Origin of the sequence: Anaerosalibacter massiliensis, from assembly GCF_024623155.1 — a bacterium.
GTDB classification, from domain to species: domain Bacteria; phylum Bacillota; class Clostridia; order Tissierellales; family Sporanaerobacteraceae; genus Anaerosalibacter; species Anaerosalibacter massiliensis.
Genome location: NZ_JANJZL010000018.1, coordinates 1 through 40,575, shown reverse-complemented (window position 1 = coordinate 40,575; position 40,575 = coordinate 1). Strand labels below are relative to the sequence as shown.

Sequence of the window (40,575 nt, the reverse complement as noted above, 5' to 3'; positions counted from 1 at the left end):
ATCAAACTCTCATAATAAAAGTTTAATCTCAGAATTACTTACTTTCATATTTTCATATGAACTTAAGTTTTAATTAAAGTTATTAACTTAAGGACTTTTTACACTGTTCAATTTTCTAGGTTCTTTTGAGTTGCTTAAATAGCTTACCATGTTTTTTATTCATTGTCAACTATTTTCAAGTATTTTTTAAATTATTTTTGAAATATGTTTTGCTGACAACAATATAAGAGTCTATCATCTTATTATCGTATTGTCAATAGTTTTTTTACTTTTTTATTATAGATATGGGATATATAGTTTAAGTATTTATAAACTATTTTTAGGTAATACTTCTAATATAGTAGTTCTTACAATATAAATATTAAAAAGAATTATATTAGGAGGCTCTAAATGAAACTATATTCCAATACTAATAAATATACTGTAGATTCAAAATCTCCCCTAGCAGTATCCACTTTTAGTGATCTAATCTCTGAACAATTAATAAGCAAATATGTAAATAGTTATAAAGAATTAATTATACTCTGTATAGGATCTGATAGATCTACAGGAGATGCATTAGGACCTTTAGTAGGTTATAAACTAGAACATATTCTTTCTATATATGAAGATACATACCTTTTGGGAACTCTTGAAAAACCAGTACATGCAAAAAATCTTGAAGAAAAAATTGATTATATATATGATAGGTTTTTAAATCCTTTTATTATTGCAATAGACGCATCTCTTGGTAGAGCTGATAGAATAGGATATTTAAATATTAAAGATGGTCCTTTAAATCCTGGACTTGGAGTAAATAAAAAATTGCCTAAAATAGGAGATTTAAGCATTACAGGAGTGGTAAATATAGGTGGGATGATGGAATATGTTGTTTTACAGAACACACGACTTAATTTAGTTATGAATATGGCAGAAGCTATTTCCCAGAGTATATATATCGCATTATTAAAAATTTCAAAGGAAAAAAATGGAGAAGATATATCCTAAAATAAGGGAGTATATCTTCTCTTTTTTATTATCTCATCTATATCTTCTATACTTCTTCCTTCTGCATTTATTAAAATAGCACTACTTTGATTTTCAATATCAAACCTGGTATTCATATTCACTGAACTACTTATATATGGAATTCCATCCCCCTCCGTTCTCATATATACTATAGCTTCTGCATCACTGCTATCCATATCTACTATAGTATATCCTAAATTCTCCAAATTCTTTTTTATATCATCTAATCCATTTTGTACAGCTATTTTCTTGGTCATAAAAAACCTCCTATAGTTTTAACAATATTATGTTCATTAGAAGGTTTTTTATTCACAAGCTACATCAATACCTTTGTCTCCAATACTAAATACAGCCTCTCCATATACTTCAAATATTTCTCCATCTATATTTAGATCAGTCTTTTCACTAGTTTTTACTTTTATCTCTTTTGCTTTGTATATTTCCACATTCTTTTTAATTTTTGTATGAGTTCCTCTGAAAAACAAAGGAAAAAATAGCAATAATTTTATCTTTGGCACTTTTTTTACTATACATATATGAAAATATCCATCTTCAATTACTGCCATCGGACAAATTTTAAATCCTCCACCATAGTATTTTCCATTGCTAACAGCTAAAAGCATAATTTCCTCATCTATAATTATATTGTCTAGTTGGATATTAACTTCCTTATTTCTATATTTAAACAAAGTATTGAGAGCTCCAATAAAATAAGCAAATCTTCCTTTGATCTTTGTCTTAATTTTTTCTGTATTTTTTACTATTTCTGAATCTAGCCCAATACTTGCAATATTTAAAAACATGTTATCATTTGCAAAACCTACATCTATTTTTTTCTTATGTCCTTTTAAAATAGTTTCAATAGCTTTTTTAGGATCATTGGGAATATTTAAAGTTCTAGCTAGGTCATTTCCTGTACCTCCAGGAATAATACCTAATGTCCCAGCACCAGTTGACAATATACCTAAAGCTACTTCATTAATAGTTCCATCTCCTCCTACAGCTACTATAGTTTCATACCCTTTCATGGAACCATGACTAGCCAATCTAATAGCTTCTTTAGGTTTTTCTGTCACAATTATTTCATATTTTCTTTTAGATTCATCCATTATTTCCTTAATTAAAGAAACAAAACCCTTACTTTTCCCACCCCCAGCTATTGGATTCACAATAAAAAGTATATCTCCCATAATTCCTCCAATTAAATGTTTGTTATATAATCTTCATATTTTTTTGCCCTATCAATAGCTTGCATTTCTTCTACTGAAAGAGAATATTTTGAATCCCCATTAGCTATAGATTTAGCATAGGAAGTAGAGTAATCCCTTCCAAAAATACTAGTTATCACTACTCCATCCAACTTTTCATCAAGAAGGGCTATAGAAAAACTTAGTTCGCTGCCCATGTCAGCAAATGCATTATATCTTATAAATCCAATTTTTTGAATTGCACATTTAAGTCTTTTATCTACTGCATTATATTTTTCATCCATAATTTCATAGTCTTTTTTAACTAATTCTACTTCTTCAAGTGCCTCTTTTATCAGCTCCTCTAAATTTACAGTGTCAACTCCGTCTACTAAGGCATTGTATTTTTCTGTAATATGATTTATTCTGAATTCAGAAATAATATAAAGTATTAATACAAAAATAAATGCAATCATGAGACCTATAATTACTTCTACATTATATCTTGTTATAACTTCCCTTAGTTGTTCCATAAATTTCTCCTTCCTAATTTAAATTTCTTTAGAAACTTCTTTAATGGCTTTTATCCCCCATTCTATTTCTTCATGTGTATTAAATACCCCAAAACTAAATCTTATTACTCCTTGTTTGAAAGTTTTTATAGTTTTGTGAGCTAGAGGTGCACAATGAAGACCAGATCTAACTGCAATATCATATTCATCATCTAAAATATAGCTTATTTCTGATGAATCTTCATCTCTTATGTTAATAGATACTACTGGAGCTTGTTCTCCTGATTTTAATGGCCCATATACTTTCACACCATCAATTTTTAATATTTCTTCAATAAAATGTTTAGTTAAATCTTCCTCATGAGCTCTAATATTATTTATACCTTTATCAATTATATAACTAACACCATTTCCTAATCCAACAATTCCAGGGGTATTTGGCGTTCCACTTTCATATTTATCTGGTCTTATATCTGGCTGATATAAAGAATCAGAACTGCTTCCTGTTCCGCCTTCTTTCAACTCTTCCATCCCAATATCTTCTCTTATGTATAGTCCTCCTGTACCTTGAGGGCCAAGTAGTCCTTTATGACCTGGAAAAGCTAATATATCAATATTCATTTCTTCAACATCTATATCATAAACTCCAGCTGATTGAGCTCCATCCACCATATAAATAATACCATGTTTTTTAGCTATTTCGCCAACCTTTTTTACAGGCATAATTGTACCTGTTAAGTTTGATATATGAGTCATTATTATCATTTTAGTATTTTTTTTAATATTTCTCTCAATATCTAAAGGATTGATTCTGCCTTTTGAATCTCCTTTTATTATAGTAGTCTCTATTCCTTTACTTTCTAAATGTTTTAAAGGTCTTAAAACAGAATTATGCTCCATAGAGGTAGTTATTACATGATCTCCCTTTTTTAAAACTCCCTTTATACCTAAATTTAAGCTATCTGTACAATTATAAGTAAATATTAAATCCATAGGGTTATTTATATTAAATAATTTTGAAATAATATCCCTTGTCTCATAAAGACCTCTCCCTGCCTTCAGAGCTAATTTATGCCCAGACCTTCCAGGATTAGCCCCATATTCTTTCATAGCTTTTAGGGTACCATTATAAACCTCTTCTGGTTTAGGAAAAGATGTAGCAGCATTATCAAAATAAATCAACACAGTCCACCTCCAGAGTAGTTAATATTTTAATTATAACATATTATATGTACTATAATACTCAAAATCATCTATTAAAAAGCAGATAATTATTTTATTTATACATATATTTAATTTAATAAAAAGTATAAACTATAAATTTATATTTTAAGACATTAAATCAAACATATAAAATATTAGAGTTCATTATTATATATAATAATGAACTCTAATAGTCTAAAAACACAAACTTTTAACTTATTTTTTAATTTACTGATCCCCTTGTTTTTATATTATTTATTAAGAATTAATCTCTATTCCTTTAGGTAGTTTTTTAACCTCATTGCCATTATCATCTATATAAGTTCTTCCCCAGCCTGAAGCAATAGAAAATATCATAACAGCCAACATAGCCCAGCAATATATAACATAAGGCCATATTTCATCTGCAGTTACTATTGGAATAGCAGATCCATACTGAGCACTTACATCCTTTGTAAGAGATTGAGCAAGAAGTAATGCTGTAGACCAAGGTACAGAATACACTAAAGTATTTGCTGTAGCATCTAATAGGTTAGCTCTTCTATAAGGATGAATTTTGAATTTCTCACCTATAGGCTTTGCATAAGATGTACCAACCGCCAATATTGGTGGTGCATTTAATCCCATTATGGCAGACATAATTATAACTAATCCAGCAATTGAAGCTTCTGCTCCTCTAGCAGTCTTTACAAGTTTTTCAGCAACACCTAATAATTTCTTATCTCCTCCGCCCTCACGCATAACATTAACGCAAGCAAATATGAGCAAAGCTAATATACAAATATCAACCATCCCACCAATTCCTTCAACAATGATACCTATAACATTTCCATCTTCAATGCCTATCAATTGTTCTACAGTTACAAGCTTTGCTACAAGAGCAACTATTGTAGAAAGAACGGTTCCTAATGTAGTTGCATAAATAAGATCACCTTTTTTAATAGCTGCATAAATAGTAATTATAGCTGGAATAAGCATTATCAACCCCTTGGGATTCATATATTTAGAAAGCTCTTCATAGGGAATTCCTTGACTTGCTTCCATACCACTTCCACCAAATATAATCATAAAAATTAAAGTAATTATAGATGCTGCAACTGTATATCTTAACCTTGAACGAACTACCCCTCCAACATCTGCCCCTTGACTTGTAGCAGAGCAAATTGTTGTATCTGATACTGGTGCTAAATTATCTCCAAAAGCACCTCCACCTATTATAGCTCCAACCAATACTACAGGATTAGCACCAAGAAAAACTCCTGCTGGGTAAAGAACTGAAATTCCTGCAATTATAGTCCCAAATCCTGTTCCAGAAGCAGTGGCAAATAATGCACAAGCAAGAAATGTAATTATAGTATATAATCTACCTTTAGCTCCAATATGATAAGCTGCCCAAGTTATTCCTTCTACTAGGCCTGTAGATTTAAGAATTGTTGCAAATAGTCCTGCAAATATCCAACATGCTACTGGAGTTATTGCTATTTCATCAGCCATTCCTTCAATAATTATTTTTGAATATTCCATTTTATCTTTTGCAAAGAAAAATGTTACTATAAGTCCTGTAACTGCTCCTACCCACATACCTTTTATATCTGGAGCTTTCAATACACTTATATAAATTGCTATAGCTATAAAAAATAAAAATGGTAAAAATGAAATCCAACCTCCGCCATAAAACTCTAATTGTTTTCTATCTGTTTTTTCCATATACCTGTTTCCCTCCTGATCAATTCTAGTTTAATAAGTCTAATTATACCATTTTTTTAATGTACTTAGATATTATTGCTCATGTGGTTACATCTTCCGTTGTTTTTTATTAGAAGTATTTCCGAAAGTATGCTTATAGCAATTTCTTCAGGAGTTTCCCCACCTATAGCTAATCCTATAGGCATATATACTTTTTTAAGCTTATTTTTATCTATTCCTTTTTCTTCTAAATTTAATATCATTTTTGATACTTTTTTTCTACTACCCATGACTCCTATATATTTAGCCTTACTATTTATAACAGCTTCTAAGGCTTCTTCATCAAATTCATGTCCTCTAGTAACTATAACTATATATGTACTATTATCTACAGGATAATTTTTTAAGCTCTCCTCAAATTCCCCTAGTATTAATTCTTGAGCTTTAGGAAACCTCTTTTTATTCAAAAATTCTTCTCTATCTTCAAATATCACTATATGGAAATCTAAAATAGATGCAGCTTTATATATTGCATGGCCTACATGACCTCCTCCTACTATAAGAAGTTTAGGTTTAATTCTACAAATATCTAAAAATACATCTACCTCTCCTCCACAAGTCATTTTTAAACTATTTTCCTCTAATTTTAAATTTACAAGACCACTTTTTTCTTTAGCAATATAGTTCATACTTAGTTTAATTATCTCTCGTTCTAGTTCTCCTCCTCCAATAGTTCCATATATCCTTCCGTCCTCTAATACTGCCATCATTGTTCCTTCTCTTCTAGGAGTTGATCCTGCAGCCTTAACAATAGTAGCTAATACTACCTTTTTACCTTTTCTTGCCTCTCTCATAGCATTTTCTATTACAAAAAAATCTGCCATTTCAAATCCTCCTTTATTTTTTCTATAGAATTTTCATTTCAGTTTTTCACAATAACCTCCTTGATTTTCTTAAAGTCTTTAGGAGTATCTATATCTAATCCTATTTTCCCATTTTTTATATGAATCTTTTTAAAGTCTTTAGGATGCTTTTCTATGATAACCTTTCCACCTCTATCCCCATCTATTTTTAAAAGTTCACTTCTAAGTATAGAGGAAAAAACAACTGGATTACCCTCTTTGCCATCATAACATGGGATTAATATAGGAAATGTAGTCTTTTGATATTCCTCCATGAGCAAATTTATTATATATTTATTTATAAAAAGTTGATCGCCTACAAAAAACATATAAGCGTTAGTATCTGGTTTAGAGTTTTTTATACCTAGTTTTAATGCTTCACTTTGACCTAAATGTGCATTTTCATTGAAAACAGTTTTAATATTATATTTTAAACCTATATCTTTAACTTCAAACTTTCTATAAATGAGAATAATATCTTCTACATTGGATTGTTTAATCTCTCTAATAACCCACTCAACCAAGGGTTTACCTCCAATTTTCATTAGAAGCTTGTCTTCTCCCATTCTTCTAGAAAATCCTGAAGCAAGTATTATCGCTGTAATCATATATCTCCCTCAATTAATAAAATTTTTTAGTTTTAATATCCCCTACAACTACATTATGAAATCCTTTTTCATTTAATTTTCTTCTAATTTCAAGTCCCACTTTTATTCTTTCTTTATTTATAGCCTTATTCATAAGTAATATCTTTTCTCCTTGGCTATCCTTAAATAATCCGTTTTTGCTTAAAACTAATCTAATTATTACATCTTTATCTACTTTTTCATTAGAATTAGCTTTAACTATATTTTTAAATTTTTCAACCCTATGAACATTTTCTTCGTCAATTTTCCTCCCTAAAGAATCCAATCCAACAACTCCTATTGTCTTCGTAGTATTTTTAGGCACTACAGGTTCATATACTTCTGGTGCTTTTATTGGTTTCCCTTTGGAACCGTCCCCTTCTACTAATATGTAATCAAATTGCCCTCTGAAAAATATATTTTCCAATTCTAATACATCAGTATTTTTTATTTTTATATTTTCTATTTCTCCTCCATATACTGTTATAGAAGGTTTTTTTTGCTTAAATTTTTTTGGGATTTTTTCTAGAAAGAAATAATCATAATTTTTATTATCAGGCACATACATAGCTGTTGTTGTAGTTATAAGTATAGATCTATTTAATTCCTTCAATTCCTTAGCTAATTTAAATATACTGGTAGTCTTTCCACCGCCACCAACAAAAGTTATAAACTCATTTTTATTTAAGCCTATATTTAACCTTGGGAAAATATGCAATACATAATACACCCTTTCTGAAAATTAAGATAACTACAGACAAAGGGTATCAGTCAATACCCCTAATTTATATTAAATATCTATAAACTTAAATTCTTTTACATCAAATAGCCCTAAATCAGTAATCTTTATTTCAGGAATTACTGGCAAAGCAATAAATGAAAGGGTCATGAAAGGATCTATTTCACTATTTACATTTAATTTTTCATATGCTATATTGAGCATTTCTTTAAACTCATTATTAACATATTCTAAACTATCATCTGACATAAGACCAGCTATAGCTAGCGGAAGAGATTTTACAACTTTTCTATCAGAAACAATGGTTATTCCTCCACCCATCCTTTCAATTTCTTTTATAGCTTTTAATATATCTTCATCACTATCTCCAATAACAATTATATTATGAGAATCATGAGCAATAGTTGAAGCAATAGCCCCTTTCTCTAATCCAAAATTCTCTACTAATCCTAATCCTATATTGCCAGTTTTATTATGCCTTTCAACTACTGCAACTTTCAAAATATTTTCTTTTCCAAATTCAAATTTACCATCTACCAGATCTATTTCTCTTTCTACTTTTTCAGTAAATAAGCTATGGGAATGTAACTTAATAACATTTACAATTCTTGATTTAAGTTTTATGTCTAAATCCTTTAGTGTAATTTCACCTATATTTACAGAATTCTTAACTTTTAATGTATCTATTGGATTTATTTCAGACAAAAAATTATAATTTTCCCCTACTAATTTTCCATTTTTAAATACCTTTAAAATATTAAATTCTTCTAAATTATCAATGACTACTAAATCTGCTATATATCCTGGAACAATTGCTCCCCTATCTTTTAATCCATAGCACTCAGCCCCATTTAATGTAGCCATCTTTATAGCATCTATCGGATCTGTACCTTCTTTTATAGCAAGTTTAATATTATAATTTATATGACCATCTTTAAGTATATCTTCTGGGTGCTTATCATCAGTACAAAATAAACATCTATTTATATTATCTTTATTTACTACTTTAATTAATTCTTTTAAATTCTTTGCGGCTGATCCTTCTCTTATTAAAATATACATTCCTAGTCTTAATCTATTTTTCATTTCTTCTACTGTAGAGCATTCATGTTCTGTAGATACTCCTGACGCTATATAAGCATTTAATTCACCTTTCTCTAATAATGGACCATGACCATCAATTTTTTTACCTTCTGCCATAATTATTTTATCTAATACTTCATCATCTCCATTTATCACACCTGGATAGTTCATAAGTTCTCCTAACCCTAATACCCTTTCATGATCTATAAGTTCTTTTAAATCTTCTGCCCTAAGATTAGCTCCTGAATTTTCAAAAGGAGTGGCTGGGACACAACTTGGAAGCATTATATATACATCTAAAGGTATATTTTCACTATCATCTAATATATATTTTATTCCATCAATCCCTTTTACATTAGCTATTTCATGAGGGTCTGCTATTATAGTAGTAGTTCCTCTAGGTACTATGGCTCTAGCAAATTGACTAGGGCTAACCATAGATGATTCAATATGAACATGCCCATCAATGAATCCCGGGGAAACAAATTTACCTTCTAAATCTATTTCCTTTTTTCCTTTATAATCCCCAATACCTGCAATTTTTCCATTATATATAGCAATATCTCCATTTATTATTTCATTAGTAAATACATTTATAATAGAACAATTTTTAAGAACCAGTTCAGCTTTCTCTTCTCCTTTAGATATACTTATTATATTTTTAAGTTCATTCTTTTCCATTTTCTGTCCTCCTCACAATTTTTAGATTATCAATCCCTATTATAAACAATACTATTTATATATTTTATCTAAAACTCCTGAAAAAATCTCTTTTATTGAGAAAATTTAAAGACCACCATCTATTTATGAGAGTGGCATAATATAGAAATAAGTTATTTTATTATTAAATCCTTTGTTTTTAATGCAATTTCAAGATCTAATCTATTATTTTCATCATCTAAATCCATTCCAGTAATATCTTTGATCCTATTTATTCTATATAAAATAGTATTATAATGGGTATATAATGCATCAGGTATTTTCCTCAAATTTCCACTGTGCCTAAAATATGCTTCAAGGGTCTTTACTAATTCTGTGGATCTTTTTTCATCATAATCTACTAATAACTTTAAAGTAGAATTGTAGAAATCTTCTAATTCATCATTTAAAAAATCTTGACAAAGTATTTCAAATATACCTAGTTCATCAAAATTCACTATATTTCTATTAATTATTAATATAGCTATTCTAATTGTTTTTAAAGCATCTGAAAAGCTTTTATTTACATTACTTAATCCTTTAGACTGTCTCCCTACACTTATTTTAAACTCTATATTTTCAAATTTTTCAGATATTTTTTTGTTCAGTATATTATTAAAATCTTCTAGTTGTTTATCCGCTGTAGATTCATTTTGAAATCCTAAAAGTATTTGAATTTCATTCATTTTACTAGTTACTACACCTTTTAGACCTACAAATTTTACAGTGCTTTCTATTGTAGAAATAATCTTACTTATATTTTTTTCTACATAGTCGAGAAAATACTCCTCTTCTTGGTTTCCTTCTCTTAGTTTAAATTTAAAACTCATTAACTTAGCTACATATATATTATCTTTATTTAGATTGAAAAAATGAGCCCTTTCTAAAGCTTTTTTCTTCCTTTTTTCATCTATAGAAATTAAATCTTCAAGAAATTCAGATCTATATCTAATTTCTATTTCTTTTATGGAGATTTTTTCAATCACTTCTAAAACTATTATTGTAGCTGCACTTTCTATAATAGCTAAATCAAATCCACCTAATTGAGTATTTATTGCCCAAGTGAATAAATGTCCATAAACATTACCTTTAACAACTATAGGTATAATCATTTTCTTAACATATTTTTCTTTAATTAAAATTTTTCCTTCTTCCAGTTTTTTTAAGTTACTTTTAATAGATTTAGGGTTATAAAAATTATTTATATCCCTTAAAAGAATATTTTTTGGTTTCATCATCTAATCCATCAAATTTCTCTACACTTTCATTTAAAAAATCTAGACATAAGAAAGTAGGATTTTTAATATTTTCATAAACTATTCCCAATACTTCTTCTAACATTACATTCATAAAATGCTCATGAACCTTTTCTATTCTTTCTAAAAGAAATGCTTGCTTGCTGAATATTTCTTTTAGGACTGTACTCATGACATCAGATAAAGGAATGGAATAGTAAATATCTATCAATGAAAAATTAAGATGATTAGCTAAATTTATAACTTCTTCTGAAAGGGAGTGTAAATAAGGATATATCTTTATTCCTATTCCCCCTAAACCTTTTCTAGAACATTCTCTAATAAGATTTTTCTGCTCTTCAATATTATCTCTTTTAAAAGAATAAGCTGTAGTTAAAAGAAGCTCTCCTTCTTGAATCCAGTCAATTATATCTGGATCTGCCATAATATTTACTTTAGAAACAGTATTTCTAATACCTTTAAACCCTGCAACTAGTTTACAATCATCCATAATATCCAATCTTAATATTGCCTCTATACTAATCCCATTTTGTCTTACTATGTAGATCTACTCCTTATAATTGGCTAAAATTTAAGGAGGAACAAAACTCCTCCTTAAACTTCATTCATTATAATTTTTTATAAACAATGTCTAATAATTCTTCTTGTAATTTTTTTCCCTCGTTTAATATATCTTCTACTTCTTTTTCTATTCCCCTTACATATTCTTTATCTTTTAATCCTGACAAATTTATCTTTACGTTAAAAAGGGCTCCTTCTAGTCCTGAATAAGCAAGCAATGCTCCTACGCCTACATCTGTTATTGCATTTGGATTTCCATATAGTGCAAAGGTTTTCTGCAATCTTAAAACTTCTAAACATTTTTTAGCACATTCTAATGGAGTTTCTAATGCCCCTTTAGTAGCTTCCTCAATGGCTAAAGATCTAGCCTTTTTCTCTTCGTCAGTTTGCTTTGGCATCTTAAAAGACTCCATTACTTTATTAAAGGCTTCCGTATCCTTATCTATGAAAGTGTTTAAATCATTAATATAATTTTGAACTTTAGTTAAATTTCTATTTATTTCTTTTTTATTTGCTTCATCTAATTTTTCATATGCTTTTTTTCCAATAGTTAAATTTCCTACCATACTTGTTAAAGCAGCTCCTAAACTTCCAACTAAGGCTGAAACACTTCCTCCCCCTGGAGCTGGTTTATTGCTAGCCACCTGTTCTACATAATCCTTTAAAGTTTCATTAACTAACATTAAAACAAACACCCCCTATACATTGTTGCAAAAATTATAACATATTGGAAAATTATTGTCTACTTGTAACTCAATTGTTCACTGTAGCTATGAGTCTTATTTTCTTCTTTTTTAAATACATATACAAAATAATATACAATTGATACAAAAAATCCGCCTCCCAGAATATTTCCAATAGTTACAGGTATTAAATTATTTAGCCACATCTCTTTCCAACTAATATTTGCTCCTAAAAACTTTCCTAATGAAATATAAAACATATTAGCTACACTATGTTCATAACCTATCAATACAAATAACATTATGGGAAACCATATAGATAATATTTTTGAAGCAAAATTTTCACTTCCTGAAGCCATCCAGACAGCTAGTACAACTAATATATTACATAAAAATCCTCTAATTAAAGATTGTACAAAAGGAATTTGTACTTTTGACATAGCTGTACTTATGGCTAAACTTTTAATACTTTCATTTACTAAACCAGATTTCCAAACTAGATAAGCTAAAAATACAGAACCTATATAATTTCCTATATAAACTAAAATCCAGCTTGAAATCATATCCTTAAATTTAATTTTTCCATTCATTAGGGATAATGCCATTAAATTATTCCCTGTAAATAATTCTCCTCCAGCAATTATTACTAATATAAGTCCTACTGGGAAAACTGCAGCTCCTAAAAATTTAGACAGTCCTATATCTATATTCCCTAAACTTTGTGTAACTGTAAGACCTCCATGAGCCCCAAATCCAATAAACATTCCAGCAAAAATAGATAACAAAACTTTTTTATAATTATCTAAAGAGGCTTTTTTAACCCCTATCTCTATTTGTTTTGAAGCAATTTCATCTGATCTAAGCATTTTATCACTCCTAATACGATCATATCAAAGTTTTCATTTTTTGAAAAATACAAAACCTCTTAGACAACTTTTATAATTTTGATTCATAATCTTCAAGAGATTTGGCAACAACTGAACTAAGAGCAAATAAAGCTATTAAGTTAGGAAACACCATGATACCATTAAACATATCTGCAATATCCCAAACTAATTGAACTTCTAGGAATGAGCCTATTACTATAAACCCAAAAACTATCCATCTATAATATCTTACTCCACCTTTTCCAAACAAATACTTTATATTAGCTTCTCCAAAGAAATACCAACCTATAATAGTAGAAAAAGCAAAGAAAAACAAACTTATAGCTATAAAAGGAGCACCATATTTTCCGAGACCATTAGAGAATGCTATTTGAGTCATTTCTGCTCCTGTTGTTCCTGTAGTATGAGCATTTGTAGTCAAAATAATTAATGAAGTCAATGTACATATAATCATAGTATCAAATATTACTCCTACCATAGCTACTAATCCTTGCTCAGAAGGATGTTTTACCTTGGCTACTGCATGAGCATGAGGTGTAGAACCCATTCCTGCTTCGTTAGAAAATAAACCTCTTGATATTCCAAATCTTACTGCTTCCTTAACTGTAACTCCTAATACTCCACCACCTATGGCTTTAGTTGAAAAAGCTCCTTGAAATATCATTTTAAAAGCTGGACCTATGTAGGAAGCATTTTTTATAATGATTATCAATGCACCTACTATATAAATAAGAGCCATGAAAGGAACAACTAATTCAGTAAAATTTGCAATTCTAGTCATACCTCCTACCAATATAAGTGCTGCTAGAACTGCTACAATTATTCCTACTACTACTTTAGGTATATTAAAAGCATTATTTATTGCTACAGCCATAGAATTTGATTGGACCATATTTCCAACAAATCCTAATGCAATAATTATCGCTATGGCAAAAAATATTGCCAATCCTTTATTTTTTAATCCTTTACTAATATAGTATGCTGGTCCACCAGTAATTTCTCCATCTACTCTATCCGTATAAACTTGGGCTAAAACTGCTTCTGCAAATATTGTTGCCATGCCAAAAAAAGCACTTATCCACATCCAAAATATAGCTCCTGGTCCTCCTGAAGCTATAGCTGTTGCAACTCCCGCTAAATTTCCTGTGCCTACTTGAGCAGCTATAGCTGTTGCTAGAGCTTGAAAAGAAGACATTCCATCTTTATCTGCTTCTACATCTTTTTTAAAAATTCCACCAAATGTTTGTTTAAATCCCCTTCTTATTTGCCTCACTTGAGGAAACCTCAATCTTATAGAATAATAAAGTCCTGTACCAACTAATAAGAATATTAAAATATATCCCCATAAATATTCATTTATGGTATCTACTATAGCATTTAAATTCATAAAAATACCTGGTTTCTAAAACCATATTAAATAGTATAAATATAGTTTTTCACTTATTGTTAAGTGGTAGCATAACAAAACTTAGTATTTCCTATTTATTTGCCACAAACCAGGTTTTTCACCACCTTTCTCTTTGTTTTTTTGATTGTCATTAGTGTTGTCTCCAGCTAATTCTTTTATTAAACTTAAATTTATCTTTCCTATTATAATTTGTCTTATAGTAGTAAAATATACTTCTTCTGTCCTCCTTTCGCATTGCATATATTAGTTTGCCAAAATCCTTAGTTCTTTCGGTTGAAATAATTTATCTTACAAATAAAGAACATAAGAATATTTAATAACGAATATATTAAAATTAATATTCTATTCTTCGTTACATTTTTATCTATCTATATTATATAACATTTATAGAATATTTTTCTATTTATATTAAAATAATATAAGAAGATATATTATATATATTGCTAAAAGCAATAATCCAGTTTTTCTACTAATTTCTTTTTTAATAGCTCCACTAAAAACAAATATAGTCATAACTAAAAGGGAAAGAGGAATATCTAAATAAAGGGTTTGATCAGAAATAAATAATCCATTATCACTAACAAGGGCTGAAGCTCCTAATACTATAGTAAGATTTAAAATATTTGCACCTATAATATTTCCTACCGAGATATTTTCTTCATCTTTTATAATTGCAACAACTGATGTAACTAATTCTGGTAACGAAGTTCCAACGGCAAGTAAAGTTAGACTTACTACCTGTTGAGGAATTTTAAATATATTAGCAATTTTTATGCCACTATCTACTAACATATGGGCCCCTATAACTATAAACCATGCACCTAGTACAAACTTAATTATATTTAGTATAATATGTTTTTTGTCATAGACAGAGTTTCTTTTACAGCTTTCTGTTTTTCCACTTTCATTTTTAAATTCTAAAATATTTACTATAATAAAAAACAAAAATAAAATTAAAAGCATACCACCTTCTTTAAAAGTTATTATTCCATCTCTAGCAAGTATAAAAAACACAACTAAATATCCTATCATCATAGATCCTTTTAGTTTAAAAAGTCCTTTATTTATTTTTATGGGCTTGATACAAGAACATAATCCTATAACAAATGCAATGTTACATATAGTAGATCCTATAGCATTACCAAGAGCAATATCTGAATGTCCTTCATTACTTGCAACTGTAGACACAAAAAATTCTGGAAGAGTTGTAGCTATACTTACAATAGTAGCCCCTATAATTATAGAGGGTATCCCTGTCTTTTTAGCTATCCAAATTGCAGCATCTACGAATAAATCTCCACCTTTAACAATAGTTAGAAGACCAATAAAAAATATTACAAAAACAATAATTGTCTCCATATTCATCCACCAGCCATTCCTATGTATTAATATATATATATATACATTAATATTTCAATATTCCATTTTTATTTTACAGGCAATAAAAAAACTGAGAATTTATTAATAAATTCTCAGTTTAATCTACACAAAGCAAGGAAAATAAGTATTGCACCTGATATCCAAGAAAAATCTATTTCTGTTTTAGATACTATTTTTCTACCTATATAAAATCCTGATAATATAGCAAATATATTGAATATAAAAGAAAAAATTAACACTTGAACATAATCAATATTTCCCATGGCAGTTCCAAATCCTATCCCTAGTGCATCTAATGAAAGAGCTGTTCCTAAATAAATGGCTTCTTTTATATCTATATCACCAGAGTTGTTTATATCTGCTTTAGTACAATCTACAATTACATCTATAACTATTTTAAAATTTGAAAAATTTATTTCTAATTTTTCATTTGATTTTTCTTTCTTTTTAATAAAAGCTTTAATAAGACTATCTAAAATAAAATATACTCCCAATATAAATAAAATGACAAAACTAATAATAGATGGAATATCTCCTGGAAGTACTTTTTTTACTAATCCACCTAGAAACATTGCTGCAAATAAAAAGAATGTACAAACAATATTTATAATCAATAAAGATAATCTAGGTATTTTGATATCCTTTATACCATAAGCTATACCTATAGCTAAAGAATCTAAGCATATAGCTATAACAATAAATAATGTATACAGCATTAGATCACATCCCTTTTCAAATACCTATTGCTATAAATATAATATTCCTGTATTTAAAAAAGGATACAAATTTAAATAGAAAAGAATAAAAATGTTTCACGTGAAACATTTTTATTCTTTTATTAAAATATCTAATATTCTATTTAAATCTTCATCATCATAATATTCTATTTCAATTTTTCCTTTATTTCTTCCCTTTGATATTTGAACCTTTGTACCGAAATATTGCATCAAATTTTCTTCTATATCTGATATTATTGGATCCTTTGAAAAAGAACTTGAAACTTGATCTTTTCTTATATTTTCTTTTTTTTCAATCTCCTTAACTTCTTTTGCTAATCTTTCCGTATCTCTTACATTAAGTTTCTTATCTATAATTTCTTTGGTTACATTTTCTCTTTCTTTTTCATTATCTATTGAAAGCAAAGCTCTACCATGCCCACTAGAGATTTTCCCTTCCTGTATATGATTCTTCGTATTTTCATCTAGATTCAATAATCTAATAGTATTTGCTATATAAGATCTGCTCTTTCCTACAACTTTTGCAACTTCTTCTTGGGTAAGTCCGTAATCTTTCATTAATTCTTCAAAAGCTACTGCTTCCTCAATAGGGTTAAGGTCTTCTCTTTGTAAGTTTTCTATTAATGCAATTTTCATAGAATCTAATTCTTCCATATCTTTTATGATACAAGGTATCTCTTTCAAACCTGCTTCTTGTGAAGCTTTCCATCTTCTTTCTCCTGCTACTATCTCATAATCATTTTTAAATTTTCTTACAATAATAGGTTGTATAACTCCATAAGTTTTTATAGATTGTGAAAGTTCCAAGAGCGCCTTCTTATCAAATTCTTTTCTTGGTTGTTTTTTATTTGGTTTTATAAGTGAAATATCAATATTTACAATACTTTCTTTTTCATTGTCAATATTTAATAGTTCATCTATTGGATCCTCAGGTATTAATGCAGATAACCCTTTTCCCAAACCATTTTTCCTTGTTGCCACTTAAAATTCCTCCTCTGATAATTCTAAAAACTCTTCTGCTAAATCCATATAAGCTTCTGCTCCTCTAGACTTTGGATCATAATCTATAACTGACAAACCATAGCTTGGTGCTTCAGCAAGCCTTACATTTCTAGGTATAATATTAGTATAAACCTTTCCTCTAAAATATTTTTTTACTTCATCAACTACTTGAATTGAAAGGTTTGTCCTACCATCAAACATACTCAATACTACTCCTTCTATTTCTAATTTAGGATTTAATCCCTTTTTAATAAGCTTTATTGTATCTACTAATTGGCTAACACCTTCTAGAGCATAGTACTCACATTGAATAGGAATCAAAACACTATTAGAAGCCACTAATGCATTGATACTTAATATACCTAATGATGGAGGACAGTCAATAAATATATAATCATATTCATTTGATATTGTTTCTAAAGCCTTTTTTAATCTTAATTCTCTATTTTTAGTTTTAACTAGTTCTACTTCTGCTCCTGCCAATTCTACATTTGATGGAATCAAGAAAACATTTTCTGCACTAGTTTTTACAATGCATTTATCGATTGGCAATTCATTTATAAGTATATCATATGTAGATGTTTTTAAATCTTTTTTATTTAAGCCAAGTCCACTTGTAGTATTTCCCTGGGGATCTACATCAATTATTAAAACTTTTTTATTTTTCTTTCCTATAGAAGCACCTAAGTTAATAATAGTAGTGGTTTTTCCGACTCCGCCTTTTTGATTAAATATGGATATAACTCTAGACATTTTTCACACTCCTAAAATATCTTTATATCTATATTATATACTATATATCAATACTGTAGAAAAAAATAGTAGACTTTTGTCTACTATTTTAAATAATTGACTATCTACTTTTTGGGAATTTGCACTACTACTTCTATATGGTCTCCCATATCTTTCTCTCTATATTTTGCTTCTACTCCACTTTCTTTTATAGCATTATATGCGTTTTTAAGAGTATTTAAATATATTTTAAAATTAATAAGTCCCTTTATATTTTGCCCAACTTCTTCTTCCTCTTCTTTAGTTAAATCATCTAATATATTCTCAATTAACTTTTCTGTCTCTTTAACTGTTAGATCATCTTTAATCACTCTATCTAGTACTTTTTTTCTTAATTCATCATCAGGAAGTCTTAAAAGAGCTCTTGCATGCCTCTCGGTTAATTCATTGTCAACTAAGCTCTTTTTTATATCATCTGACAGTTTAAGTATTCTCAATTTATTAGCTATAGTAGATTGGCTTTTTCCCATTTTCTCAGCTAACTCTTGTTGCGTAAAACCATGATCCCTAACTAAATTATAATAACCCTCTGCTTCTTCAATAAAACTTAAATCTTCTCTTTGTAAATTTTCTATTAGTGCAATCATTGCCGAATCTTGATCTCTATATTCAACTATTATAGCGGGGATTTCTTCTAATTCTGCAATTTCAGAAGCTCTTAGTCTTCTTTCCCCAGCTACAAGTTCATAGCTTCCTTCACCTAATTGTCTAACACTTACTGGCTGTATAAGGCCATAAGTCTTTATAGATTGGCTCAATTCTTCTAAAGATTTTTTATTAAAATTTTTTCTAGGTTGATAAGGATTTGGTTTTATAAATTCTATAGGTATATACTTGATTTCAGATTGAATATTCTTCATCCTTCATCCCTCTTCCTTTTGGACTCTACTTTATTATAATTCTATATACTTACAAATCTTCCTCCCATATTTTAGACATTTCGTTCATCAATCTTATATAGATTACAACGGTTTTTTCTTTGGTTTGCCAGCTTGTCTAGGGAATTTTGGCGGAGTTTCTTTAATTTTCTCTATTATTATCAAACTATGTACTATATTTGCATCTGGCAATTTAATAAAAACTTTTTCTTTAAAGCTTCCTCCTAAAGTTTTTATAGAGTTTTTAGCTTCTTTCAGCTCTCCTTCAATATCTTCACCTTTCATAGCTATAAAATATCCTCCTATTTTTACAAAAGGTAAAGTATATTCGCATAAAACATCCAAAGAAGCAACTGCTCTTGAAGTAGCTATATGAAAATTTTCTCTATATTTTTTGTCTTTTCCATAATCTTCTGCTCTTCCATGAATTGTTTTTACTCCTTTTAACTCTAATCTATCTACTACTTCATCTAAAAAACTAATCCTCTTTTTTAAACTATCTAAAAGTACTAATTCCATATTATCTCTAAGTATCTTAATTGGAATTCCTGGAAAGCCACCGCCAGTCCCTATATCTATTACTCTAATTTTTTCATCAAACAATCCTGTATCTAATAAAGTAATACTATCTAAAAAATGTTTTATATCTATTTCTTCATCATCTTTTATAGCTGTTATATTTATTTTTTCATTCCACTCTTTAAGTATTTTTTTATACAGTATAAACCTATCTATTTCATCTTTATCTAATAAAATATTAAGTTTTCCAGCACTTTCAACTAAAGTATCTACATTAGTCATTCTTCCCACTCCTAATTCTTCTTTTATGTTCAAGATAAATTAATAAAACATTTACATCTGCCGGTGAAACTCCTGATATCCTTGAAGCTTGCCCTACTGAATCTGGTCTAATATCATTTAATTTTTGTACTGCTTCATTACTTAACCCTTTAATACTTTTGTAATCTATATCTTTAGGAAGTAATTTATTTTCAAGCTTTTTAAACTGCTCTATCTGGGACATTTGCTTTTTTATATATCCCTCGTACTTTATATGAGTTTCAACTTGAAGTCGAATTTCCCTTGGCAATTCTTCTCTATCTATATCTATTTTTTTTAACTTTTCATATCCAAGCTCAGGTCTTTTTATCAAGTCATATACACTAATAGCAGTTTTTAATTTTGAACTATTACAACTTTCTAAAAAAGAATTCATTTCTTTTGTTGGAGTTACAATAACTTTTTTTAATCTTTCTAACTCTTTTTCTATAAATTCTTTTTTACGTACTACTTTTTTATATCTTTTCCCACTAGCAAGACCTATTTTGTATCCCTTTTCTGTAAGTCTCAAATCAGCATTATCCTGTCTTAAAGTAAGCCTATATTCTGCTCTAGATGTCATCATTCTATAAGGTTCATTAGTACCCTTTGTAACTAAATCATCTATAAGTACTCCTATATAAGCTTCAGATCTATCTAAAATAAAGGGTTCTTTTCCTTTTAAATTGTGAACTGCATTTATTGCTGCAATTAATCCTTGTGCTGCTGCTTCTTCATATCCTGAAGAACCATTTATCTGTCCTGCAAAAAATAAATTATTAATCCCTTTATGCTCTAATGTAGTTTTAAGAATTGTTGGATCTATACAATCATATTCAATAGCATAAGCAGATCTCATAAATTTAACATTTTCAAGACCAATAACTTTTCTATACATTTCTATTTGTACCTCTTCTGGAAGGGTACTACTCATTCCCTGAACATACATTTCTTTTGTATCTAATCCTTCTGGTTCAATAAATATTTGATGTTTCTTCCTATCAGCAAATCTAACTACCTTATCTTCAATAGATGGACAATATCTTGGCCCTATACCTTCAATTACACCAGAATACATAGGAGATCTATCTAAGTTTTTCCTTATAATTTCATGAGTTTCCTCTGTTGTATAAGTTAAATAGCAAGGTACTTGTTCTATATTAAATTCCTTATCTATATTCAAAAAAGAAAAGGGAATTATTTCCTCATCTCCTGGCTGTATTTCCATTTTCGAAGTATCTATACTATCTTTATGGACTCTTGCTGGTGTTCCTGTCTTAAATCTTCTCAGTTCAATCCCTAATTTTTTCAATGAGTCAGATAGTATGTTTGAAGGAAAAAGTCCATCTGGTCCACTTGCATAATTTATTTCTCCTATATATATTCTGCCCTTTAAATAAGTGCCTGTACATAGTATAATTGCTTTTCCTTTATACAATGCTCCCGTTCTTGTTATTATCCCTTTGACCCTGTTATCTTCTACTATTATTTCTACAGCTTCTCCTTGTATTAATTCAAGATTTTTTTCATTTTCAATAACCTTTTTCATTTCCCTATGATATTTCTTCTTATCTGCTTGAACTCTTAAAGAATGTACAGCTGGCCCTTTAGATGTATTCAACATTCTACTCTGTATAAAAGATTTATCTATATTAATTGCCATTTCTCCACCTAATGCATCTATTTCTCTAACTAAATGTCCTTTTCCTGTTCCACCAATATTAGGATTGCAAGGCATTGAAGCAATGGAATCTAAGCTCATAGTAAGCATTAGAGTTTTCATACCCATCCTACTACTAGCTAATGCAGCTTCACAACCTGCATGACCTGCTCCAACTACTATAATATCGTAATTTCCTCCCAAATATTTTTTTATATCTTCCATATTAGATTTTTTCCTCCTTATATCAACTATTTCCCTATACAAAATTCTGAAAAAATCTTATCTAATATATCTTCTGAAATAGTATCTCCAGATATTTCCCCTAAATTTTCCCAACAACTTCTAATATCTACTTCTATACAGTCTAAAGGAATATCTAAATTAATTCCCTCTATTGCCTCTTCTATATTCTTCTTTGCCTTCATTAACTGGTTTTTATGTCTTATATTGGTGACCATAATTTCATCAGAAATTTCGACTTCTCCTGAGTAGAACATTTCTTTAATAGTTTCTTCTAATTTTTCTATACCTTCTCCTTTAGCAATAGATGTTGAAATTACCTTCTTTTTGGGAACAAACTCCTTTAAATATTCTACATTATATTCATTAGGTAAATCTGTCTTATTTAAAAGTACAATTGAATTTTTTTCTTTAACTAATTCTATTATCTCCTCATCTTCTGAAGATAATTTTCTAGAAGCATCAAATACTGCTATTATAAGATCAGCTTCTTCTACTACCTTCTTAGCCCTATCTACACCAATTTTTTCAACTAAATCTTCTGTACTCCTTATACCTGCTGTATCTATTATTTTCAGTGGAATTCCATCAATATTTATATATTCTTCTATTATATCTCTAGTTGTTCCTGGCACATCTGTAACAATTGCCCTATTTTCTCTTAATATTGCATTAAGTAATGAAGATTTTCCTACATTAGGTTTCCCAAGTATTACAGTATTTAGGCCATCTCTTAAAATTCTACCTTTATCAGCTGTATTTAAAAGCTTATTTATTTCTAATAGGACTTTATTTCCATTATCCTTTAGATCTTTATAAGTTACTTCTTCTATACCTTCATCGGGAAAATCTATTGAAACTTCCACATGTGCAAGCATTTCTAGTAATATATTTCTTATTTCATCTATTTTATCCGAAAGGCTTCCTTCAAGCTGTCCTAGAGATATATCATAACTTTTGTCAGTTTTGGCCCTAATCAAGTCCATAACTGCCTCTGCTTGAGATAGATCTAATCTCCCATTTAAAAAAGCTCTCTTTGTAAACTCCCCTGGTTCTGCTAAACGTGCACCATTTTCAAGAATTAGCTCTAATATCTTCTTTACTGAAATAGCTCCCCCATGGCAATATATTTCCACAATATCTTCCCTAGTATAAGTATAGGGTGATTTCATATAAGCAATCAATACCTCATCTACTATCTTTCCATCTTCAGGATTATATATATGTCCATAGGTAAGCTTTCTATTTTCTGCTTCCTTAAGATCTTCATTAACTTTCCCTTTAAAAATATTTCTAGCTATATCTAAACTATTTTTACCACTCATTCTAACTATCCCAATTCCTGATTCACCTATAGCAGTTGAAATTGCAGCAATAGTATCTATCACTATATCACCCACCTCTATAAGATAATATAAACCCAGTAAAATACTGGGTTTATTTTGATTCTATTACAACTCTTCTATAAGGATCTTCACCTTCGCTATGAGTAACTATTCCATCTACATTTTGCAATGCTGAATGAATTATTCTTCTCTCATAAGGATTCATTGGCTCTAACTTTACTGGTCTATTATTGTATTTAGCTTTTTGTCCCATTTTTTGAGCAAGCCTAACTAAAGTCTCTTCTCTTCTCTTTCTATATCCCTTAACATCTATCAATACTTTAATATAATTTTGCCTATTTCTATTAACTGCTAAACTTAAAAGATATTGAATTGCATCTAAAGTATTCCCTCTTCTACCAATTGTAATACCCATATCTGTAGAATTTATATTATCTATATATACATTTAATGTAGATCCTTTTCTTGTTATTGTACTTTCAGCTTTGACACTCATACCATTAAGAAGCGAATCTATAAATTTTTCAGCAATATTTATTGGATCATTAACAACAGTAACCTTAACCTTAGCATCTCTAGCACCTATAAATCCTAAAAACCCTTTATTTGGTTCTTCAATAATTTCTGTTGAAATATCTTCTCTTTCCGCATCTAACTCTTTTAATGCCTCATTAATAGCATCTTCTACTGTTTTAGATACCTTAACAACAGATTTCATATTATTTTAACTCCTCCTTGATTTTACCAAAAGATCTATTAGTAATGATTTGCTGTACTATTTGGAATATATTGCTTATAGTCCAATACAAAGCTAAACCAGCAGGAAATGCTCTAGCTGACCACCATATCATTAAAGGAAGAATCATATTCATAGTTTTTTGAGTACTTGCTGCTTGATCATCTACAGCAGTTTGACCACTCATAAGACGACTTTGTAAAAAAGTTGTAATACCAGCTAATAAAGGTAATCCCCACACATAAGGATCTGGTTTTTCCAAATTAGGAATCCATAAAAAAACTTTATTTAAAGCTTCATAAGTTTGTGGATTTTTAAATACATAAGTAACAGGATCTCTTAAAGCCTTAAAAAATCCTAAGATTATTGGTATTTGAATTATTAAAATAAGACAACCTGAAAAAGGGCTTACATTATTATCTTTATAAACTTTTGATACTTTTGCTTGAAGGGTTTGTGGATCATTTTTATATTTATCCTGAATTTCTTTTATTTCAGGCTGAATTTCCTGCATTTTTTTCATAGACTTATTTTGCTTCAACCCAATAGGGAGTAAAATAAATTTGAATATAATAGTAGTTAGTATTATAGCCATAGCATAAAAAGATACATTCGCAGGTTCTGTGCCTATCTTAGATACCAAATCAAATACAAATTTTAACAATGCACCTAAAGGCTTGGCAAAAAATTTACTCATTAATTGACCTCCTATCACTTGACTGGATCATATCCTCCTGGATTAAAAGGATTGCATCTCAATATTCGTTTAAAACCTAAGTATCCACCTTTTAAAAAACCGTATTTTTCAATAGCCTCTATAGTATAGGCTGAGCAAGTAGGATAAAATCTACAACATCTATAAGGAAATATATATTTGGAAATATAATTTTGATAAAACTTTATTAAGCTTATTGCTATTATTTTCAAGATATTCACCTATTCTTTCAACAAATGAGATATTTTAAGAATATGAAGTATAGCACTTTCAATTTCACTATAGCTAGCTTTATTTGCCATTACTTTAGGCAGAAATATTAAGTCATATCCATCTTTAATTTTGTGAGAATTTAATCTATAGGATTCTTTCATTCTTCTTCGAACTTTATTTCTCACTACACTATTTCCAATTTTCTTTGTCACAGAAAAGCCTACTCGATTATGATTCATTCCATTTTTATAGACATACATTACTACCAAACGATTTCCATAGCTTTTTCCTCTATTGTATACCTTTTTAAAATGAATATTATTTCTTAGTCTATATTTTTTATTCATTAAATAATCTCCTTGAATCTAGTTTAAACAATCATCCTATGTTTAATAAAAAGGCCACTCATTTGCGGCCTTATGCTGACAATTTCTTTCTGCCTTTTCTTCTACGATTTTTAAGAATTCTCCTACCTTGACTTGTACTCATTCTCTTTCTGAAACCATGTTCTCTACTTCTTTGTCTTTTCTTAGGTTGATAAGTTCTTTTCATTTAAAGCCACCTCCTTTTAATGCACAGCCCTTAATATATAGAAATAAAAAGTTTTATTCTATTATAAAAGATAAATACTACTATTGATTATAGTTATAGCTAGTGCTAATGTCAAGATTTTTAGTACATATATTAATGCACAGATTTTAAAATCCACAGCTTGTTTTTATTGTGGATAACTTTTTGTTTTTTGTTGATATATTTTATTTTTTTTGATATGATTATATATCATGTGGATATTATTTCAAATCAATATTTTTTCCACAGTTATACACAATTTGTGGATATATTGTGTATAACTATAAAATTTTTAAGTATATGATTTAGGTAAAGCTGTAAAATCAAAGGATTTTATCCACATACACTTTTAAACCATCGATGTGGATAATCTATTTTTTATACTTACTTTTTCATTATTAACAAATTATCAATAGTTTATCCACAAATTTCAAAATGCTTATTATTTAGAAAATAATAATTATTATACAATATAAGCTGTGGATAATCTTGTTGATATTTTTTATTTTTAAATATTTTAAATCAAAAACTTTTATTATACGTTATAAACATCCTATGATCTGGTAATAATTTCATAATATATAGGAGGATAGGAAATGAATTCTAATTTAGAAAGCATTTGGAACAATGCATTAAATTTAATAAAAGTTGAACTTACTGAAGTAAGCTTTAACACATGGCTAAAAACTGTAAAACCAATTTCTTCAACAAAAGATAGTATTATACTAGCTGCTCCAAATGAGTTTACAAAAGGTATATTAGAAGGTAGATATTTAAATCTAATAAAAAATGCAATAAAACAAGTTACAAACAAAGACTATACCATAGAATTTCTAATACCTGGAGAAGAAATTCCTAAAAATATGGGACAATCCTCTAAAAAAGAATTAATAGATAATAATTTTAAAAATCAATTAAACCCTAAATATACCTTTGATACCTTTGTTATAGGAAATAGCAACAGATTTGCTCATGCTGCATCATTAGCAGTAGCAGAAGCTCCAGCTCAAGCATATAATCCTCTCTTTATATATGGAGGAGTTGGACTAGGTAAAACCCATTTAATGCATGCAATTGGTCATTACATACTAAATCAAAACCCTAAAGTTAAAGTAGTTTATGTATCTTCTGAAAAATTTACAAATGAACTCATAAATTCTATAAGAGATGATAAAAATGATGAATTTAGGAACAAATATAGAAATATTGATGTTTTATTAATTGATGATATACAATTTATAGCTGGCAAGGAAAGAACCCAAGAAGAATTTTTCCATACCTTCAATGCACTCCATGATGCTAATAAACAAATTATTATATCTAGTGATAGACCTCCAAAAGAAATACCAACTCTTGAAGATAGGCTAAGATCAAGATTTGAATGGGGACTTATTGCTGATATTCAAACTCCAGATTTAGAAACAAGAATAGCAATTTTAAAAAAGAAGGCAAATTTAGAAAATATAAATGTTCCAAATGATGTAATGCTTTATATAGCTACAAAAATTCAATCTAACATAAGGGAATTAGAAGGAGCATTGATAAGAATAGTTGCTTATTCTTCTTTAACAAATAAAGAAGTAACTGTTGAATTAGCAGAAGAGGCATTAAAGGATATTATTTCCGATGATAAGCCAAGAGAAATTACTGTAAATTTAATAAAAGAAATAGTTTCTAAAAATTTCAATATAAAGTTGGATGATTTTAACTCTAGAAAAAGGACTAGATCCATTGCATATCCAAGACAAATAGCAATGTATTTATCTAGAGAACTTACTGATCTATCCCTTCCAAAAATAGGTGATGAATTTGGAGGAAGAGATCATACTACAGTAATACATGCTTGTGATAAAGTTTCTGGAGATATGGAATCAGATAGAAATTTCAAAATGAAAATAGATGAAACTATCAAAGAAATAAAAGGTGAATAATTAACAAAAATATGTTGATATGCTGTTGATATAATGTTTATACTTTATATTTAAATATCTTGATGTTAATAATGGGGATAACTTAGTAAGTTATTAAAAAGTTGCTCACATTTTATTAAATAATAAATAATCGTTAAATTTAAGTCTTACACATGGTTATCCACATATCAACAAGCCCTATTACTATTACTACTATATTATGTTATCAATCTATCTATCTTTTCTGTATAAACTCATCAGAATTAATAAGGAGGTTTTTTCAATTGAGAATACAAGTAGATCAAAAAAAATTATCTAAACATATAAATATAGTTCAAAAAGGAATTTCTAGTAAAACTACATTGCCAATATTAGACGGAATTCTTTTAGAAGCTAAAGATGGTAAATTAAAATTAACAGGTACTGATTTAGAAATAGGTATTGAATCGTATTTAGAAGCCAATATATTAGAAGAGGGTTCTATAGTTATCAATTCAAGATTATTTGGTGATATAATTAAAAAATTACCTAATTCAGAGATAGATATAAATGTATCAGAAAACAAAATGAATATTGTATGTGATTCATCCCAATTTAATTTAATAGGAAATTCTTCTGTAGAATATCCAGAATTACCTACTTTAATTGACCAATTATCTTTAAAAATACCTATGGATTTATTTAAAGATATAATTAGGCAAACAGTCTTCGCTACAACTCAAGATGAAACTAGACCTATTCTTACAGGAGTATTATTTGAGGTAATTGATGGCAATGCATCTTTTGTAGCTCTTGATGGCTATAGATTATCTTTAAGAAATATAAAAATAAATTCATCAGAAGATGTGAAAGTAGTAATACCAGGAAGAACTTTAAGTGAATTGAATAAAATACTTGAGGAAAATGAAGAAGATATTGAAATCACACTGACTCCTGGACATATAGTATTTAATATTGGAGATACATTAGTATTTTCAAGGTTACTTGAAGGACAATTTTTAAATTATAGAGATATAATAAGAGAAGATCATGATACAAGAATTAAAGTTAATAGAAAGGAATTGCAAGATAGTTTAGAAAGAGCTTCTCTCCTTGCAAAAGAAGAAAAGGCAAATCTTGTAAAATTAAATTTATTTGAAGATAAATTAACAATAAAGTCTAATTCAGAAATCGGAAATGTTCATGAAGAAATGACAGTAGAGCTAGAGGGAGAAGATGTAGATATAGCTTTCAATTCAAAATATATTTTAGATGGCATAAAAGCTATGGATGAAGAAGAGATAGAGCTTTTCTTTATGGGAAGTTTAAATCCTTGTATAATAAAACCTGCTGAAGAGGATAATTATACTTATTTAGTATTGCCAGTTAGACTTGCTAAAGATGATTATTAAAAGAGGGATATATATGAAAAAAGTAAAAATAGAAACAGATTATATTAAGTTAGATCAATTATTAAAATTTGCTGGAATATTGGATACAGGAGGTCAGGGAAAAATATTAATTAAAAAAGGATATATTAAATTAAATGGAGAGGTAGTCAGACAAAGAGGTAAAAAAATAGTAAAAGGTGATGAAATAGAAATAAAGGATATAGGAAAAATTCTTGTGATATAATATTAATGGTCGGACTTGAGGGGTGCTTTAGTTGTATGTAGACAATATAAGGCTTATTAATTTTAGAAACTATATGAATTTAAAATTAAAGCTTCATAAAAAAGTAAATATTTTCATAGGAAAAAATGCTCAAGGTAAAACTAATTTACTTGAGTCTATCTATGTATGTTCATCTGGAAAATCCTTTAGAACCAATGTAGATAGAGATATGATAAATTTTAAAAAGAATCAATCCTATATAGGGGCTAAGGTTATAGGAGAACATTTAGATAAAACTATAGAAATTAAAATTGATAGAAATAAACCTAAAAGAATTAAAGTTAATAAATTAGAAATTGAAAGAAATAAAGAACTATATGGTGGATTAAATGTAGTAGTTTTTTCCCCTGAAGATTTAAGGATTATAAAGGATGGTCCATCAGAGAGAAGAGATTTTATAGACAGGGAAATATCTCAAATAAAACCTATGTACAGATATAATTTAAATAAATATAACAAAATACTATTTCAAAGAAATAATTTACTTAAAAATATGAGAATGAATGAAAAAAATAAGCATTTAGTTGATATATTTAATATACAAATGGCTAAAATTGGGAGCAAGATAATAATTGAAAGAGCTAAGTTTATAGAAAAAATATCTAGATCTTCTAAAAGAATACACAAAAATGTTACTCGTGGCGAAGAAAATCTATCTTTAAAATACAAGACGAATGTAGTTGATAGTTTTAATGACATACTGTATATAGAAAATCTTTTTATAAAAAAACTCGAAAATAATATAAAAGATGATATACTAAAAGGCACAACAAAAATAGGTCCTCACAGAGATGATATAGATATTTTTATAAATAATGTATATTCAAAAACCTATGCTTCTCAAGGTCAACAAAGAACGGCAATCTTGTCTATTAAACTAGCAGAAGTAGATATAATAAAAGAAGAAAAAAATGATTATCCAGTACTTTTATTGGATGACGTATTGTCAGAATTGGATAAGGACAGAAGAAAATTTTTAGTACATGCTTTTAAAGATTTGCAAACTATAATAACATCTACAGATATTATAGATATAAAAGAATTTGATCCACTAAATAAGAAAATTTTTCATATTGATAATGGTGAAATTCTTTAATAAAAGAAGGGGTTAGATAAAAATGTTTCTCCATATTGGAAAAAATTTCACAATACCTATAAAAGATATTATAGCTATTATAGATAAAGAAAGTTCTCTATCTTCATATGGAACTAAAAAATTTATAAATAGAATGAAAAAAGAGGGAAATATATATAATCCAGAACAAATAAGTGAAAAAGAAATAAAAACCTATATTATTACAAATAATACTATATATACATCAAATATTTCATCTAGGACTCTATTTAAAAGAAATAACGAAATGAACAAATCAATTAATCAATTTCTTTAATTTTTAGCTTTTAGTATGGATTGGAGGGAAATCAATGACCAAAGAAAATAATAAGAGAAAATATACAGCAGAAGAAATCCAAGTATTGACAGGATTGGAGCCAGTAAGATTAAGACCAGGAATGTATATAGGAAGTACTGGTTCAAAGGGACTTCATCATCTAGTATATGAAGTAGTTGACAATAGTATCGATGAGGCATTGGCAGGAGTTTGCGATACTATTTTTATATCTATAAATGAAGATAATTCTATAACTGTATCGGACAATGGAAGTGGTATTCCTGTAGAAACTCATCCACAAACTGGTAAATCTACTGTAGAAACAGTACTTACAATTCTTCATGCAGGAGGAAAATTTAATAATGGAGCATATAAAGTATCTGGTGGTCTTCATGGAGTAGGAGTTTCTGTAGTTAATGCTCTTTCAGAATATTTGAAAGTAAGAGTTAAAAGAGATGGGAAAATATATGAACAAGAATTTAGCAGAGGAGTGCCTACTACTAAGCTAAAAATCATAGGTGATAGTGAAGAAACAGGTACAACTATTTTATTTAAGCCAGATAAAGAAATATTTGATGAGGTTGAGTTTGACCATGAAACTTTAGAGTTTAGATTCAGAGAAATGGCATTTTTAAACAAAGGAATAAAAATAATATTAGAAGATAAAAGAGAAAATAAAAAACAAGAATTCCATTTTGAAGGCGGTATAAAAGCTTTTGTTGAGTATATAAATAAAAATAAAACTAAAATACAAGAGAATATAATGTATTTTGATGCTGAGAAAGATAATTCTACTGTAGAATTAGCTATGCAGTATACAGATAGTTATTCAGAAAATATATTTACCTTTGCAAACAATATAAATACTCAAGAAGGTGGAACACATTTAAGTGGATTTAAATCTGCTGTAACAAGGGCTATAAATGATTATGCTAGAAGACATGGAATTTTAAAAGAGAAAGATAATAATTTCCAGGGAAATGACGTAAGAGAAGGACTTACAGCAGTTTTATCAGTAAAGCTTATGGAACCTCAATTTGAAGGTCAAACTAAAACTAAATTAGGTAATAGTGAAATGAGAGGGATAGTAGATACTTTAGTTTCTGAGAGCATGGATAGATTTTTAGAAGAAAATCCTAAGGATGCAAAAATAATTATTGATAAAGCTCTAAAGGCTTCTCATGCAAGAGAAGCTGCAAGAAAAGCAAGGGAATTATCAAGGAAAAGAAGTATATTAGATAATACTACTCTTCCAGGAAAACTTGCCGACTGTTCTCTTAATGATCCATCTATATCAGAAATATTTATAGTCGAAGGGGATTCAGCGGGGGGTAGTGCAAAACAAGGACGTGATAGAGAATATCAAGCTATACTTCCATTGAAGGGAAAAATAATGAATGTAGAAAAAGCAACATTTGATAGAGTGCTTGGTTATGAAGAAATAAAAGCAATGATTACTGCTTTTGGTTCAGGGATCGGTAGTGAATTTGATCTTGAAAAACTAAGATATGGAAAAATAATTATCATGACTGACGCCGATGTAGATGGTGCACATATTAGAACTTTACTTTTAACTTTCTTCTTTAGATATATGAAACCATTAGTTGAAAATGGGAATATATATATAGCACAGCCACCACTATATAAAATATCTAAAGGAAAAAAGGATTATTACGTTTATAGTGATAATGAGCTAGAGGAAATAATGAATGAATTTGGTAGAGATAAGGAATATCCTATTCAAAGGTATAAAGGTCTGGGAGAAATGAATCCGGAACAACTTTGGGAAACTACTATGGATCCAGAAACAAGAACTATACTCCAAGTCTCTGTAGAAGATGCTCTAGCTGCAGATGAAATATTTACAATGCTTATGGGAGACAGAGTAAAACCTAGAAGAGAATTTATTCAAAAAAATGCAAAGCTAGTTAAAAATCTTGATATATAGATAAAAATAATAATTTTAGGATGCTGTATTTGAAAATTTTATTTCCAAATACAGCATTTTTCATTTATCATTTAAATTGTAGCAATAAAAATTATAGACAAAAGGGAGGCGGGTTTTGTGAATATAAAAAAGGGATTAGTATTATTATTTGCATTAGTTTTAGTATTGAGTGTAGGTTGTAGCAATAGGGAAAACGTTTCTGAAAAAACCAAAGATGCTGTAAAAAAAACAGAAGAAGAAAAGAGTGAAAAAATATTAGAAGGTGGAAGAATTATATTGAGCGTAGGTGATGATCCAAAAGTTTTACATCCGTTTTATGCAACAGATAGATCTACTATGACTATAAATAATGGATTGTTTGATCCATTATTTGTAAAAGATGGAGAAGATATAAGATATTATCTAGCTGAAAATGTAAGTATTTCTGATGATAATTTAATTTACACAATAAAATTAAAAGATAATTTAAAATGGCATGATGGAGAAAATTTAACAGCGGACGATTTAGTATTTACTTTTCAAAAAATAGTAGATGAGAAGCAAAATGCTAATTCATATCAAAATTTCATAATAGGTGGAGAACCAGTTAAAGTTGAAAAGGTAGATAATTTAACAGTAAAGCTTGTATTAAATAAAGTTTCAGTGCCTTTTTTAAGCACCATTTCAGGATTATCCCCTATACCTAAACATATATTTGAAGGAGAAGAAAATTTTGAAAAAAGTGAAAAAAATCAGAAACCTATTGGAAGTGGACCTTTTAAAATTAAAGAATGGAAAAAAGGTGAGAGTGTTGTGTTAGAAAGATTTGATGATTATCATGGTGGAAAACCGCATTTGGACGAAGTAGTTTTTAGAATTATATCAGATCCAAATTCCGAGAAAGTTGCATTTGAAAATGGAGAAATATCTACAAGATATATAGATTTTGAAACTTATGAAAAATATGAGAAAGAGGGAAATTTTAATGTATTCGGTTTTGATGAAGGTATGTTAAATTATATGGCATTCAAATTAAATAGTGAGGCATTAAAAGATAAAAAAGTAAGACAAGCTATTGCATATGGGATAGATAAAGAAGAACTTATAAATGGTGGATATAACTCTACTAAATATGCAGAACCAGCATATACAGTATTAGCATCAGATACATTATATTATACTGAAGATGTTGAGCATTATGACTACAATGCTGAAAAAGCAAAAAAATTATTAAAGGAAGCTGGAGTGGAAAATATTAAGCTTACTCTTGGATATATAAATGATTCTAAAGAGCAACAAAATCAAGCCTTAGTAATTCAACAAAGATTAAAGGAGATAGGAATAGAAATAGAATTATTACCTTTAGAAAGAGGGGCTTTTTATCAAAAATTATTAGATCCTTCTAGTACTGATTTTGATCTGGTATTTAATGGGTATGTAATGGGACAAGAGCCAGATAGTTATAAACTAATTTTTAGTAAGGAAGGACCTTATAACTTTGCACAATATAAAAATGTAGAGCTTGATAAGAAATGGGAAGAAGCTGCTATAGAAGTAAATGAAGAAAAGAGAAAAACAATGTATGAAGAAATTCAAAAAGAAATAATGGATGATATGATCCAATATCCAATTTGTTATCCAAAAGCTCTTGTTTCTGTAGATAAAAAAGTTGGAGGAGTAGAAGAAGCTAAAACAGTGCCAATTTTTATGTTTGAAGATTTATCAAAACTTTATTTAACTGAATAGCAGAAAAATACTATATCTCTTTTTACTAGCCTGACAAAATGTTAGGCTAGTATATTTAATTTATAAAATCTAATTATAGGAGAGTGTATAAATGGCTAGATATACAGTAAGAAGAATAATTCAAGCTATACCTATTCTTATTTTTATATCTTTTATATCTTTTTTTATAATAAGACTTGCACCAGGAGATCCGGTAAAGGTATTTATTACTCCCCAAATGACTCATGAACAAATTGAAAGAACTAGAGCTAATCTTGGGCTGGATAAACCTATATACGTTCAATATTTTTATTGGATTAAAAACATTTTAAGAGGAGATTTGGGATATTCGTTTATTAATTATCAGCCAGTATCTAAAGAAATTAGTGAAAGATTTCTTCCAACTATTGGCCTCATGGGAATATCTTTATTAATTTCAATAATATTGTCTATTTTATTAGGTATAGCTTCGGCTATTCACAAGGATAAATTTATAGATAATCTCATTAGTAAGATATGTTATATAGGTATTTCTATTCCTAGCTTTTGGTTTGCAATGATATTAATATATATTTTTTCTATGAAGTTAAAACTACTTCCAAGCATAGGAATGAGAACTATTGGAGCTTATTCTACATTGGATTTAATGAAGCATGGAATAATGCCAAGTATTGTATTAAGCTATCCTAATACTGCCATTTTAACTAGATATATAAGAGTAAGATTAATAGATGAAATGAAAGAAAGCTATGTAAAAACTGCAAAATCTAAAGGAATAAGCCAAAGACAAATTTTCTATAGTCATATTTTAAGAAACTCTTTACTACCAATGATAACAATACTTGGGATGAATTTGCCATCATTAGTATCTGGCGCTTTCATTACTGAAACAATTTTTGGATGGCCAGGAATGGGGAAGCTTGGAGTAAGTTCAATATTTAATTTTGATTATCCAGTTATAATGGCTATAACTATGATGTCATCAATAATGTTAGTTTTAGGTAATTTAATTTCAGATATATGCTATTCTTTAGTTGATCCAAGAATTAGTTTGTAGGTGATAATATGAACAAAAGAATATTTGATAATTTTAAATTATATTTAGAAAGAAATAAAATTAATTACTTATACATTGGGATAATAATTCTACTCATTATTGTCTCTGTTTTAGCAAATTTTTCTCCTTATGACCCTAATGAAATAAATATAACAAATAAATTATTAAGACCAAACTCAAGACATATATTTGATACTGATGATTTAGGAAGAGATTATTTTACAAGAGCTCTTTATGGAGGAAGGGTATCTTTAACGGTAGGATTTTTATCTATGATTATATCCATAACTATAGGAACATTAGTTGGAGCTATTAGTGGATATTTTGGTGGAATGGTTGATAGTATTGTTATGAGAATAATTGATATACTTATGAGTATACCTAGCTTTTTTATAATATTAATAATAAATGCTCATTTTAAACCAGGAATTATTAGTGTTATATTGATTATAGGATTATTTGGATGGATGGGTGTAGCTAGAGTAGTAAGATCAGAGACTTTATCTATTAAAGAAAGAGAATATGTTCTCAGCTCAAAACTATTAGGAGCAAGTCATTTTTGGGTTATATTTAAACATATAATACCTAATCTCATGTCTACAGTTATTGTTTCATCAACTATAAATGTAGCTACTTCAATACTTATGGAATCTTCTCTAAGTTTTTTGGGATTAGGTGTAGTAGAACCTTATTCTTCTTGGGGAAGTATGCTTAGAAATGCTCAAGAGTACATAGAAGAAGCTCCATATTTAGCTATATTTCCAGGTTTATTAATATTACTTACAGTTCTTAGCTTTAATATAATTGGTGACATACTAAGAGAATCATTAGCTCCCAATAACACAGATTAAACTTCCTTAAATAGTTAATATATATTTAAAGATTTAAAATAGTGTTAAAATGTAGGAGGTTAGACAATAATTATAAATAGGAATTGAAATATGATATAATATAATAAATTAAGGTAAATTCCTTAGTTGGACACTGTTTAAGGAGGTTAGAGAATGGATAAGGAAGAAAATAATGTTGTAGTAGTAAATATTGAAGAAGAAATGAAGAAGTCCTATTTAGATTATGCAATGAGTGTTATAGTTAGCAGAGCATTGCCAGATGTAAGGGATGGATTAAAACCAGTTCATAGAAGAATACTTTATGCTATGAATGAATTAGGACTTTCTCCAGAGAAACAATATAGAAAATCTGCTAGAGTTGTCGGTGATGTTTTAGGTAAATATCATCCTCATTCAGATACCTCTGTATATGATGCTATGGTAAGACTTGCCCAAGATTTCAATACTAGATATCCTCTTGTAGATGGTCATGGAAACTTTGGTTCTGTAGATGGAGATAGTGCAGCGGCTATGCGTTATACAGAAGTGAAAATGACAAAACTTGCAACAGAAATGCTTAGAGATATAAATAAAGATACAATTGATTATGGATTAAATTTTGATGAGTCTTTAAAAGAGCCTATAGTGCTTCCAAGTAGATTTCCTAATCTTTTGGTAAATGGTTCATCAGGTATTGCAGTAGGTATGGCAACTAGTATTCCTCCTCATAACCTATGTGAAGTAATAGATGGTATATTAGCTATTATAAATGATCCACATATAGATATAGATGCTCTAATGGAAATTATAAAAGGACCAGATTTCCCTACTTCTGGTATAATAATGGGAATTGAAGAAATAAAATCTGCTTATAGAACAGGTAGAGGTAAAGTAATAGTAAGGGCTAACACAGAAATAGAGGAATTTGGAAAAGGAAGAAATAGAATTATAATCACAGAACTTCCTTATCAAGTAAATAAAGCAAGACTAATAGAAAAGATAGCAGATCTTGTAAGAGATAAAAAAATAGAAGGAATCTCAGACTTAAGAGATGAATCAGATAGAGAAGGTATGAGAATAGTAATTGAATTAAAAAGAGATGCTATTCCAAAAGTAGTATTAAATAATTTATATAAACAGACCCAATTACAAGATACATTTAGTATTATAATGCTTGCATTAGTTAATGATGAGCCTAAAATATTAAATTTAAAGGAAATGTTAACTCATTATTTAGAATTTCAGAAAGAAATAATAGTTAGAAGAACTAAATATGAATTAAAAAAGGCAGAAGACAGAGCTCATATATTAGAAGGTTTAAAAATTGCATTAGATCATATAGATGAAGTAATAAGCATAATTAGAAATTCAAAAGATGATAAAACAGCTAAAGATAAGCTTATGTCTAGTTTTGGTCTTTCTGAAAAACAATCTCAGGCTATATTGGATATGAGACTTAGAAGGCTTACTGGTCTTGAAAGAGGAAAGATAGAAGAGGAATATGAGGAACTAATAAAAGAAATAAATAGATTAAAAGAAATACTTGCAAGTGAAAGTTTAGTATATGAAATAATAAAAGAGGAGTTATTAGAAATAAAAGAAAAATATGGCAACGAAAGAAGAACTATGATAATGCCATCAGAAGATGAAATTAATATAGAAGATATGATTAAAAAAGAAGATGTAATAATTACATTAACACATTTTGGATATATAAAAAGAATTCCAGAAAACACCTATAGACTTCAAAAAAGAGGTGGTAGAGGAGTAGCTGCTTTGACTACAAGAGAAGAAGATTTTGTTGAACATCTATTTATTACATCAACTCATGATACTATATTATTTTTTACCAATAAAGGAAGAGTTCACTCCTTAAAAGCTTATGAAATTCCAGAAGGTAGAAGACAATCTAAAGGTATGGCTATAGTCAATCTTTTAAATTTAACAGGTGAAGAAAAGATAAATGCAGTAATTCCTATAAGTGAATATGAGCCAGAAAATAACCTAGTATTTGTTACTCAAGAAGGTATTATTAAAAAAACTAAATTTGAACATTTTAAAAATATAAGAAAAACTGGTTTGATTGCTATAGGATTAAGGGATGATGATGAATTAATAAGTGTAAAGAAAACAGATGGAAAAGAAGAACTAATCATTGTAACATCAAAAGGAATGGCTATTAGATTTAAAGAAAGTGATGTAAGACAGATGGGTAGAACTGCTATGGGAGTAAAAGGTATAAACCTAAATAAGGGAGATAAAGTAGTAGGAATGGATTTAGTAGAAAAGGGAAAAGATTTATTAGTAATTAGCAGCAATGGATATGGTAAAAGAACTCCATTAGATGAATATAGACCTCAAACTAGAGGTGGAAAGGGACTGAAGACATATAATATTAAAGAAAAAACTGGTCCATTAGTTTCTGCTAAAGTAGTAGATAAGGAAGACGAAATTATGATGATTTCTAACTGTGGGACTATCATAAGATTGAATGTAAGAGATATATCAGAAATGGGCAGAAATACTCAAGGAGTTACATTGATGAAGATAAAAGATAATGATGAAGTTGTAGCTGTAGCTAAATATGTTGAAGAAGAATAAATAAAATAAGCATACTTAATTAAGTATGCTTATTTTATTTAATAATACCTAGTAAAATGCTTTACATTAATTTTTTTTTATTATACAATTAATTCAATACTATAAGGGTATTAAGGAGGTCGTCTTATGGCATTAGATGTGAATATAAAATATGATGAAGAGAAGAACATTTGGGTTGTTAATCCATCTGGAGAAGTAGATATATATACATCTCCAGAATTAAAAGAAAAGCTTTTGAAATCTTTAAAAGAGAAAGAAACAGATTTGCTAATAAATGGTGAGAAATTGGACTATATTGATAGTACTGGATTAGGTGTTTTAATTAGTATTTTGAAAAGGGTCAAAGAAAAAGATAATGATGTAATTATTATAAATTTGAAATCGAATATTAGAAAATTATTTGATATTACTGGATTGGATAAGGTATTTATAATCAAGGAGTGAAAAAAATGGATAAGGATTTTATTAAACTTACAATTCCAAGTAAGCCAAATTATGTAGGGGTTGTTAGACTCACCACTTCTTCTATAGGAAATGAAGCTAAATTAAGCATTGATGATATAGAAGATATTAAGGTGGCAATATCTGAAGCTTGTATAAATGCAATGGGAAGATCAGAAATTTTAAATATTGAATATGAGCTTTATAAAAATAAATTAGTAATGTTTGTAGAAAATGTATCGGATGAAATAGATAGTTCTCAAGAAAATGCTAAAGAAAAAGAATTGGGAATATTAATAATAAGATCTTTAATGGATCAAGTAGAATTTACAAGTAGAGGAATAAAAATGATAAAAAAAATAGAGGATGGTATTGATGACTAATCAAGGTTTAAGTAAAAAGAGGAACTTTGATGATATAAAAGATATTGATACAAAAGTTTTATTTCAAGAATATAAGAGAAATGGAGATTTAAATATAAGGAAAGAGTTAATAGAGAGACATCTCTATATAGCAGAAATACTATCTAAAAAGTATGCTAATAGGGGAATAGACTATGAAGATATATATCAAGTAGCTTCTATAGGTCTAATATATGCTGTAGATAGATTTGATGTGGACAAAGGTTTTAAATTTTCAAGTTTTGCAACACCTACCATTATAGGAGAAATAAAAAAGTATTTTAGAGATAAAGGTTGGACCATAAGAGTTCCTAGGAGAATACAAGAACTTTCAAAGAAAATAAATAACTCTAAAGAAATACTTAGCCAAAGATTACAGCGTTCGCCTACAGTAGAGGATATAGCGGAGTATTTAAACTCTACTACTGAGGAAGTCTTGGAGGCAATGGAAGCTAGTAAAGTATATACCCCTCAATCTTTAGATGTAAGTTATGACTCTAACAATGATGATAAAGATGTAAATTTATCAGAACTAATAGGAGAAGACGATATTTACTTTGATAAAATTGAGAATAATGATTTTGTACTAAGAACTATGAGAAACTTAAATGATATGGAAAAGCAAATACTTGTAGATAGGTATTTTAATAAAAGGACTCAAGTTTCTATTGCAGAAAAGCTAGGAATATCTCAAATGACTGTTTCTAGAATAGAGAAAAAGGTCATTGAAAAGTTTAGAAAAGAAATGAATAAAACTTTAAGTTAAAATGAGCAAAACTATTGACATATATTAAACATGCCTGTATAATAGAAAACAGTTGCTTAATTTGAAACTTAAAGCAATCTCAAATTTTTTGAAGAAAAATGAAGAAAAATGTTGACAAAATATTTTATTGATGGTATAGTATATAAGTCAGCAAAAAAAGAACCTAGAAAATTGAACAGTGTAAAAAGTCCTTAAGTTAATAACTTTAATTAAAGCTTAAGTTCATATGAAAATATGAAAGTAAGTAATTCTGAGATTAAACTTTTATTATGAGAGTTTGATCCTGGCTCAGGATGAACGCTGGCGGCGTGCCTAACACATGCAAGTCGAGCGAAGGATATA

The 40,575-nt window shown here is 28.6% G+C and carries 42 protein-coding genes and 1 rRNA gene; 15 read left to right on the top strand and 28 right to left on the bottom strand.

Annotated elements, in window-relative coordinates:
* Positions 1-390: 390 nt before the first annotated feature.
* Entirely contained in the window at positions 391-987 is a 597-nt protein-coding gene (gene yyaC, locus NSA23_RS15320) for a spore protease YyaC (protein ID WP_042679065.1), read from the top strand.
* Here yyaC and NSA23_RS15315 read toward each other — a convergent pair.
* The 28 genes from NSA23_RS15315 to rpmH all read right to left on the bottom strand — a co-directional run bounded on the left by NSA23_RS15315 (position 984) and on the right by rpmH (position 25,513).
* The gene (locus NSA23_RS15315) at positions 984-1,265 is read right to left on the bottom strand and encodes a YkuS family protein (protein WP_042679064.1); all 282 of its coding nucleotides are present in this window, start codon (positions 1,263-1,265) and stop codon (positions 984-986) included. The genes yyaC and NSA23_RS15315 overlap by 4 nt on opposite strands.
* A 48-nt stretch (positions 1,266-1,313) precedes the next feature.
* Entirely contained in the window at positions 1,314-2,198 is an 885-nt protein-coding gene (locus NSA23_RS15310) for a diacylglycerol/lipid kinase family protein (RefSeq protein WP_042679062.1), read from the bottom strand.
* A gap of 11 nt (positions 2,199-2,209) precedes the next feature.
* Complete coding sequence (locus tag NSA23_RS15305; protein ID WP_042679060.1) at positions 2,210-2,728, bottom strand: DUF4446 family protein; 519 nt, start codon at positions 2,726-2,728, stop codon at positions 2,210-2,212.
* Between the two features lie 18 nt (positions 2,729-2,746).
* Positions 2,747-3,889 (bottom strand): aminotransferase class V-fold PLP-dependent enzyme, encoded by a 1,143-nt coding sequence (locus NSA23_RS15300; RefSeq protein ID WP_042679069.1) that lies wholly within the window; start codon positions 3,887-3,889, stop codon positions 2,747-2,749.
* Between the two features lie 279 nt (positions 3,890-4,168).
* Entirely contained in the window at positions 4,169-5,617 is a 1,449-nt protein-coding gene (locus NSA23_RS15295; RefSeq protein WP_042679058.1) for a Na+/H+ antiporter NhaC family protein, read from the bottom strand.
* Between the two features lie 65 nt (positions 5,618-5,682).
* Positions 5,683-6,480, bottom strand: a complete 798-nt coding sequence (locus NSA23_RS15290; protein ID WP_042679057.1) for an XdhC family protein — start codon at positions 6,478-6,480, stop codon at positions 5,683-5,685.
* Between the two features lie 38 nt (positions 6,481-6,518).
* Positions 6,519-7,106 carry a nucleotidyltransferase family protein gene (locus NSA23_RS15285; protein WP_042679056.1) on the bottom strand — a complete coding sequence of 196 codons (588 nt, stop codon included), beginning with the start codon at positions 7,104-7,106 and terminating at the stop codon, positions 6,519-6,521.
* Positions 7,107-7,119: 13 nt separating this feature from the next.
* Complete coding sequence (yqeC, locus tag NSA23_RS15280) at positions 7,120-7,842, bottom strand: selenium cofactor biosynthesis protein YqeC (protein ID WP_042679055.1); 723 nt, start codon at positions 7,840-7,842, stop codon at positions 7,120-7,122.
* Positions 7,843-7,914: 72 nt separating this feature from the next.
* Positions 7,915-9,627, bottom strand: a complete 1,713-nt coding sequence (gene ade, locus NSA23_RS15275; protein ID WP_042679054.1) for an adenine deaminase — start codon at positions 9,625-9,627, stop codon at positions 7,915-7,917.
* Between the two features lie 152 nt (positions 9,628-9,779).
* Positions 9,780-10,880, bottom strand: a complete 1,101-nt coding sequence (locus tag NSA23_RS15270; protein ID WP_050069706.1) for a PucR family transcriptional regulator — start codon at positions 10,878-10,880, stop codon at positions 9,780-9,782.
* Complete coding sequence (locus NSA23_RS15265; protein ID WP_246119165.1) at positions 10,843-11,391, bottom strand: PucR family transcriptional regulator ligand-binding domain-containing protein; 549 nt, start codon at positions 11,389-11,391, stop codon at positions 10,843-10,845. The genes NSA23_RS15270 and NSA23_RS15265 overlap by 38 nt, the downstream gene beginning before the upstream one ends.
* A gap of 118 nt (positions 11,392-11,509) precedes the next feature.
* On the bottom strand, positions 11,510-12,145 hold the full coding sequence (locus NSA23_RS15260) for a cyclodeaminase/cyclohydrolase family protein (RefSeq protein ID WP_042679053.1): 636 nt from the start codon (positions 12,143-12,145) through the stop codon (positions 11,510-11,512).
* 59 nt (positions 12,146-12,204) lie between these two features.
* On the bottom strand, positions 12,205-13,011 hold the full coding sequence (locus NSA23_RS15255) for a formate/nitrite transporter family protein (RefSeq protein ID WP_050069704.1): 807 nt from the start codon (positions 13,009-13,011) through the stop codon (positions 12,205-12,207).
* A 70-nt stretch (positions 13,012-13,081) separates the two neighbouring features.
* On the bottom strand, positions 13,082-14,419 hold the full coding sequence (locus tag NSA23_RS15250) for an alanine/glycine:cation symporter family protein (RefSeq protein WP_042679052.1): 1,338 nt from the start codon (positions 14,417-14,419) through the stop codon (positions 13,082-13,084).
* A gap of 81 nt (positions 14,420-14,500) precedes the next feature.
* A complete protein-coding gene (locus NSA23_RS15245) occupies positions 14,501-14,680 on the bottom strand; it encodes a hypothetical protein (protein WP_257490741.1) in 180 nt (59 codons plus the stop codon).
* Positions 14,681-14,848: 168 nt separating this feature from the next.
* Positions 14,849-15,799, bottom strand: a complete 951-nt coding sequence (locus tag NSA23_RS15240) for a calcium/sodium antiporter (RefSeq protein ID WP_187116622.1) — start codon at positions 15,797-15,799, stop codon at positions 14,849-14,851.
* A 113-nt stretch (positions 15,800-15,912) separates the two neighbouring features.
* A complete protein-coding gene (gene ytaF, locus NSA23_RS15235) occupies positions 15,913-16,536 on the bottom strand; it encodes a sporulation membrane protein YtaF (protein WP_042679050.1) in 624 nt (207 codons plus the stop codon).
* A 111-nt stretch (positions 16,537-16,647) separates the two neighbouring features.
* Positions 16,648-17,538 carry a ParB/RepB/Spo0J family partition protein gene (locus NSA23_RS15230; RefSeq protein ID WP_042679049.1) on the bottom strand — a complete coding sequence of 297 codons (891 nt, stop codon included), beginning with the start codon at positions 17,536-17,538 and terminating at the stop codon, positions 16,648-16,650.
* A complete protein-coding gene (locus NSA23_RS15225) occupies positions 17,539-18,312 on the bottom strand; it encodes a ParA family protein (protein ID WP_042679048.1) in 774 nt (257 codons plus the stop codon). It abuts the gene before it with no gap.
* Between the two features lie 104 nt (positions 18,313-18,416).
* Positions 18,417-19,211: a nucleoid occlusion protein gene (gene noc / locus NSA23_RS15220; protein ID WP_042679047.1), complete on the bottom strand. Its 795-nt coding sequence runs from the start codon at positions 19,209-19,211 to the stop codon at positions 18,417-18,419.
* Between the two features lie 102 nt (positions 19,212-19,313).
* Positions 19,314-20,030 carry a 16S rRNA (guanine(527)-N(7))-methyltransferase RsmG gene (gene rsmG, locus NSA23_RS15215; RefSeq protein WP_042679046.1) on the bottom strand — a complete coding sequence of 239 codons (717 nt, stop codon included), beginning with the start codon at positions 20,028-20,030 and terminating at the stop codon, positions 19,314-19,316.
* A complete protein-coding gene (gene mnmG / locus NSA23_RS15210; protein WP_042679045.1) occupies positions 20,023-21,933 on the bottom strand; it encodes a tRNA uridine-5-carboxymethylaminomethyl(34) synthesis enzyme MnmG in 1,911 nt (636 codons plus the stop codon). Before mnmG ends, rsmG begins: the two co-directional genes overlap by 8 nt.
* A 26-nt stretch (positions 21,934-21,959) precedes the next feature.
* A complete protein-coding gene (gene mnmE / locus NSA23_RS15205; RefSeq protein WP_257490740.1) occupies positions 21,960-23,339 on the bottom strand; it encodes a tRNA uridine-5-carboxymethylaminomethyl(34) synthesis GTPase MnmE in 1,380 nt (459 codons plus the stop codon).
* Between the two features lie 49 nt (positions 23,340-23,388).
* A complete protein-coding gene (jag, locus tag NSA23_RS15200; protein WP_042679043.1) occupies positions 23,389-24,015 on the bottom strand; it encodes an RNA-binding cell elongation regulator Jag/EloR in 627 nt (208 codons plus the stop codon).
* A 1-nt stretch (position 24,016) separates the two neighbouring features.
* A complete protein-coding gene (locus tag NSA23_RS15195; RefSeq protein ID WP_042679042.1) occupies positions 24,017-24,730 on the bottom strand; it encodes a YidC/Oxa1 family membrane protein insertase in 714 nt (237 codons plus the stop codon).
* 14 nt (positions 24,731-24,744) lie between these two features.
* A complete protein-coding gene (gene yidD, locus NSA23_RS15190; protein WP_420841099.1) occupies positions 24,745-24,969 on the bottom strand; it encodes a membrane protein insertion efficiency factor YidD in 225 nt (74 codons plus the stop codon).
* Complete coding sequence (gene rnpA / locus NSA23_RS15185; protein WP_042679040.1) at positions 24,970-25,308, bottom strand: ribonuclease P protein component; 339 nt, start codon at positions 25,306-25,308, stop codon at positions 24,970-24,972.
* A 70-nt stretch (positions 25,309-25,378) separates the two neighbouring features.
* Complete coding sequence (gene rpmH / locus NSA23_RS15180) at positions 25,379-25,513, bottom strand: 50S ribosomal protein L34 (protein WP_042679039.1); 135 nt, start codon at positions 25,511-25,513, stop codon at positions 25,379-25,381.
* Between the two features lie 614 nt (positions 25,514-26,127).
* On the opposite strand from rpmH, the gene dnaA reads away from it, so the two are divergent.
* The 14 genes from dnaA to NSA23_RS15110 all read left to right on the top strand — a co-directional run.
* Complete coding sequence (dnaA, locus tag NSA23_RS15175; protein WP_257490739.1) at positions 26,128-27,462, top strand: chromosomal replication initiator protein DnaA; 1,335 nt, start codon at positions 26,128-26,130, stop codon at positions 27,460-27,462.
* A 263-nt stretch (positions 27,463-27,725) separates the two neighbouring features.
* On the top strand, positions 27,726-28,832 hold the full coding sequence (gene dnaN / locus NSA23_RS15170) for a DNA polymerase III subunit beta (RefSeq protein WP_042679037.1): 1,107 nt from the start codon (positions 27,726-27,728) through the stop codon (positions 28,830-28,832).
* A gap of 13 nt (positions 28,833-28,845) precedes the next feature.
* Positions 28,846-29,055: an RNA-binding S4 domain-containing protein gene (locus NSA23_RS15165; RefSeq protein ID WP_042679036.1), complete on the top strand. Its 210-nt coding sequence runs from the start codon at positions 28,846-28,848 to the stop codon at positions 29,053-29,055.
* Between the two features lie 31 nt (positions 29,056-29,086).
* Entirely contained in the window at positions 29,087-30,190 is a 1,104-nt protein-coding gene (gene recF / locus NSA23_RS15160) for a DNA replication/repair protein RecF (RefSeq protein WP_042679035.1), read from the top strand.
* 22 nt (positions 30,191-30,212) lie between these two features.
* Positions 30,213-30,485 carry an extracellular matrix regulator RemB gene (gene remB, locus NSA23_RS15155; protein ID WP_042679034.1) on the top strand — a complete coding sequence of 91 codons (273 nt, stop codon included), beginning with the start codon at positions 30,213-30,215 and terminating at the stop codon, positions 30,483-30,485.
* Between the two features lie 34 nt (positions 30,486-30,519).
* Complete coding sequence (gyrB, locus tag NSA23_RS15150) at positions 30,520-32,433, top strand: DNA topoisomerase (ATP-hydrolyzing) subunit B (protein WP_042679033.1); 1,914 nt, start codon at positions 30,520-30,522, stop codon at positions 32,431-32,433.
* A 117-nt stretch (positions 32,434-32,550) separates the two neighbouring features.
* Complete coding sequence (locus NSA23_RS15145; RefSeq protein ID WP_257490738.1) at positions 32,551-34,158, top strand: ABC transporter substrate-binding protein; 1,608 nt, start codon at positions 32,551-32,553, stop codon at positions 34,156-34,158.
* A gap of 91 nt (positions 34,159-34,249) precedes the next feature.
* Positions 34,250-35,194 (top strand): ABC transporter permease, encoded by a 945-nt coding sequence (locus NSA23_RS15140; RefSeq protein ID WP_257490737.1) that lies wholly within the window; start codon positions 34,250-34,252, stop codon positions 35,192-35,194.
* Between the two features lie 8 nt (positions 35,195-35,202).
* The gene (locus NSA23_RS15135) at positions 35,203-36,045 is read left to right on the top strand and encodes an ABC transporter permease (RefSeq protein WP_257490736.1); all 843 of its coding nucleotides are present in this window, start codon (positions 35,203-35,205) and stop codon (positions 36,043-36,045) included.
* Between the two features lie 153 nt (positions 36,046-36,198).
* Positions 36,199-38,625: a DNA gyrase subunit A gene (gyrA, locus tag NSA23_RS15130; protein WP_257490735.1), complete on the top strand. Its 2,427-nt coding sequence runs from the start codon at positions 36,199-36,201 to the stop codon at positions 38,623-38,625.
* A gap of 126 nt (positions 38,626-38,751) precedes the next feature.
* Positions 38,752-39,069 (top strand): STAS domain-containing protein, encoded by a 318-nt coding sequence (locus NSA23_RS15125; RefSeq protein ID WP_042679028.1) that lies wholly within the window; start codon positions 38,752-38,754, stop codon positions 39,067-39,069.
* 5 nt (positions 39,070-39,074) lie between these two features.
* Positions 39,075-39,449, top strand: coding sequence for an ATP-binding protein (locus tag NSA23_RS15120; protein WP_257490734.1), 375 nt, complete (start codon positions 39,075-39,077; stop codon positions 39,447-39,449).
* The gene (locus NSA23_RS15115) at positions 39,442-40,233 is read left to right on the top strand and encodes a SigB/SigF/SigG family RNA polymerase sigma factor (RefSeq protein WP_257490733.1); all 792 of its coding nucleotides are present in this window, start codon (positions 39,442-39,444) and stop codon (positions 40,231-40,233) included. Before NSA23_RS15120 ends, NSA23_RS15115 begins: the two co-directional genes overlap by 8 nt.
* 265 nt (positions 40,234-40,498) lie before the next feature.
* Positions 40,499-40,575, top strand: a 16S ribosomal RNA gene (locus tag NSA23_RS15110); the annotation flags it as partial.

Coding starts and splice junctions, on each gene's coding strand:
- NSA23_RS15225 (WP_042679048.1), bottom strand. CDS start 18,312: ATGTCTAGAGTTATATCCATATTTAATCAAAAAGGCGGAGTCGGAAAA.
- gyrB (WP_042679033.1), top strand. CDS start 30,520: ATGACCAAAGAAAATAATAAGAGAAAATATACAGCAGAAGAAATCCAA.
- NSA23_RS15125 (WP_042679028.1), top strand. CDS start 38,752: ATGGCATTAGATGTGAATATAAAATATGATGAAGAGAAGAACATTTGG.
- rnpA (WP_042679040.1), bottom strand. CDS start 25,308: ATGAATAAAAAATATAGACTAAGAAATAATATTCATTTTAAAAAGGTA.
- NSA23_RS15285 (WP_042679056.1), bottom strand. CDS start 7,106: ATGATTACAGCGATAATACTTGCTTCAGGATTTTCTAGAAGAATGGGA.
- NSA23_RS15195 (WP_042679042.1), bottom strand. CDS start 24,730: ATGAGTAAATTTTTTGCCAAGCCTTTAGGTGCATTGTTAAAATTTGTA.
- dnaA (WP_257490739.1), top strand. CDS start 26,128: ATGAATTCTAATTTAGAAAGCATTTGGAACAATGCATTAAATTTAATA.
- NSA23_RS15290 (WP_042679057.1), bottom strand. CDS start 6,480: ATGGCAGATTTTTTTGTAATAGAAAATGCTATGAGAGAGGCAAGAAAA.
- jag (WP_042679043.1), bottom strand. CDS start 24,015: ATGAAATCTGTTGTTAAGGTATCTAAAACAGTAGAAGATGCTATTAAT.
- NSA23_RS15265 (WP_246119165.1), bottom strand. CDS start 11,391: ATGGATGATTGTAAACTAGTTGCAGGGTTTAAAGGTATTAGAAATACT.
- NSA23_RS15295 (WP_042679058.1), bottom strand. CDS start 5,617: ATGGAAAAAACAGATAGAAAACAATTAGAGTTTTATGGCGGAGGTTGG.
- NSA23_RS15140 (WP_257490737.1), top strand. CDS start 34,250: ATGGCTAGATATACAGTAAGAAGAATAATTCAAGCTATACCTATTCTT.
- remB (WP_042679034.1), top strand. CDS start 30,213: ATGTTTCTCCATATTGGAAAAAATTTCACAATACCTATAAAAGATATT.
- NSA23_RS15250 (WP_042679052.1), bottom strand. CDS start 14,419: ATGAATTTAAATGCTATAGTAGATACCATAAATGAATATTTATGGGGA.
- mnmG (WP_042679045.1), bottom strand. CDS start 21,933: ATGGAAGATATAAAAAAATATTTGGGAGGAAATTACGATATTATAGTA.
- NSA23_RS15260 (WP_042679053.1), bottom strand. CDS start 12,145: ATGTTAGTTAATGAAACTTTAAAGGATTATGTAGAACAGGTGGCTAGC.
- NSA23_RS15240 (WP_187116622.1), bottom strand. CDS start 15,799: ATGGAGACAATTATTGTTTTTGTAATATTTTTTATTGGTCTTCTAACT.
- NSA23_RS15115 (WP_257490733.1), top strand. CDS start 39,442: ATGACTAATCAAGGTTTAAGTAAAAAGAGGAACTTTGATGATATAAAA.
- NSA23_RS15270 (WP_050069706.1), bottom strand. CDS start 10,880: ATGAAACCAAAAAATATTCTTTTAAGGGATATAAATAATTTTTATAAC.
- rpmH (WP_042679039.1), bottom strand. CDS start 25,513: ATGAAAAGAACTTATCAACCTAAGAAAAGACAAAGAAGTAGAGAACAT.
- NSA23_RS15245 (WP_257490741.1), bottom strand. CDS start 14,680: ATGCAATGCGAAAGGAGGACAGAAGAAGTATATTTTACTACTATAAGA.
- ytaF (WP_042679050.1), bottom strand. CDS start 16,536: ATGCTGTATACATTATTTATTGTTATAGCTATATGCTTAGATTCTTTA.
- NSA23_RS15305 (WP_042679060.1), bottom strand. CDS start 2,728: ATGGAACAACTAAGGGAAGTTATAACAAGATATAATGTAGAAGTAATT.
- NSA23_RS15120 (WP_257490734.1), top strand. CDS start 39,075: ATGGATAAGGATTTTATTAAACTTACAATTCCAAGTAAGCCAAATTAT.
- NSA23_RS15310 (WP_042679062.1), bottom strand. CDS start 2,198: ATGGGAGATATACTTTTTATTGTGAATCCAATAGCTGGGGGTGGGAAA.
- NSA23_RS15135 (WP_257490736.1), top strand. CDS start 35,203: ATGAACAAAAGAATATTTGATAATTTTAAATTATATTTAGAAAGAAAT.
- ade (WP_042679054.1), bottom strand. CDS start 9,627: ATGGAAAAGAATGAACTTAAAAATATAATAAGTATATCTAAAGGAGAA.
- gyrA (WP_257490735.1), top strand. CDS start 36,199: ATGGATAAGGAAGAAAATAATGTTGTAGTAGTAAATATTGAAGAAGAA.
- noc (WP_042679047.1), bottom strand. CDS start 19,211: ATGAAGAATATTCAATCTGAAATCAAGTATATACCTATAGAATTTATA.
- rsmG (WP_042679046.1), bottom strand. CDS start 20,030: ATGACTAATGTAGATACTTTAGTTGAAAGTGCTGGAAAACTTAATATT.
- NSA23_RS15165 (WP_042679036.1), top strand. CDS start 28,846: ATGAAAAAAGTAAAAATAGAAACAGATTATATTAAGTTAGATCAATTA.
- NSA23_RS15255 (WP_050069704.1), bottom strand. CDS start 13,011: ATGCTTAGATCAGATGAAATTGCTTCAAAACAAATAGAGATAGGGGTT.
- NSA23_RS15315 (WP_042679064.1), bottom strand. CDS start 1,265: ATGACCAAGAAAATAGCTGTACAAAATGGATTAGATGATATAAAAAAG.
- yyaC (WP_042679065.1), top strand. CDS start 391: ATGAAACTATATTCCAATACTAATAAATATACTGTAGATTCAAAATCT.